The sequence below is a fragment of the Streptomyces sp. NPDC033165 genome (genome assembly GCF_055577965.1).
In genome coordinates, this window is sequence record NZ_JBVIPK010000006.1 from 282,369 (window position 1) to 340,039 (window position 57,671).

General features: G+C 71.4%; 48 protein-coding genes, 1 tRNA gene, 1 pseudogene and 1 riboswitch (1 of these 51 only partly in view). Of the genes and pseudogenes, 28 read left to right on the top strand and 22 right to left on the bottom strand.

The features are described 5' to 3' along the window. The first annotated feature begins 52 nt into the window (after positions 1-52). Positions 53-844, top strand: a complete 792-nt coding sequence (locus ACZ5WC_RS17270) for a LuxR C-terminal-related transcriptional regulator (protein WP_468541690.1) — start codon at positions 53-55, stop codon at positions 842-844. On the opposite strand, the gene ACZ5WC_RS17275 is transcribed toward ACZ5WC_RS17270, so the two are convergent. Next, positions 800-1,297 carry a MarR family winged helix-turn-helix transcriptional regulator gene (locus tag ACZ5WC_RS17275; RefSeq protein WP_096630798.1) on the bottom strand — a complete coding sequence of 166 codons (498 nt, stop codon included), beginning with the start codon at positions 1,295-1,297 and terminating at the stop codon, positions 800-802. The genes ACZ5WC_RS17270 and ACZ5WC_RS17275 overlap by 45 nt on opposite strands. A gap of 89 nt (positions 1,298-1,386) precedes the next feature. Between ACZ5WC_RS17275 and ACZ5WC_RS17280 the strand changes: the two genes are divergently transcribed. After that, entirely contained in the window at positions 1,387-2,196 is an 810-nt protein-coding gene (locus ACZ5WC_RS17280; RefSeq protein ID WP_468541571.1) for a trans-aconitate 2-methyltransferase, read from the top strand. Continuing rightward, positions 2,196-2,573, top strand: a complete 378-nt coding sequence (locus tag ACZ5WC_RS17285) for a VOC family protein (RefSeq protein WP_468541572.1) — start codon at positions 2,196-2,198, stop codon at positions 2,571-2,573. Before ACZ5WC_RS17280 ends, ACZ5WC_RS17285 begins: the two co-directional genes overlap by 1 nt. Before the next feature lie 10 nt (positions 2,574-2,583). Here ACZ5WC_RS17285 and ACZ5WC_RS17290 read toward each other — a convergent pair whose 3' ends face one another. The 3 genes from ACZ5WC_RS17290 to ACZ5WC_RS17300 form a co-directional block, all read right to left on the bottom strand. Next, positions 2,584-3,189: a Uma2 family endonuclease gene (locus ACZ5WC_RS17290; RefSeq protein WP_468541691.1), complete on the bottom strand. Its 606-nt coding sequence runs from the start codon at positions 3,187-3,189 to the stop codon at positions 2,584-2,586. A gap of 127 nt (positions 3,190-3,316) precedes the next feature. Then, on the bottom strand, positions 3,317-4,003 hold the full coding sequence (locus ACZ5WC_RS17295; protein WP_096630806.1) for a TetR/AcrR family transcriptional regulator: 687 nt from the start codon (positions 4,001-4,003) through the stop codon (positions 3,317-3,319). Then, the gene (locus tag ACZ5WC_RS17300; protein ID WP_468541573.1) at positions 4,000-4,983 is read right to left on the bottom strand and encodes an acyl-CoA desaturase; all 984 of its coding nucleotides are present in this window, start codon (positions 4,981-4,983) and stop codon (positions 4,000-4,002) included. Before ACZ5WC_RS17300 ends, ACZ5WC_RS17295 begins: the two co-directional genes overlap by 4 nt. Before the next feature lie 394 nt (positions 4,984-5,377). Here ACZ5WC_RS17300 and ppc point away from each other — a divergent pair, with 394 nt between their 5' ends. After that, positions 5,378-8,107, top strand: a complete 2,730-nt coding sequence (gene ppc, locus ACZ5WC_RS17305) for a phosphoenolpyruvate carboxylase (protein WP_468541574.1) — start codon at positions 5,378-5,380, stop codon at positions 8,105-8,107. Positions 8,108-8,149: 42 nt separating this feature from the next. Here the strand turns inward: ppc and ACZ5WC_RS17310 are convergent, their stop codons facing one another. The 7 genes from ACZ5WC_RS17310 to ACZ5WC_RS17340 all read right to left on the bottom strand — a co-directional run bounded on the left by ACZ5WC_RS17310 (position 8,150) and on the right by ACZ5WC_RS17340 (position 13,893). Next, complete coding sequence (locus ACZ5WC_RS17310; RefSeq protein ID WP_468541575.1) at positions 8,150-8,620, bottom strand: hypothetical protein; 471 nt, start codon at positions 8,618-8,620, stop codon at positions 8,150-8,152. Between the two features lie 134 nt (positions 8,621-8,754). Beyond that, complete coding sequence (gene pth, locus ACZ5WC_RS17315; RefSeq protein WP_468541576.1) at positions 8,755-9,348, bottom strand: aminoacyl-tRNA hydrolase; 594 nt, start codon at positions 9,346-9,348, stop codon at positions 8,755-8,757. 112 nt (positions 9,349-9,460) lie between these two features. Continuing rightward, entirely contained in the window at positions 9,461-10,048 is a 588-nt protein-coding gene (locus tag ACZ5WC_RS17320; RefSeq protein ID WP_468541577.1) for a 50S ribosomal protein L25/general stress protein Ctc, read from the bottom strand. Positions 10,049-10,273: 225 nt separating this feature from the next. Further along, complete coding sequence (locus ACZ5WC_RS17325; protein ID WP_096630787.1) at positions 10,274-11,251, bottom strand: ribose-phosphate diphosphokinase; 978 nt, start codon at positions 11,249-11,251, stop codon at positions 10,274-10,276. Between the two features lie 119 nt (positions 11,252-11,370). Next, a complete protein-coding gene (gene glmU, locus ACZ5WC_RS17330) occupies positions 11,371-12,819 on the bottom strand; it encodes a bifunctional UDP-N-acetylglucosamine diphosphorylase/glucosamine-1-phosphate N-acetyltransferase GlmU (protein ID WP_468541578.1) in 1,449 nt (482 codons plus the stop codon). 108 nt (positions 12,820-12,927) lie between these two features. Further along, a tRNA-Gln gene (locus ACZ5WC_RS17335) sits at positions 12,928-12,999 on the bottom strand. Next, positions 13,000-13,893: a hypothetical protein gene (locus tag ACZ5WC_RS17340; protein ID WP_468541579.1), complete on the bottom strand. Its 894-nt coding sequence runs from the start codon at positions 13,891-13,893 to the stop codon at positions 13,000-13,002. It abuts the tRNA gene before it with no gap. A 156-nt stretch (positions 13,894-14,049) separates the two neighbouring features. On the opposite strand from ACZ5WC_RS17340, the gene ACZ5WC_RS17345 reads away from it, so the two are divergent. Further along, positions 14,050-15,375, top strand: coding sequence for a sensor histidine kinase (locus ACZ5WC_RS17345; RefSeq protein WP_468541692.1), 1,326 nt, complete (start codon positions 14,050-14,052; stop codon positions 15,373-15,375). A gap of 249 nt (positions 15,376-15,624) precedes the next feature. Here ACZ5WC_RS17345 and ACZ5WC_RS17350 read toward each other — a convergent pair whose 3' ends face one another. Both ACZ5WC_RS17350 and ACZ5WC_RS17355 read right to left on the bottom strand, forming a co-directional pair. Beyond that, positions 15,625-16,155, bottom strand: coding sequence for an SUKH-3 domain-containing protein (locus tag ACZ5WC_RS17350; protein WP_468541580.1), 531 nt, complete (start codon positions 16,153-16,155; stop codon positions 15,625-15,627). A gap of 10 nt (positions 16,156-16,165) precedes the next feature. Further along, a complete protein-coding gene (locus ACZ5WC_RS17355; protein WP_468541581.1) occupies positions 16,166-16,690 on the bottom strand; it encodes a YwqJ-related putative deaminase in 525 nt (174 codons plus the stop codon). A gap of 235 nt (positions 16,691-16,925) precedes the next feature. On the opposite strand from ACZ5WC_RS17355, the gene ACZ5WC_RS17360 reads away from it, so the two are divergent. The 3 genes from ACZ5WC_RS17360 to ACZ5WC_RS17370 all read left to right on the top strand — a co-directional run bounded on the left by ACZ5WC_RS17360 (position 16,926) and on the right by ACZ5WC_RS17370 (position 21,577). Beyond that, the gene (locus tag ACZ5WC_RS17360; RefSeq protein ID WP_468541582.1) at positions 16,926-17,903 is read left to right on the top strand and encodes an SMI1/KNR4 family protein; all 978 of its coding nucleotides are present in this window, start codon (positions 16,926-16,928) and stop codon (positions 17,901-17,903) included. A 5-nt stretch (positions 17,904-17,908) separates the two neighbouring features. Then, a complete protein-coding gene (locus tag ACZ5WC_RS17365; protein WP_468541583.1) occupies positions 17,909-20,437 on the top strand; it encodes an SUKH-4 family immunity protein in 2,529 nt (842 codons plus the stop codon). A gap of 216 nt (positions 20,438-20,653) precedes the next feature. Then, complete coding sequence (locus tag ACZ5WC_RS17370; RefSeq protein WP_468541584.1) at positions 20,654-21,577, top strand: cellulose-binding protein; 924 nt, start codon at positions 20,654-20,656, stop codon at positions 21,575-21,577. A gap of 120 nt (positions 21,578-21,697) precedes the next feature. Here ACZ5WC_RS17370 and ACZ5WC_RS17375 read toward each other — a convergent pair whose 3' ends face one another. The 6 genes from ACZ5WC_RS17375 to ACZ5WC_RS17400 form a co-directional block, all read right to left on the bottom strand. Continuing rightward, positions 21,698-23,173, bottom strand: a complete 1,476-nt coding sequence (locus ACZ5WC_RS17375) for a serine/threonine protein kinase (RefSeq protein WP_468541693.1) — start codon at positions 23,171-23,173, stop codon at positions 21,698-21,700. A gap of 59 nt (positions 23,174-23,232) precedes the next feature. After that, positions 23,233-24,009 (bottom strand): FHA domain-containing protein, encoded by a 777-nt coding sequence (locus tag ACZ5WC_RS17380; protein ID WP_468541585.1) that lies wholly within the window; start codon positions 24,007-24,009, stop codon positions 23,233-23,235. 153 nt (positions 24,010-24,162) lie between these two features. Continuing rightward, a complete protein-coding gene (locus tag ACZ5WC_RS17385) occupies positions 24,163-25,098 on the bottom strand; it encodes a peptidoglycan DD-metalloendopeptidase family protein (protein WP_468541586.1) in 936 nt (311 codons plus the stop codon). Positions 25,099-25,211: 113 nt separating this feature from the next. Then, positions 25,212-25,601, bottom strand: coding sequence for a VOC family protein (locus ACZ5WC_RS17390; RefSeq protein ID WP_468541587.1), 390 nt, complete (start codon positions 25,599-25,601; stop codon positions 25,212-25,214). Beyond that, positions 25,598-25,891, bottom strand: a complete 294-nt coding sequence (locus tag ACZ5WC_RS17395; protein WP_468541588.1) for an ArsR/SmtB family transcription factor — start codon at positions 25,889-25,891, stop codon at positions 25,598-25,600. Before ACZ5WC_RS17395 ends, ACZ5WC_RS17390 begins: the two co-directional genes overlap by 4 nt. Before the next feature lie 51 nt (positions 25,892-25,942). Then, positions 25,943-27,877 (bottom strand): MFS transporter, encoded by a 1,935-nt coding sequence (locus ACZ5WC_RS17400; protein WP_468541589.1) that lies wholly within the window; start codon positions 27,875-27,877, stop codon positions 25,943-25,945. 1,001 nt (positions 27,878-28,878) lie between these two features. Between ACZ5WC_RS17400 and ACZ5WC_RS17405 the strand changes: the two genes are divergently transcribed. The 5 genes and pseudogenes from ACZ5WC_RS17405 (at position 28,879) to ACZ5WC_RS17425 (ending at position 37,411) form a co-directional block, all read left to right on the top strand. Next, positions 28,879-29,667 (top strand): ABC transporter ATP-binding protein, encoded by a 789-nt coding sequence (locus tag ACZ5WC_RS17405; protein WP_096630763.1) that lies wholly within the window; start codon positions 28,879-28,881, stop codon positions 29,665-29,667. Continuing rightward, on the top strand, positions 29,664-32,249 hold the full coding sequence (locus tag ACZ5WC_RS17410) for an ABC transporter permease (protein WP_468541590.1): 2,586 nt from the start codon (positions 29,664-29,666) through the stop codon (positions 32,247-32,249). Before ACZ5WC_RS17405 ends, ACZ5WC_RS17410 begins: the two co-directional genes overlap by 4 nt. Before the next feature lie 459 nt (positions 32,250-32,708). Then, positions 32,709-36,242, top strand: coding sequence for a transcription-repair coupling factor (gene mfd, locus ACZ5WC_RS17415; protein WP_468541591.1), 3,534 nt, complete (start codon positions 32,709-32,711; stop codon positions 36,240-36,242). 96 nt (positions 36,243-36,338) lie between these two features. After that, a pseudogene (locus tag ACZ5WC_RS17420) lies at positions 36,339-36,504 on the top strand (GntR family transcriptional regulator); the annotation flags it as partial. Positions 36,505-36,637: 133 nt separating this feature from the next. Continuing rightward, positions 36,638-37,411: an HNH endonuclease family protein gene (locus ACZ5WC_RS17425; protein WP_468541592.1), complete on the top strand. Its 774-nt coding sequence runs from the start codon at positions 36,638-36,640 to the stop codon at positions 37,409-37,411. A 60-nt stretch (positions 37,412-37,471) separates the two neighbouring features. Here the strand turns inward: ACZ5WC_RS17425 and ACZ5WC_RS17430 are convergent, their stop codons facing one another. Further along, positions 37,472-38,134 (bottom strand): hypothetical protein, encoded by a 663-nt coding sequence (locus ACZ5WC_RS17430; RefSeq protein ID WP_468541593.1) that lies wholly within the window; start codon positions 38,132-38,134, stop codon positions 37,472-37,474. A gap of 171 nt (positions 38,135-38,305) precedes the next feature. Here ACZ5WC_RS17430 and ACZ5WC_RS17435 point away from each other — a divergent pair, with 171 nt between their 5' ends. After that, complete coding sequence (locus ACZ5WC_RS17435; RefSeq protein ID WP_468541594.1) at positions 38,306-39,052, top strand: N-acetyltransferase; 747 nt, start codon at positions 38,306-38,308, stop codon at positions 39,050-39,052. A gap of 166 nt (positions 39,053-39,218) precedes the next feature. On the opposite strand, the gene ACZ5WC_RS17440 is transcribed toward ACZ5WC_RS17435, so the two are convergent. Further along, positions 39,219-39,701 (bottom strand): GNAT family N-acetyltransferase, encoded by a 483-nt coding sequence (locus ACZ5WC_RS17440; protein ID WP_468541595.1) that lies wholly within the window; start codon positions 39,699-39,701, stop codon positions 39,219-39,221. A 332-nt stretch (positions 39,702-40,033) separates the two neighbouring features. Continuing rightward, positions 40,034-40,765 (bottom strand): hypothetical protein, encoded by a 732-nt coding sequence (locus tag ACZ5WC_RS17445; protein WP_468541596.1) that lies wholly within the window; start codon positions 40,763-40,765, stop codon positions 40,034-40,036. 221 nt (positions 40,766-40,986) lie between these two features. Here ACZ5WC_RS17445 and ACZ5WC_RS17450 point away from each other — a divergent pair, with 221 nt between their 5' ends. The 14 genes from ACZ5WC_RS17450 to ACZ5WC_RS17515 form a co-directional block, all read left to right on the top strand. After that, positions 40,987-43,248 carry an N-6 DNA methylase gene (locus tag ACZ5WC_RS17450; RefSeq protein ID WP_468541597.1) on the top strand — a complete coding sequence of 754 codons (2,262 nt, stop codon included), beginning with the start codon at positions 40,987-40,989 and terminating at the stop codon, positions 43,246-43,248. 110 nt (positions 43,249-43,358) lie between these two features. Further along, a complete protein-coding gene (locus ACZ5WC_RS17455) occupies positions 43,359-43,898 on the top strand; it encodes a hypothetical protein (RefSeq protein WP_468541598.1) in 540 nt (179 codons plus the stop codon). A gap of 56 nt (positions 43,899-43,954) precedes the next feature. Then, positions 43,955-45,565 (top strand): protein kinase domain-containing protein, encoded by a 1,611-nt coding sequence (locus tag ACZ5WC_RS17460; protein ID WP_468541694.1) that lies wholly within the window; start codon positions 43,955-43,957, stop codon positions 45,563-45,565. A gap of 141 nt (positions 45,566-45,706) precedes the next feature. Further along, a complete protein-coding gene (locus tag ACZ5WC_RS17465) occupies positions 45,707-46,363 on the top strand; it encodes a SurA N-terminal domain-containing protein (RefSeq protein ID WP_468541599.1) in 657 nt (218 codons plus the stop codon). A 52-nt stretch (positions 46,364-46,415) separates the two neighbouring features. After that, entirely contained in the window at positions 46,416-47,408 is a 993-nt protein-coding gene (locus ACZ5WC_RS17470) for a nucleoside triphosphate pyrophosphohydrolase (RefSeq protein ID WP_468541600.1), read from the top strand. A gap of 41 nt (positions 47,409-47,449) precedes the next feature. Next, positions 47,450-49,837, top strand: a complete 2,388-nt coding sequence (locus ACZ5WC_RS17475) for a tetratricopeptide repeat protein (protein ID WP_468541601.1) — start codon at positions 47,450-47,452, stop codon at positions 49,835-49,837. Then, positions 49,834-51,135, top strand: a complete 1,302-nt coding sequence (locus ACZ5WC_RS17480) for a cytochrome P450 family protein (RefSeq protein WP_468541602.1) — start codon at positions 49,834-49,836, stop codon at positions 51,133-51,135. The genes ACZ5WC_RS17475 and ACZ5WC_RS17480 overlap by 4 nt, the downstream gene beginning before the upstream one ends. Positions 51,136-51,310: 175 nt before the next feature. Further along, positions 51,311-52,378, top strand: coding sequence for a transglycosylase family protein (locus ACZ5WC_RS17485; RefSeq protein WP_468541603.1), 1,068 nt, complete (start codon positions 51,311-51,313; stop codon positions 52,376-52,378). 290 nt (positions 52,379-52,668) lie between these two features. After that, a riboswitch (cyclic di-AMP (ydaO/yuaA leader) is annotated at positions 52,669-52,823 on the top strand. Positions 52,824-52,828: 5 nt separating this feature from the next. After that, positions 52,829-53,524, top strand: a complete 696-nt coding sequence (locus ACZ5WC_RS17490; protein WP_468541604.1) for a transglycosylase family protein — start codon at positions 52,829-52,831, stop codon at positions 53,522-53,524. Positions 53,525-53,872: 348 nt separating this feature from the next. Beyond that, a complete protein-coding gene (gene eno, locus ACZ5WC_RS17495) occupies positions 53,873-55,153 on the top strand; it encodes a phosphopyruvate hydratase (protein ID WP_468541605.1) in 1,281 nt (426 codons plus the stop codon). A gap of 93 nt (positions 55,154-55,246) precedes the next feature. Further along, on the top strand, positions 55,247-55,717 hold the full coding sequence (locus tag ACZ5WC_RS17500; protein WP_468541606.1) for an FtsB family cell division protein: 471 nt from the start codon (positions 55,247-55,249) through the stop codon (positions 55,715-55,717). Positions 55,718-55,777: 60 nt separating this feature from the next. Next, positions 55,778-56,317, top strand: coding sequence for a DUF501 domain-containing protein (locus ACZ5WC_RS17505; RefSeq protein ID WP_096627003.1), 540 nt, complete (start codon positions 55,778-55,780; stop codon positions 56,315-56,317). Beyond that, positions 56,314-57,258, top strand: coding sequence for a Ppx/GppA phosphatase family protein (locus ACZ5WC_RS17510; RefSeq protein ID WP_468541607.1), 945 nt, complete (start codon positions 56,314-56,316; stop codon positions 57,256-57,258). Before ACZ5WC_RS17505 ends, ACZ5WC_RS17510 begins: the two co-directional genes overlap by 4 nt. A gap of 364 nt (positions 57,259-57,622) precedes the next feature. Next, on the top strand, positions 57,623-57,671 hold the start of the coding sequence (locus ACZ5WC_RS17515) for an NAD(P)/FAD-dependent oxidoreductase (RefSeq protein WP_103532092.1). 1,337 nt of this gene lie beyond the right edge of the window; only the first 49 of its 1,386 coding nucleotides appear in the window; its start codon is at positions 57,623-57,625; its stop codon lies beyond the right edge, outside the window.

The window sequence follows — 57,671 nt, forward strand, 5'->3', positions numbered from 1 at the left end:
AGGTTCCGGACGCCGTACCCGCAGCTGTCCGCCCCCGCTGATGGGGGTGTCTGTGGCTCGAATCCGGGTTCTGGTGGTCGACGACCACCGCATCTTCGCCGAGTCGCTCGCGGCGGCCCTGGCCGCCGAACCGGACGTGGACGTGTCCGCGGCGGGCAACGGCCCGGCCGCGCTGCGCGCGCTGGAGCGAGCGGCCGCCGAGGGGCGCGCGTACGACGTGATGCTGGTCGACGCCGAGCTGGGCGCCCTGACGCCCGACGGCGCGCCCGCCGTCGCCGTGCCCGCGCCCCGGCAGGGCGAGCCGGGCCTCGTCGACGGCATCTCGCTGGTGGCGGGTGTCCGTTCGGGGCGCCCCGCCGTACGGTCGGTGGTGCTCGCCGAGAAGGACGACCCGCGGTGCGCCGCCCGGGCGCTCCAGGCCGGGGCCTCGGGCTGGGTGGCCAAGGACTGCTCGCTGCAACGGCTGCTCGCGGTGATACGGGGAGTGCTGCGCGACGAGACGCATCTGCCGCCCGCCCTGCTCACCGGCGTCCTGCGGGAGCTGACCGCCGCCCGTAAGCACCGCACCGAGAGCGAACGGCTGGTGGAGTCGTTGACGCCCCGGGAGCGCGAGGTGCTGCGCTGCATGGTGGCGGGCCTCGGGAGGAAGGCGGTCGCCGAACGGCTGTTCCTGTCCCCGCACACCGTCCGCACCCATATGCAGAACGTGCTGGGCAAGCTCGGGGTGCACTCGACGCTGGCCGCGGTCGCGCTGGCCCGCCGGGCGGGGGTCGGCCCCGCCGATCCGGCAACGCCCCCGCTAGCCGGGGATGTTGTCGAACGGGGCGGTCAACTGGCGCAGTAGCCCGGCCAGTTCGCCCCGCTGCTGGCGGGAGAGCTCACCGAGGATCGCCCGCTCCTGGTCGAGCAGCCCGGCCAGCGACTGATCGGCCTTGTCGCGCCCCTCGGCCGTGAGCCGGACGAGGACGCCGCGGCGGTCGCTCGGATCGGGCAGCCGCTCGACGAGGTTCTTCTTGGTGAGGCGGTCGATCCGGTTGGTCATCGTGCCCGAGGTGACCAGCGTCTGGGTGAGGAGCTGCCCGGGGGAGAGCTGATACGGGGGCCCCGCCCGGCGCAGCGAGGTGAGCACGTCGAACTCCCACGGCTCCAGATTGTGCTCGGCGAAGGCTATGCGTCGGGCCCGGTCGAGGTGGCGTGCCAGACGGGAGACGCGACTGAGCACCTCGAGTGGTTCCACGTCGAGGTCGGGGCGCTCTCGGCGCCATGCAGCGACCAGTCGGTCGACCTCGTCCTCCATGTCGATCAGTGTAGAGGGTCTGTCGACATGAAGTCTCTTGAATTCAAGTGTCTTGACATCAAGAGACTGTGGGCGTGATCCTGATGCCCATGACCGCACCCGACCGCCCCACCTGGGATCCGCAGCAGTACCTGCGTCACGCGGACCACCGCACCCGCCCCTTCCACGACCTGCTGGCCCGGATCGGTGACCTCCCCGGCCACCCCGCGCCCCGCATCGCCGACCTCGGCTGCGGCGCGGGCAACGTCACCGCGCTCCTCGCGGACCGCTGGCCGAGCGCCCGCATCACCGGCTACGACAACTCCCCGCAGATGCTCGCCGAGGCCGCCGCCCACGCCCGGCCGCCCCTGCTCGACTTCGCCGAGGCCGACGCCGCCACCTGGACGCCCACCGAGACGTACGGACTGATCGTCTCCACCTCCGCCCTCCAGTGGATTCCCGGCCACGCCGACCTCTTCCCGCGCTGGCTGGACGCCCTCGCCCCCGGCGGCACCCTCGCCTTCCAGCTCCCCGGCAACTTCGCCGCCCCCAGCCACGCCCTCCTGGCCCGGCTCCGCGACTCCGACCGCTGGCGCCCCCGCCTCCACGGCACCGGCGACCGCAGCGCCGCCGCCCTGGAACCCGTCGACTACCTCACCCGCCTGAGGGACCTCGGCTGCACCGCGGACGTCTGGGAGACCACCTACCTCCAGACCCTCCACGGCGACGACGCGGTCCTCGACTGGGTCAAGGGCACCGCCCTGCGCCCCGTCCTCACCGCCCTGGCCGACGACCCCGAGGCCCGCGACGCGTTCGTCACCGAATACCGCGACCTGCTCCGCGAGGCGTACCCGCCGGGCCCGTACGGCACGGTCTTCCCGTTCCGCCGCATCTTCGCCGTCGCCCGCAAGGGGAAGTGATGCCCGTATCCGCCGGCCTCGCCGCCGTCGACCACGTACAGCTCGCCGCCCCGCCCGGCTACGAGGACGCCCTGCGCGCCTTCTACACCGACGCCCTCGGCATGACCGAGATCCCGAAACCCCCGGTGCTCACCGCCCGCGGCGGCTGCTGGTTCGCCTCCGGCCCGGTCCAGCTCCACCTGGGCGTCGAGGAGGACTTCCGCCCGGCGAAGAAGGCCCACCCGGGCCTGCGCGTGAGGGGGATCGTGGAGTACGCGGCCCGCCTGGAGGCCCACGGAGTCCCCACGGAATGGGACGACGACCTCCCCGGCCACCGCCGCTTCTACGCCCACGACCCCGTCGGCAACCGGCTGGAGTTCCTGGAGCCGGACACGTAACCGAAGGGCCCTACAGCTCCTTGAGCGCGTCCCCTGAGATGTCGATGTCCACGGGGAACGGCACGCCCGTCTTCAGCCGGTCGTGGTGGATGCCGGTCAGCGCGTACGCCTTCGTCACCGGGTCCAGCTCGTAGACCCGCACGACGGGGTGCTGGTCGGTGCCGGTCATCTCCACCAGCCAGAAGTGCGGGATGCCGGCGGTCGCGTACTTGTGCGGCTTGGCCTCGCGGTCGCGGGCCTCGGAGTCGGAGGAGACGACTTCCACGGCGAGGAGGACGTCGGCGGCGGCGTACGACGTCTGCTCCATCCCCTTTTTGTCAGCCTCGCTGCGAACGACGGAGACATCCGGCTCCGGCCCGTTGCGCCGGTCCAGCACCACGGTCATCTCGCGGCGGACCTTCACCTCCGGCGGTGCCGTACTGCGCAGTCCCATCACCAGCAGATCGATCACCATGCTGTGAAACTTGCGCTGCGGACTCACGAAAACCAGGCTCCCGTCGATCAGCTCTGTGTGCGGCGGGAGATCGGGCAGCGTGAACAGATCGTCCACGGTGTATCCGTCCTGCGGGGGCACCGGCCAGCGGGAGCTGTGCGCGGTGGTCGGCTCGGCGGTCATGGTTCCTCCCATGGACGAATCCTCTGCCCTGCCGACCACACTACGGCGGGATATCCACAGCCGTCAGTCATCACAACGGGTGACGAGCCGCGAAACAGCGACGGGGCCAGCCCGCACCGGAACGCGGTCAACTCTTCCGGTGCCCTATCAGCCGCGGCTTCGCCTCCAGGTTCTCCAGCCCGTGCCAGCACAGGTTCACCAGATGCGCGGCCACCTCCGCCTTCTTCGGCTTGCGCACGTCCAGCCACCACTGGCCCGTCAGCGCCACCATCCCCACCAGCGCCTGCGCGTACAGCGGGGCCAGCTTCGGATCAAAACCCCGGGCTTTGAACTCCAGCCCCAGAATGTCCTCCACCTGCGTGGCGATATCGCTGATCAGCGACGCGAACGTGCCCGTCGACTGAGCCACCGGCGAATCCCGCACCAGAATCCGGAAACCGTCCGTGTACGACTCGATGTAATCCAGCAGCGCGAACGCCGCCTGCTCCAGCAGCTCCCGGGGATGCCCCGCCGTCAGCGCCCCCGTCACCATGTCCAGCAGCTGCCGCATCTCGCGGTCGACCACGACGGCGTACAGGCCCTCCTTGCCGCCGAAGTGCTCGTACACCACCGGCTTGGACACCCCGGCGCGCGCCGCGATCTCCTCCACCGACGTGCCCTCGAAGCCCTTGTCGGCGAAGAGTGCGCGCCCGATGTCCAGCAGCTGTTCGCGGCGCTCCTTACCGGTCATCCGGACCCGCCGGGTCCGGCGGGTGGAGGAAGTCCTGCTCTTCGCGCTGCTCGTGCTGCCGTCTGTCGCCACGTCGTCAATCATGCCGCGTCGGCCGGTACGGACCTGCGCCGGGAGTCGACGCGTGCGGCGTCCGGCCACCGCACGTCGTACGCCCAGCCCAGCTTCTCGAACCAGCGGATCAGCCGGGCGCTGGAGTCGATCTGCCCCCGCATCACCCCGTGCCGGGCACTCGTCGGGTCCGCGTGGTGCAGGTTGTGCCAGGACTCGCCGCACGACAGCACCGCCAGCCACCACACGTTCCCCGACCGGTCACGCGACTTGAAGGGGCGCTTGCCGACCGCGTGGCAGATCGAGTTGATCGACCACGTCACGTGGTGCAGCAGCGCGACCCGCACCAGCGAACCCCAGAAGAACGCCGTCGCCGCGCCCCACCACGACATCGTCACCAGCCCCCCGACCAGCGGCGGAATCGCCAGCGAGACGATCGTGAAGGTCAAGAAGTGGCGCGAGACGGCCCGGATCGCCGGGTCCTTGATCAGATCGGGGGCGTACTTCTGCTGCGGAGTCTGCTCCTCGTCGAACATCCAGGCGATGTGCGCCCACCACAGCCCCTTCAACAGAGCCGGCAGGGTCTCCCCGAACCGCCACGGCGAATGCGGGTCACCCTCCGCGTCCGAGAACCGGTGATGCTTGCGGTGATCGGCCACCCACCGCACCAAGGGCCCCTCCACCGCCAGCGAACCCGCCACCGCCAGCGCGATCCGCAACGGCCGCTTCGCCTTGAACGCACCATGCGTGAAATACCGGTGGAAACCGATCGTGATGCCGTGGCAGCCGATGAAATACATCGCCACCATCAGCCCGATGTCCAGCCAGCTCACCCCCCACCCCCACGACATCGGCACCGCCGCGACCAGAGCCAGGAACGGCACCACGATGAACACCAGCAGCGCGAACTGCTCGATCGACCCCTTCTTGTCCCCACCGAGCGTGGCGGGCGGAAGGGCGGAAACGGCAAGTGATGGATCGGTCTCGTCGATCACATCGGGAGTGCTCGGCATAACGGAGGTCCCCCGGAGGGTGAGGAAGCAGTACACGGACCGCCGTGGCTACGGTTCCGTAACCTACGGCTTGGTAAGTATGGCAGTGACGGGCCCCACAACACGAGAACCCGGTCCAGTCCGTCACCGGCGATACCCCAGGCCTTCCGCGGGGTAGGGCACCCCTGCCGACGGCGTTCGTCCCCGCCCACCAGGGCAGCGGACACGCCGTCTGCGACGACACCTATCCTGGGAGGGTCGGACAGCGCGGTCCGCACCCGCTCGTCGGGGCGTGGCGACAGCACCGCTGCCAGCCGCCGGGCCCCGGACCCCGCCCACCCGTCCCCACCACCACCCACGTGGGCGACGGCGAAGCGAACGCACCTCCTCATTTCACTGCAAGGAGCCGCACACTGTGAGCAGTGCCGACCAGACCCCTGCCGCCAGCACCGCCCTGCGCGCCGACATCCGCCGCCTCGGCGACCTGCTCGGCGAGACCCTCGTACGCCAGGAGGGCCAGGAACTCCTCGACCTCGTCGAACGGGTACGCGCCCTGACCCGCACCGACGGCGAAGCAGCGGCCGCACTCCTCGGCGACACGGACCTGGAGACCGCCGCACAACTCGTGCGCGCCTTCTCCACCTACTTCCACCTCGCCAACGTCACCGAGCAGGTCCACCGCGCCCACGAGATGCGCGACCGCCGCTCGGCCGAGGGCGGCCTGCTGGCCCGCACCGCCGACCGGCTCAAGGACGCCGACCCCGAGCACCTGCGCGAGACGGTCAAGAACCTCAACGTCCGCCCCGTCTTCACCGCACACCCCACCGAGGCCGCCCGCCGCTCCGTCCTCAACAAGCTCCGCCGCATCGCGGCCCTCCTGGAGACCCCGGCCATCGAGGCCGACCGCCGCCGCCTGGACCTCCGCCTCGCCGAGAACATCGACCTCATCTGGCAGACCGACGAACTCCGCGTCGTCCGCCCGGAGCCCGCCGACGAGGCCCGCAACGCCATCTACTACCTCGACGAACTCCACGCCAACGCCGTCGGCGACGTCCTCGAAGACCTCGCCGCCGAGCTCGAACGCGTCGGCGTCGAACTCCCCGCCGGCACCCGCCCCCTCACCTTCGGCACCTGGATCGGCGGCGACCGCGACGGCAACCCCAACGTGACGCCCGCCGTCACCTGGGACATCCTGATCCTCCAGCACGAGCACGGCATCACCGACGCCCTGGAGATGATCGACCACCTCCGCGGACTCCTCTCCAACTCCATCCGCTACGCCGGAGCCACCGAGGAACTCCTCACCTCCCTCCAGGCCGACCTGGAACGCCTCCCCGAGATCAGCCCCCGCTACAAGCGGCTGAACGCCGAGGAGCCCTACCGCCTCAAGGCCACCTGCATCCGGCAGAAGCTCGTCAACACCCGCGAGCGCCTCGCCAAGGGCACCCCCCACCGCCCCGGCTGCGACTACCTCGGCACCGCCGAGCTCCTCGCCGACCTGGAACTCATCCAGACCTCCCTGCGCGAACACCGCGGCGGCCTCTTCGCCGACGGCCGCATGGACCGCACCATCCGCACGCTGGCCGCCTTCGGCCTCCAGCTCGCCACCATGGACGTCCGCGAACACGCCGACGCCCACCACCACGCCCTCGGCCAGCTCTTCGACCGGCTCGGCGAGGAATCCTGGCGCTACGCCGACATGCCCCGCGACTACCGGCAGAAGCTCCTCGCCAAGGAACTGCGCTCCCGCCGGCCGCTGGCCCCCACCCCCGCCCCCCTCGACGCGGCGGGCCAGAAGACCCTCGGCGTCTTCCACACCATCAAGGAAGCCTTCGAGCGCTTCGGCCCCGAAGTCATCGAGTCCTACATCATCTCCATGTGCCAGGGCGCCGACGACGTCTTCGCCGCCGCCGTCCTCGCCCGCGAAGCCGGACTCGTCGACCTTCACGCCGGCTGGGCCAAGATCGGCATCGTCCCGCTCCTGGAGACCACCGACGAGCTCAAGGCCGCCGACGTCATCCTCGACGCGATGCTCGCCGACCCCTCCTACCGCCGCCTCGTATCCCTGCGCGGCGACGTCCAGGAGGTCATGCTCGGCTACAGCGACTCCTCCAAGTTCGGCGGCATCACCACCTCCCAGTGGGAAATCCACCGCGCCCAGCGCCGCCTGCGCGACGTCGCCCACCGCTACGGCGTACGCCTGCGCCTCTTCCACGGCCGCGGCGGCACCGTCGGCCGCGGCGGCGGCCCCTCCCACGACGCGATCCTCGCCCAGCCCTGGGGCACGCTGGAAGGCGAGATCAAGGTCACCGAACAGGGCGAGGTCATCTCCGACAAGTACCTCATCCCCGCCCTCGCCCGCGAGAACCTGGAACTGACCGTCGCGGCCACCCTCCAGGCCTCAGCCCTGCACACGGCACCCCGCCAGTCCGACGAGGCCCTCGCCCGCTGGGACGCGGCCATGGACACCGTCTCCGACGCGGCCCACGCCGCCTACCGCAAGCTCGTCCAGGACCCCGACCTCCCGGCGTACTTCCTCGCCTCCACCCCGGTGGACCAGCTCGCCGACCTGCACCTGGGCTCGCGGCCCTCCCGCCGCCCCGGCTCCGGCGTCTCGCTCGACGGCCTGCGCGCCATCCCCTGGGTCTTCGGCTGGACCCAGTCCCGCCAGATCGTCCCCGGCTGGTACGGCGTCGGCTCCGGCCTCAAGGCCCTGCGCGAAGCCGGACTCGACACCGTCCTCGACGAGATGCACGAGCAGTGGCACTTCTTCCAGAACTTCCTCTCCAACGTCGAGATGACGCTCGCCAAGACCGACCTGCGCATCGCCCGGCACTACGTCGACACGCTCGTCCCCGACGAGCTGAAGCACGTCTTCGAAGCCATCGAGGCCGAGCACGCCCTCACCGTGCAGGAAGTCCTGCGCATCACCGGCGGTGAGAAGCTGCTCGACACCAACCCGGTGCTCCAGCAGACCTTCTCCATCCGCGACGCCTACCTGGACCCGATCTCCTACCTCCAGGTCTCCCTGCTCGACCGCCAGCGGCAGGCCGCCGAGCGCGGCGACGAGCCCGACCCGCTCCTCGCCCGCGCCCTGCTGCTCACCGTCAACGGCGTCGCGGCAGGCCTGCGCAACACCGGCTGACGCCACCCGCACGGGAACCACAGGCCGACCGGGGCGGCCCTGCTACAGCGCGACGAACGTCGCCACCAGCAGGGCCGCCCCCGCCGTTCCGACCCCCCACGCCGTACGCACCATCCGCAACCCGCCGCCGATCACGAACCCCGCCAACACCATCGCCCCGCCCAACGGCATCCAGGCATGCAGAAAGCCCGGCACCCCCGTGCGGACCACCGCATCGGAACCGGGCCTCACCACCACGGGGAAACGATCCCCCTCACCCGCCGCCACCGACCGCTCCACCGTCACCCGCGCCCGTGCCGACGACGTGGCATCCGGCTCGTACCGACCGGCGCACAGCTCCTCACCGCACTCCGTCACCGTCACCGTGCCGTGCTCACGGCCCTTGGCCAGAACGATGTGATGCGCGGTGTCCCACGACGACCACGCACCCGCCACCAGCAGCACCACGGCAACCAGCCCCATGGCGACCCGACGGCCCACGAGCGCCGCACGCCAAGAAGAGCTCCGCTTCATGGGGGCAGATCCTTGGCCAGGCATCGTCCCCAGGTCAACCTATGGCCGAAAAATGCCCCAGCAGCGAGGGAAATGTCAGGGGATGCGCACGGCGGGAGAACACCGCACGACGACAGCGCCGCACACGACGACGCTCAGGAGTTGTACGCGCTCTGCGCCCGCTCCAGCCCCTCCGCCAACAGACACTCCACCGCATCCGCCGACCGGTCCACCAGGAACGCCAACTCCTTGCGCTCCACCGAACCAAAATCCTTCAGCACAAAATCCGCCACCTGCATCCGCCCCGGCGGCCGCCCGATCCCGAACCGCACCCGGTGATAATCCGGCCCCATCGCCTTCGTCATCGACTTCAGCCCGTTGTGCCCGTTGTCACCACCACCCAGCTTCAGCCGCAGCATCCCGTAATCGACATCCAGCTCGTCATGGACCGCCACCACATGATCCGTCGGCACCTTGTAGAAATCCCGCAACGCCGAAACCGGCCCACCCGACAGATTCATGTACGACATCGGCTTCACCAGAATCACCCGACGGCTCGCAGGCCCCGGCGGACCGATCCGCCCCTCCACCACCTGCGCCTGCGCCTTCTGCGCCCGCTTGAACCTCCCGCCGATCCGCTCCGCGAGCAGATCAGCGACCATGAACCCGACGTTGTGCCGGTTCGCCGCATAGTCAGGACCCGGATTGCCCAGGCCCACGATGAGCCAGGGGTCGTTGGCGTCGGACATCAGCGCTCGGTCTCCTCACAAGCCGGGGGATCACAGGGAAACGGGGCGGCGGCTCCCCCGGAAGGGAACCACCACCCCGTCAGTCAAGCAGGTGGAACGGGAGCGGCCAGGCTCAGGCCTCCGCGCCCTCGGCCGCGGCGGCCTCAGCGCTCGGCTCCTCGGCCTGCGCGGCGACGACCTGGATCACGACAGCGTCCTCGTCACCGGCCAGCGTGGAACCCTTCGGCAGCGCGATGTCCTTGGCGAGGATCGAGTCACCGGCGTCCAGGCCCGCGACGGAGACCGTCACGGACTCGGGGATGTGGGTGGCCTCGGCCTCGACGAGCAGCGTGTTCAGCACGTACTCAAGCAGGTTGGCACCCGGCGCCAGGTCGCCCTCGGCGTGCACCGCGATCTCGACGTTGACCTTCTCGCCGCGCGTCACGGTCAGCAGGTCGACGTGCTCGATGGTGCCCTTGAGGGGGTGACGCTGCACAGCCTTCGGGATGACCAGCGCGTCCTTGCCGTCGATCTCCAGACCGATGAGCACGTTCGCCGTACGCAGCGCGAGCAGCAGATCGTGACCCGGCAGCGTGATGTGGACCGGCTCGGCACCGTGGCCGTAGACAACACCGGGAACCTGGTTGGCACGACGGATACGGCGGGCAGCGCCCTTGCCGAACTCGGTACGGACCTCAGTGGCGAGCTTGATCTCAGCCATGGTTGCACTCCTCGTCAGGTGGGTGAGCCGTCAGGCGACGGAACTCGAACGGTCACCCGGCCCACGACAGGCCTGCTACGAAGAGCGCGTCGATAACGGACCGCCGTACACACAGGTACGGCCTCCCTCGCCGAGCAACTCCGTGAGTCTACCCGGCCAGGAGGCCGCACCCAAAGTGGATCAATAACGGACCGGCGTCAGAGCGCTCGGCCCCACCCCTCGAACTCAGCCCTGCTCCTCGAAGAGGCTCGTCACCGAACCGTCCTCGAACACCTCACGCACCGCGCGCGCGATCGTCGGGGCGATCGACAGCACCGTGATCTTGTCGAGCTCCAGCTCACCCGGCGTCGGCAGGGTGTCCGTGAACACGAACTCGCTCACCTTCGAGTTCTTCAACCGATCAGCCGCCGGACCCGACAGCACACCGTGCGTCGCCGTCACGATGACGTCCTCCGCACCGTGCGCGAACAGCGCGTCCGCCGCGGCACAGATCGTGCCACCCGTGTCGATCATGTCGTCGACCAGCACACACACCCGGCCCTCGACGTTGCCCACGACCTCATGCACCGAGACCTGGTTCGGCACGTCCTTGTCACGGCGCTTGTGCACGATCGCCAGCGGCGCGTCCAGCCGGTCGCACCAGCGGTCGGCGACCCGCACCCGGCCCGCGTCCGGCGACACGACCGTCAGCTTCGTACGATCGACCTTCGCGCCCACGTAGTCCGCCAGGATCGGCAGCGCGAACAGGTGGTCCACCGGACCGTCGAAGAAGCCCTGGATCTGGTCCGTGTGCAGATCGACGGTGAGAATCCGGTCCGCACCCGCCGTCTTCATCAGGTCCGCCACCAGCCGGGCCGAGATCGGCTCACGGCCCTTGTGCTTCTTGTCCTGACGGGCATACCCGTAGAACGGCACGATCACCGTGATGGAGCGGGCCGACGCGCGCTTCAGCGCGTCCAGCATGATCAACTGCTCCATGATCCACTTGTTGATCGGAGCCGTGTGGCTCTGGATCAGGAAGCAGTCCGCGCCACGCGCCGACTCCTGGAAGCGCACATAGATCTCACCGTTGGCGAAGTCGAAGGCCTTCGTCGGCACGAGACCGACTCCCAGCTTATGGGCGACCTCCTCGGCAAGCTCGGGGTGGGCGCGGCCGGAGAAGAGCATCAGTTTCTTCTCGCCGGTCGTCTTGATCCCGGTCACAGCACAGTCTCCTCAGACGTGTATCTGGCGCTGCACGCATAGGTCCCGATGTGCAACGAGCCAGCCGAAATGGGTGAGCATCTATCACGGTACGCCGTCACCGGCCTACCTGTTTCCGGTCAGCTTTGTCCTTCGGCTCCCGAGGACGACGCCTGAGCAGCCTGAGCGGCAGCGCTGCCCGGACGCTTCCGGGCCACCCAACCCTCGATATTCCGCTGCTGGCCCCGCGCCACGGCCAGCGAACCGGACGGCACATCCTTCGTGATGACCGACCCGGCGGCCGTGTACACCCCGTCCCCGACCGTGACGGGTGCCACAAACATATTGTCCGAACCGGTACGGCAGTGGGAACCGATCGTCGTGTGGTGCTTGGCGACCCCGTCGTAGTTCACGAAGACGCTCGCCGCACCGATGTTGGTGTGATCACCGATCGTCGCGTCACCGACGTAACTCAGGTGCGGGACCTTCGTCCCCTCGCCGACGGTCGCGTTCTTCATCTCCACGTACGTACCGGCCTTGGCCTTCGTCCCCAGCCGCGTCCCCGGCCGCAGATACGCGTACGGCCCCACCGACGCCCCCGGCCCGATCTCCGCCGAGTCCGTCACGGAGTTGTCCACCCGGGCCCCGGCCCCCACGACGGTGTCCTTGAGCCGCGAGTTCGGCCCGACCTCGCTGTCCTCCGCGAGACGAGTGGTCCCCAGCAGCTGCGTCCCCGGATGCACGACCGCGTCCCGCTCGTACGTCACCGTCGCGTCGATCAACGTGGACGCCGGGTCCACAACCGTCACGCCCGCGAGCATCGCCCGCTCAAGCAGCCGCTCGTTCAGCAGCCGACGCGCCTCGGCCAGCTGAAGCCGGTTGTTGATCCCGAGGATCTCGCGGTGATCACCCGCCACCGACGCCCCGACCCGATGCCCGGCCCCGCGCAGGATCGACAGCACATCGGTGAGGTACTCCTCGCCCTGACTGTTGTCCGTGCGCACCTTGCCCAGCGCATCCCCGAGCAGCCGCCCGTCGAACGCGAACACCCCGGAATTGATCTCCCGGATCGCCCGCTGCGCCTCGGTGGCGTCCTTGTGCTCGACGATCTCGGTCACCGCACCGGTGGCGGGATCGCGCACGATGCGCCCGTAGCCCGTGGAGTCCGGGACCTCGGCGGTCAGCACGGTGACCGCGTTGGCGTCGGCCGCATGCGTGGCGGCGAGCGCGCCGAGCGTCTCGCCGGACAGCAGCGGAGTGTCGCCGCAGACGACGATCACGGTCCCGTCGACACCCCCGCCGAGCTCTTCGAGCCCCATCCGGACGGCGTGCCCGGTCCCGTTCTGCTCCGCTTGGAAGGCGGTGCGCACGGGGGCGTCACCGGCGTTCAGGTGCGCGGTCACCTGCTCACTCGCGTGGCCGACGACCACGACGAGGTGCTGCGGGTCCAGCTCACGGGCTGCGGCGACGACATGGCCGACGAGCGAGCGCCCGGAGATCTCATGCAGGACCTTGGGAGTCTTCGACTTCATGCGGGTGCCCTCACCCGCTGCGAGGACGACGACGGCTGCCGGGCTGGTTGCGCTCACGGATGTGCCCTTCGGCTTCGGGTGGTGGTCATCCGCAGGATACCGGGGGCGTTTCGGCGGGGAACGGGGGCGGGCCCCGACCGGTGTGGTCGGGGCCCGATGCGTGAGCTCCGCCGGCTGGATTCGAACCAGCGTCTCAAGGCTCCAAAGGCCTGCGGGATGCCGCTACCCCACGGCGGATCACGCCTCAACCCTACCGGGTCGATCACCGCCCTTGAGCCGGGAGGTGGCCTCTTCCGCGATCCCCGACCACCACCCTTCGATGCGGCGGTAGAGCGTGGCGCCCTTGGCGACGCGGATGACCAGGCACCCCCGGTACGCCTCGCCCACATTCTTCCGGACCGTCTTCGGATTGTGCTTCTTGAGAGTCGTCTTCTGGAGGGCGGATACGTCGATGCCGACCAGATCGGCCCAGTAGCGTTCGGCCGCCGGGACGTCGGCCGTCTCGTGGATCATCACCCGGTAGGAGAGGCGGTCCCGCCCGACTTGCAGCAGGTCCAGCCAGGCCAGATAGACGGCTATGACGCCCGGGTCGCTGTTGATGAACGTGACGTTCTCGCGCCGGTCGTAGACCTTGTCCTTGCCCCCCTCAGCCCAGTACAGGGCGATTCCGGTATAGAAGAGCTCCTGGTCCGACATGGTCACCGTCTCGTCCCGGGCTGCTGCCTTCGTCCGCTGCCTTTCGGCGTCACGCACCGCCAGCTCGTGGTCCCAGCGCATACGGCCCGCGAGGCGCGCCTGCTCGATGGCGCTACGGCTGCGCTCCGGCTTCGGTAGATCCCGTACCCACAGCGAGATGGACCCTTTGGAGCACCCAAGCTCCACCTGGATCTGGTCGTACGTCATCCCCTGCAGGCGCAGTTCCCGGGCCTTCTCGCGGAGGTCGTCCTTGGCGTTGGGCCGCTTCGTCCATTCCGGGGCGGGCTCGCCCTGGAGGAGGCGGTTGAGGATGTCGTTGTTGTCGACGTGGAGGCGGTCGCGGATCTGGCGGCGGCTGAGCCCCTCCCGGCGCAGCGCCACCGCCTGGGCGCGTAAGCCCTCGAAGTCGGCGTACTTGCTTGTGGTTTCCGTCATACGGTGATCGTCGTCCGGAATGCGAACGTCCGGGTCGAAAGCGCGGTCGATTCGCCATTTCGGGCGATCGGCATCTGTTTCGTGCACGTTCGAACGCGGAACGTGCTGTTGCCGGTCACCGGAAAATGGGGTGCGTCCGCCCGTAGGCTGGATGCCATGACCGCAACGGGGGCAGACCAGGAGGCGGCGGGATCGACCACCCGCGGCTACTGGTGGTGGGAGCGGCGACGCAGTGTCGCCCTGGACGTGGGACTGGCGCTGGTGTCGGCGCTGGAGTGTGGCCTGGAGGGGGTGGAGTTCGCCCGGAGTGCCGGTCTGCCGGTGCCGGTGGGGGTGGTGTTCGGGCTGCTGTCGGGTTCGGTGCTGCTGGTCCGGCGGCGGTGGCCGATCGTCGTGGTGCTGGTGTCGATCGCGATGACACCGGCCGAGATGGGCTTCCTGATGGCTCTGGTCGGCCTGTACACGCTGGCCGCGTCCGAGGTGCCGCGCCGGATCACCGTCGTGCTGGCGGGGATGGCGTTGGTGGGGACGTTCATCGTCACGTATGTGCGGCTGCGGCAGACCGTGGCCGAGCAGGCGGATTTCGGGCCTGGGGACTGGTACGTACCGCTGATGTCCGTCTTCATGGCGGTGGGGCTCACGGCTCCGTCCGTGTTGCTCGGCCTCTACATAGGGGCGCGGCGGCGGTTGATGGAGAGCTTGCGGGAGCGGGCGGATTCGCTGGAGCGGGAGTTGTCGCTGCTCGCGGACCGGGCGGAGGAGCGGGCTGAGTGGGCGCGTACGGAGGAGCGGACGCGGATCGCGCGGGAGATGCATGACGTGGTCGCCCATCGGGTGAGTCTGATGGTGGTCCACGCCGCTGCTCTCCAGGCGGTCGCGCCGAAGGATCCGGCGAAGGCGGTCCGGAACGCGGCGCTGGTGGGGGACATGGGCCGGCAGGCGCTCACGGAGCTGCGGGAGATGCTCGGGGTGCTGCGTGCGGGGGATGCGCTGACCGCGCCTGCCGCTGCGGGCGGGGGTGTGGTGCCGTTGGCTTCGGTGGGGCAGGCGGTGGCCGCGGCTGCCGCTGAGGCGTCGGAGGACGGGCCTCGGCTGAGTGAGCTGGAGGCGCTGGTGGCGCAGTCGCGGCAGGCGGGGATGGTGGTGGAGCTGTCGGTGGACGGTGAGCTGCGGCCGTATCCGCCGGAGGTGGAGCAGACCGCGTTCCGGGTGGTGCAGGAGGCGTTGACGAACGTGCACAAGCATGCGGCGGGCGCGAAGACGTGGGTGCGGCTCGCGCATCGGGAGTCCGAGGTTGCGATGCAGGTGGAGAACGGTCCTTCGGATGCGGCGGCTGCGGATGCGGGGTTGCCGAGCGGGGGGAACGGGCTGGTGGGTATGCGGGAGCGGGTGTTGGGGCTGGGGGGTGTGTTCGTGTCGGGTCCGACGGACTCGGGGGGTTTCCGGGTGTCAGCGGTGCTTCCGGACGGCTTGAGGACCTGACTGGGGGCCTCGGCTCTGGCCCTTCCGGCGTCTGACGGTGGGCCTCAGCCGCTTTCGCCCCTGCGGCGCCTGATGACGGGCCTGGGCCCCTCCAGCTCGTGCGGTGTCTGACGGTGGGTGTCTGACGGTGGTCTTTGCCCCCCCCCCAGCTCGTCCGGCGTTTGGGGACGGAACCCTGTTGTGGCGGGCGGTTGCCCTCCGTGTGCGGAGAGTCGTGGTGCCCGTTCGTGCCGGGTGGCGGGTTCGTCCTCAAGCGCCGGGCGGGCTGGGGGAGGACGTCAGGCGGGACGGCTGTGTGCCCGTGATGAGCGTGGCGAGCGCCTGATCGATGTCCGTGCCCAGGAACCAGTCTCCCGTGTGGTCGACGCTGTAGACCCGGCCTTCCGTGTCGATGGCCAGGACCGCCTGTTCCTGGCCTTCCGACCCGAGTGGGGCGACCTCCGTTTCCAGGGCGCGGCCGAGGTCGCCGAGCGTACGGGCGAGGTGGAGGCCGTGCAGGGGGTCGACGCGGACCGCGGCCGGTGCGATGTGGCGGCCGGGTGCGGATGCGGTGATGTGGAGGCCGCCGAATTCCGCCCAGGCCTCGACCGCGGCCGGGAAGACGGCGTGCCGGTGGCCGGCGGGGGAGGCGTGGGAGCGCAGGGCGTCGGCCCATTCCTCGGCCTGGCGGATGTCCCAGCGTCCGGGCTGCCAGCCCGCTTCGCGCAGGGCGGCGTCGACGGCGACGGGGAAGCGGGTGGAGTTGTGCTGCTTCGGAAGGTGCGGGAGCTGGTCGTGCATGGGTGGGCGGTCAGCCCTTCTCGGCGGTGGTCGCGGCGCCGGTGGTGGTGAGGTCGACGGGGCGTACGCCGAAGTGGGACAGGAGTGCGGAGCAGGAGCGGCAGGGTGGTGCGTAGCTGCCGTGTAGGGGGTCGCCGTCCTCACGGATGCGGCGGGCGGTGAGGCGGGAGTGTTTGAGTGCGCGGCGGGCTTCCCCGTTGGTCAGGGGTTTTCGTTGGGCGCGTTTGGAGCGTCCGCTCTCGGCGGCGGTGAGCTGGCGGGAGAGCAGTATGGCTTCGGGGCAGCGGCCGGTGAAGCGTTCGCGCTGGCCGGTGGTGAGGGTGTCGAGGAAGTCCTGGACGAGTGGGTGGAGTACGGGCGGCTGGTCCCCCTTGCCCGCGGTGCAGGTGAGGGTCTCTCCGCGTACGGAGAGGGCGGCGGCCACGGCGGGGAGGATCCCGTCGCGGCGGTGGAGCAGTCGTGGTGTGGTGCTGGTCTCGGTGCTGCTCCAGCTGAGTCGCGGATCCCCTGATGTGACGGTTTGTGCGGAATGCATCGTGCTGACGTCCCTCCCTGCAATCCCCCGAGTTGCGGGGACAGCCTGCCAAATGTGCCGGGTGGTGGGGAAGCTGGGGCAGGGAATCGTGCCTGCGTGTCGCCCGAAGGTGCGAGACCGTCGCCTCACTGTCACGTGAATGTGACCGTTCGTGACGGAACCGGCGGGGCGGGGCCTGCTGTTGTCCCACCGCTTAGGCTGTGCGGAACACCAGACGCAGCAGGGGGCAACAGCCATGACGACAGGTCGGCTCGGGCAGCAAGCCGCGCCACCGAACGCGGCCTATGCCGGGCAGGTCGTGCACTTCCCGGACCCGGTCCGGGCGTCCCGCCACCCCAGAGGTGTGCGGATGGACGTGAACGGTCATCCGGTTCTTTCGCCGTATGCGCGTGCCGCCGCGGAGATCGCGGATCCGCCGCAGGGGTTCGGTATCGACGAGCTGCGTCTCACCGACTACGTGTCGGCGAATGCGGCGATGGCGGCGAGCGGTCACGATCTGTGGGACACGATTCCCGCGGTGGCGACCCCGCACGGCTGGACGTGGCATCACGTGGCGGGTGGCCGGCGGATGGAGCTGGTGCCGGTCGAGGTGAAGGCGCTGCTGCGTCATCACGGTGGTCTGGCGGGGACCGAGGTGGACCAGAACCGGCGGGGTACCCGTCCGTTGCAGGAGACGCGTCCGGCGCATTTCCGGCTGCCGAAGGGTGCTGTCGCGGTGAGCGAGCAGCAGATCCAGGGTGTCGAGGAGGATCTCGGTTACCGGCTGCCCGGTGCGTACCGCACGTTCCTGAAGGCTGCTGGTGGTTCGGCCCCGGTGGGTGCGTCGCTGGACGCGGAGCTGGGGCTGCTGGTGGACCAGCCGTTCTTCACGGTGCGTGACGAGGCGGCGGTGAACGATCTGGTGTATGTGAACAAGTGCCTGCGGGACCACTTCACCAAGGACTTCCTGGGTGTCGCTTTCGTGCAGGGGGGGATTCTCGCGGTGAAGGTGCGCGGTCAGGATCCCGGCTCGGTGTGGTTCTGCCCGTACGACGATGCCCGTGACCAGGACGGCTGGAGTGTCCAGGAGCGTTCGGAGCGGCTGTTGCTGCCCTGTGGTGCGGACTTCGACGCTTTCCTTCAGCGGCTCGCGGGTAATCCGCCGGAGCTGGAGACGGTGGCGAACCTGATGGTGGACGGTGGCTTCGCGCGCGTCGTCCCGGTGGAGGGGTGAGCGCGGTGGTGACTTTCGCGCAGGCGCAGGAGCGGGCGGACGAGTGGGTCAACGGTGACGTGCCCGCGTATCAGCACCGTGAGGTGCGGGTCCGTGAGTTCGATCTGGGTTTTGTGGTGTGGGCCGAGGACCGGGCGGAGGGCCCGGTCTCGGACGGTGGCCGTCAGCGGTTGGTGATCGCCCGGGACAGCGGTGAGGCGACGTTGTGGCCGGGGTTGCCGGTGGGCGAGGTGATCCGGCGGTACGAGGAGGAGTACGGGGTTACGGTGGATGCGCCCGCCGCTGCGCCGGAGCCTCCTCAGCGGGTGGATCTGAATCAGACGTCGTTCCTGTTGACCCCTCCGGAGTGGCTCCAGGAGGCGGCGGACAAGCTGGGTATTCCGGATCATCGGGCGGAGCGGGGGGAGTCGGGGGCGGCCCCGGATGAGTCCCCCGCGCCGGGCGGGGCGTCTGCTCCGGCTGCTGCTTCGGCTTCGGCTCAGGAGCCCGCGGAGTCCGGAGGTTCCGCGTCCGGAGGTTCCGCGTCCGGGAGTTCCGGGGCTTCCTGGCCCGCGGCCGGCGGGGGCGGGGACTACGAGCCGACGGCGTCCGAGGGTGTGCCCGCAGGGGCGACCCCGTGGGCGGGTACGGACACCAACTCGGACTCCGACGACGGGGCCGTTCCGCTGCCCGCGACCGTGTTCGCGCCGCCGCTGTCGGGGACGGACGACGAGGAGACCCCTCCGCCGGTCGTCCCGGCGGAGGCGCCCACCGCGCTGATGTCCGGGGGCAGCCAGCTGCCGCGTACGCAGGTGGCTCCGGCCCTCCGGCCCGAGCAGGGCTCGCAGGGCGGGGCCGGTGAGATCGCGGACGCGGCGACCAGCAAGGCCGTGGTGCCGCCGCGCGGGGCGCGCGGGAGCGGTCCGTCGACTCCGCCGCCTCCCGGTGCGCCCGGGATTCCCGGGGTGCCGTCGGGTTCGACGCCGCCGCCGTCGGGTCCGGGTGCGCCCGGGGCCCCGGCGGGCGGGTACGTCCCGACGCAGCTCGTCTCCCAGCTCGGCCCGCCCGGTGCGCCGGGTGCCACGCCGCCCCCCGGGACCCCCGGCGCGCCGAAGCCTCCGGGTCCTCCCGGTCCTCCCGGTCCTCCGGGGCCGCCCGGTGCGACGCCGCCTCCGGGTGGCGGGGTGCACCATGCCGCGACGATGCTGGCCGACGGGAGCAGCATCGGTGCGGGCGTCCCGGCTCCTCCGGGCCCGCCCGGCGCGCCCGGTGCGCCGAAGCCTCCGGGTCCTCCTGGTCCTCCGGGGCCGCCCGGTGCGACGCCGCCTCCTGGTCCGCCGCCTCCGCCGCTGGGTTCGACGCCGCCTCCGGGTGGCGGGGTGCACCAGGCGGAGACGATGTTCGCGGCGCCCGGCCAGGTGGGCCCGCCCGGTCCTCCCGGCATGCCCGGTGCCCCGGGTGCCCCGGGTGCCCCGGGTGCTTCACTGGGCGGGGCCTCCGGTCCCGTACCGCAGCCGCCCGCGCCCGGGCAGCACACCCCGCCGCCCCCGGCGTACGGCTATCCGCAGCAGCCCACCGGTCAGCCGACCGTGGGCCCCGGCTACCAGGCCGTGCTGCGGTTCCGGGCTCCGGACGGCAGTGAGCAGCAGCTGATCCGCCGCTCGGCGCCGGGTACCCCGCACCCCGAGTGGCAGATGCTGCACGAGCTGCGGGCGATGAACGTGCCGCCGCAGCAGGTCATCGAGCTGCACACCGAGCTTGAGTCCTGTGAGCTGCCGGGCGGTTACTGCGCCCGGATGATCCGGGAGACCTGGCCGCAGGTGCGGATCACCAGCGTCGCTCCGTACGGCACCGACCACGCGAGCCGTCAGCAGGGCATGCAGCATCTGCTGACGCACCAGGGCGAGCTGCACCAGGTGGCGGACGGCCCGGCGCGGCCCGCGCCGGTGCGGGCTCCGCTGCCGCAGATGCCGCCCGCGCCCGCGCTGCCGCCGGAGGCGGTGGCCGAGGAGCTGGTGCAGGCGTTCGGGCCGCAGGGCATTCTGCGGTTCGATCAGCGTGCGGTGTCCCGTCAGGGGGTGCCGGAGGTCGTCGCCCGTACGTTGGTGTGGGCGGGTCTGCCCGCCGATTTCGGGCCGTTCTTCTGGGCGCAGCCGGGGCAGCCGGTGGTGCCGACGCTGGGGGAGCTGGCGGCGCAGCGGCAGGTTCAGGCCGCGCCGGACGCGGGGTCGTATCTGGTGATGGGTACGGACTTCGGCAAGGCGCTCTGTGTCCAGTACGGGACGGCGAACATCGTGGCCGTTCCGGTGGAGGCCGGGCCCGGCGGTCAGTCGGTGGCGCCGCAGTTCGTGAACACGGGGCTGCCGGAGTTCGTGCGGTCGATGGCGCTGCTGGGCCGGATGTGGCGGCTGCGGTTCGGGCTGAACCCGGAACAGGCGGGGCGCTGGACGGTCGACTTCCAGGCGCAGCTGGTGGCGCTGGACCCGGCGGCGCTGGCGTCGCCGGAGAACTGGTGGTCGGTGCTGCTGGAGCAGATGTGGGACGGCCTGCTCTGAGCCGTAGGTCATCGATGTGACGAGGCGCCCGGACCCGGGGAGGGTTCGGGCGCCTCTCGTCGTATGGGGCCGCTGCCATGCGGCCGGGGCTGTGATGCCGGTCGCTTCCGTCCTGAAAGCATCTGTTGGATTCCGACTTCCGGCACCAATTGCCGCATCCTTGGCATGTCGGTGAGGCGTATCGGTGAATCGGTGAGTCGGAGAGGGGCTTCAGGGATGAGTGCTGGACCGGTGTCCGCGTACGACACCGTCGGCGTGCGGGGGCGTGGCTACCGTCCGGAGCAGGTGGACCGTGCGACCGCTGCCTTGATCGCCGAGCGGGACACTGCTCTCGCGGAGGTCTCCCGGCTGACGGTCCGGGTCGAGGAGCTTCACGCCGGGGCGGCCCGGCTGGCGGAGACCGTGGCGGCGCTGCCTCCGCAGGACTACGCGGAGCTGGGGGAGCGGGCCCAGCGGATTCTGGCGCTGGCCGAGAGCGAGGCCGAGGCGCTGCACGCGGAGGCGGTGGCGGCGGGCCAGGCGTTGCGGGACGAGGCCGAGGCGGAGGGCCGGGCGGCCGGGGACGCGGCGCGGGAGGCGGCGGACGCGGTGCGGGAGGCTGCCGTACGGGCGGCCGAGGAGCGGGTGGCCGAGGCGGTCCGGGAGGCCGAGGGGGTGCTCGCCGCGGCCCGGCAGGACGCCGATGAGGTGCGGGCGGCCGCTGCCTCCGGGATGGAGGAGACGCGCCGCCGCACGGCGAGCGTCCTGGCCCACCAGGAGCAGGAGCACGCCGAGCGGAACAAGGCCGCCGAGGCCGAGGTCGCCGAGGCCGAGGCGGCGTTGGCGGTGCGCCACGCGGAGCTGACCGAGCGGGCGGAGGCGCTGCTCGCGGAGGCGGGCCGGGAGCTGGCCGCCGCCCAGGAGGCGGCCCGCCACGGCCAGGAGGACGCGGAGGCCCGGGCGGCCGAGCTGCTGGCTCAGGCCCGGGTCCGTGAGGAGCGGGTGGCCCGGGAGACGGAGCGGGTCCTGCGGGAGCACGAGGAGGACCGCGAGGAGGTCCAGGCGCACATGGCGCACGTACGCAGCTCGCTGGCGGCGCTCACGGGCCGGGTGGCACCGGAGGCGGAGGAAGGGGTGGCGGCGGGGGCGGCGGAGGCCTGAGGGCTGGAGCGTCGGAGTGCCGAAGCGGTCTGGATCTTTTCACCGGGCTCCTGTCGAGATCTTTCACCGGGCTCCTGTCGAGGACAGGGTCCGTCCCGTTGGAGGAGACATGGTCGGGGCCTACGTAGGCGGTGGGGCGCAGCTCTTGGCCCAGGTGTGGGACAGCACGTTCGACGTCAGGGCGAGGTCGTGACGCTGCCCCTTCTTGATGCAGCCGAGGCGCTTGCGTAGTCCGGGCTCGGCGAAGTACGCGACGTGGATGTAGCCGTTGGCGTCGGGCAGGCCGTTGTTGAAGATCGAGCCCGGGCGGTGGGTGTCCGCCCAGGAGCAGTCGTTCTCGCCGTCGAACCAGTTGGAGTCGTCGCCACTCCAGGCGCACATCTCGCCCCTGCCGTCCGTCTCCGAGAAGAAGCAGACGGAACCCGGGACGCAGCGGTCGTAGCCCGTGGCCGTCTGACTCGGTGCGGGCGTGGGCGTGGGTGTCGGGGGCGGCGTCTGCGTCGGCTCGGGGCCGGTGTCGCTCCTGTCCGGGCGCGCGTCCGCGACGGACCCGGCGTTCGTCGGGGCGACCGGTTTCGTGCCGGGGTCCCCGTCCAGGAGCATCCGCATGCCGAGGCCCGTCACCGCGAGGGCCAGCGCGCAGGCCGCCGCCGCGAGCAGAGGGCGGTGCCGGTGCCTGCGGTGCGGCGGTCGGCCCGCCGCCGCCTCCGAGGTCCGCCGCAGCAGTGACGCGGTGTCGTGCGGGGCCCGTTCCTCATGCGTACGGGCGAGGCAGTCCCGTACGATCCCCCGCCAGGGTGCGGGGAGTTCGGGTGAGAGGCGCAGCTCCTCCTCGCCGCGGGCGTAGCGCACCGCCGCGTCCCGCCGGGCGGTCGGGGTGCCGCCCGGCAGCGGGAACGAGCCGGTCAGGGTCAGGTGGGCCAGCACCCCGAACGCCCAGATGTCCGCGGTCGGCCGGATCCGCATGCCCCGCTCGCCGACCTCGGACCACAGCAGCTCGGGCGGGGTGTAGTCGGCGGTCGTGAACGCGGGGGAGTACGCGTGTGTGCCCTCCAGTTCGGCGGCCATGTTGAAGTCGCCGAGCCGTGCCGTGCCGTCCTCCATCAGCAGGACGTTGCCCGGCTTGAGGTCGCCGTGCACCCAGCCCGCGCCGTGCAGTTGGTGCAGGCCCTCGCAGATCTGCACGAGCAGGGCCGGCCCCTGCCGAGGCGGACGGCCGGCGGCCGGCAGCGTGTCGAGGGAGCCCCGTGCCCGCTCCAGTACGAGGACGGTGGCGCCGTCGAGCTCCGGGTGGGCCGGGGCGTCCACCGTCAGCGCGTCGTACATCCGGATCAGCCGCGGTGAACGGAGGCGGCTCAGCAGGGCCACTTCCCGCTCGGCCAGTTCCCGGAGATGGCGCAGCTGGCGCGGTGTGTGCGTGCCGGTGGGCAGGAACTTCAGGGCGGCGCGGGCCGGGGCCGCGTCGGGGTCCTCGTGGTGGGCCGCGTACACGTTGCCGAAAGCCCCCGCGCCGAGCGGCTCCTCGACGATCCAGGGGCCGACGCGGTAGCCGGGCGGAACGGACGCGACGGCGTACGACTGCCGCCGCCCGTCCACCGGGCCGGGCTGTTGGTCCACCGGGCCGGATTGCTCGCTTCCCGGGCCGGACTGCTCGTTCACCGGGACGCGCCGGTCGTGGAGGGGGCCAGCGCCGCGAGGTCGTCCTCGCGCACCAGGTCGAAGCGGAGCGCGAGGGAGACGAGGGTCTCCTTCTTGCCGTTGAGGCGGGGGCCGGGCTCGCAGGACTCGGGGCCGGGCTTGAGCCGCAGCTTCACCGCCAGGTAGTCGATGTTCCACTGCACGGCGGCCCGGTTGGCCGCGGGCCACTGCGGGCGCAGCCGCTCGACGACCTGTTCCACGGTGGGCACCGGTGCGTACGGCTCGCCGCTCAGGCGCGACTCGCACAGGGCCGCCAGCACGATGAAGTACCGCTTGGACCGGTCGAGGGGAAAGGCGAGCGCGGTCGACTCCCCGCCGCAGCCCTCGGCGGGCTCGTCCCGGTCCGGCCCGTCCGACGTGACGGCGGCGTAGTCGTGCCGCGGTGCCCACACGTCGAAGCTGAGCAGCTCGGTGCCCGCGGGCAGGACGACCCGCGAGAACTCGAACGCCACGGGTGCGCTCAGCCGCCTGGGCGCGACCTTGATGTGTTCCCCCGCGCCCTCCGGGTTCTCGACGGCGTAGGTCGCCGTGCGGCTGAAGTTGCTGAGCGACCAGTACGTGTCCGTCGCGGTGATCTCGCCCGCGGAACGTGAGACACCGTCATGCGGGATGGCCAGCCGGGGCGATGGGCCGGTGGATGCCTTCCGGCCGAAGCGGAGGGTCTCTCCCGGCGCCAGCCTGAGCTGTTCGCCGGGGTTCATGCCGGGCCCCGGCACCACGATAATGGTGTACATGGACTGATTCCTTCCCCCAAGGTGCGCCGTAAGGGTAGGAAGAGTCGATAAACATCTGCATGACGCGCAGGCCGGGCGGACTCACGCCCCCTGCCAGGGCGTGAGCATTCGCTGCCAGGCTGTCAGTGTGTTCGCTGCCGGGCTGTCAGGCTGTCAGCATTCGCCGCGCCAGTGGAAGCGGTCGATCGTCCTGCCGCCGCCCGCGAAGTTCCCGCGCCCGTCGGCCCAGCCGTGGTGGAGGCACTGGCTGCCGCCTTCCCTGAAGTACACCTGCACATGGTCGTAACCAGGCTGCGGATTGCCGTTGTTGTAGTACGACTTGCGGAAGCCGCAGGTGCTGTTGGGCTGGTCGCCGGCCGACCGGCAGACCGAGCCGGTGCCGTTGGCGCCCGAGTAGAAGCAGACGTATCCCGCCGGGCAGTCCTGCCAGCCCGGAGTGGAGCCCGAGCAGTTGCGGCTGGTCACGCTCGGCCACTCCTTGTTGGTGCCCGTGTACTGGACGCCGTCGAAGTGCACCGGAACGCGGTGGCGTTCGTCGGTGAAGTCCCCCGACGCCTTGTAGCGCTGCTCGTAGTGCAGGTGGGACCAGCTGGAGGCGCCGGTCGTGCCGATGCGTCCGATGCGGGTGGACGGCTGGACCGACTGCCCCTTGCGGACGTACGTGGTGGGGGCGTCCTTGAGGTGGTAGTACGCCGTGAACCAGCCGTTGCCGTGGTTGATCTGGATGGTGTTGCCGGAGCCGTTGTCCCAGTAGGCGGCGGACACGGTGCCGGGGGCGGAGGCGAGTACCGGTTCGGCGTCGGAGCCGGTGTTGTTCTCCACGACGATGTCCAGCGCGGGGCTGTGACCGGAGCCGTAGGTGTTCAGCTGCCACCGCGTGTCGCACGCGAACGGCATCTGGAACAGCGGCTTGGCGGCGGCCGCCGCCCGGGTGTCGGCGGTCCGGTCGGTCCCCTCGTCGGCCGTGGCGGCCACGGTGGTGCCCGCGAGCCCGAGAACCGCGAATCCGGCGACCAGGACGGCACGAAGCCGACCCAGTCGGCCGGGGCGCGTCCGCCTGTGCGTCCGCCTGTGCGTGCGGTGAAGCATGTTCCCCCCTGTGGAAGGCGCCGACCCTGCCTCCTCGGGCAGCGTCGGAACACATGCTGGGGACCGGCGGAGGGGCCGACAACCTCGTAGGTGTGAGGGTGGGGGGACGCGCCCTACGCGCTGTGCACGATCTGGATCAGGTTGCCGCAGGTGTCGTCCAGTACGGCGGTGGTGACGGGGCCCATCGTCAGCGGGTCCTGGGTGAAGTGCACGCCGAGCGCGCGCAGCCGGTCGAACTCCACCTGTACGTCGTCCACGGCGAAGGAGGCGGCCGGAATGCCGTCCTCGACCAGTGCGCTCGTGTACGGCTTCACGGCGGGGTGCTTGTCGGGCTCCAGCAGCAGTTCGGTGCCGTCGGGGTGCTCCGGCGAGACCACGGTCAGCCAGCGGTCCTCGCCGCCCAACGGGACGTCGTGCTTCTTCTCGAAGCCCAGTACGTCCGTGTAGAAGCGCAGGGCCTTTGCCTGGTCGTCGACGAAGACGCTGGTCAGGTGGATCTTCATGGGGTGTTCTCCGGCGCTCGGGGCCTGAGCCATCGGCTGACGATGTGCTCCAGGGGTTCGGTGTTCAGATCGTGGAACTTGTAGCGGCCCTGGCGGCGCGTGAGGACCAGGCCCGCCGATTCCAGGACGGCCAGGTGCTGGCTGATCGCCTGGCGGGACAGCCCCAGGCCGTGTTCGGTCACCAGACGCGTGCATATCTCGAACAGGGTCTGGCCGTTCCGCTCCACCAGCTCGTCGAGGATGCGCCGGCGTGTGGGGTCGGCCAGCGCCTTGAAGACATCTTCCGCCATGACCACCACGATAGGCAAGTATCGACTTGCCTATCAAGTCGGGGCGTCCGATCACCGCCGGGGCGACCGCCCGTCCTGCCGGTCGGTCGCCCCGGCGGTGTGAGCCGCCTGGGTGGTGTCGGCAGCCCGAGCGGTATCCGCAGCCCGAGCGGTGTCGGCCGCCTCGGCCGGGTCGGCCGACCCGGCCGGGTCGGCGATGACCGGGAAGCGGCGCGGGGCGAGGGTGATCAGGGCGAGCAGGGCCAGGGCCGCCGCCCCCGCCGCGCCGAGGTAGACGTAGTCCACCGCCGCGTCCACCGCCCGGCGCAGGTAGTCCGTCGCGTCCGCCGAGAGGGCGCCCGGGTCCTCCAGGGTGCGGGCGACCGCGTCCAGGTCGTCGGGGAGGCCGGGGGCCGGGGCGTCGAGGAGGCGGGCGGCGAGGACGCCGTTGGCGACGGCCCCGAAGAGCGCCGCGCCGACGCTCTGGCCGACCTGGCGGCAGAAGAGCACGGACGCCGTCGTCGTACCGCGCTCCGACCAGCCGACCGTCGACTGCACGCCCACGATCAGAGGGAGCTGGAACAGGCCCAGAGCCGCGCCCAGGAGCAGCATGATCAGTGCGGGCTGCCAGGGTTCGCCGGGGTAGGGGAGCAGCGGGAAGGCCAGCAGGATCAGCAGGGCGGCGCTCATGCCGGTGATCGCGGTCAGCCGGAAGCCGATGCGGTTGTAGACCCGGTCGGACAGCGCCGCCGAGACCGGCCAGCTCAGGGTCATCACGGAGAGCACGAAACCGGCGGCTATCGGGCCGAGGCCGAGGACCGACTGCGCGTACGTGGGCAGGAAGACGGTCGGCGCGACCATCAGCAGGCCCATCGCGCCGAGCGCCAGGTTGACCGAGGCGATGGTGCGCCGCCGCCAGACCCAGCCCGGGATGATCGGCTCCGCCGCCCGCCGCTCGATGACCACGGTCAGCGCGGCCAGCACCGCGCTCGCCCCGAACAGGCCGAGCGAGGGTGCGGAGAGCCACGGCCAGGCCACCCCGCCCTGCACGAGCGCGGTGAGCAGCAGGGAACCCGTGGCGAAGACGGCGAGCGCGCCCGCCCAGTCGACGCGCGGGCGGGCGGCGGGGCGGGGGCGGGACGGTTCGTGGAGGTGGCGGACGACCAGCCAGAGCGCGATCGCCCCGACGGGGAGGTTGATCAGGAAGATCCACCGCCAGTCCGCGTACCCGGCGAGCAGCCCGCCGACCACCGGTCCGGCGACCGCGGAGGTGGCCCAGACCGTGGACAGCTTGGCCTGGATGCGGGGGCGTTCCTTGAGGGGGTAGAGGTCGGCGGCGATCGTCTGCACGGTGCCCTGGAGTGCGCCGCCTCCGAGCCCCTGGACGATGCGGAACGCGATGAGCGCGGCCATGTTCCACGCGGCGGCGCAGAGCAGCGAGCCGACCAGGAACAGGATGATCCCGGCGATCAGGACCGGCTTGCGGCCGAAGGTGTCGGAGAGCTTCCCGTAGAGGGGGAGGGTGACGGTGACGGCGAGGAGATAGCCGGAGAAGAGCCAGGAGAAGACGGTGAAGCCGCCGAGGTCGCCGACGATCTGGGGAACGGCGGTGGACACGATCGTTCCGTCGATCGCGGCCAGCGCCATGCCGAGCATGAGCGCCGCCACGACGGGGCGGCGGCCCCGGGGGGTGGTGAGGGAGGGGGCGGGAGCGGGGGCGGGAGCGTCGGGCGGCCCGCCCGGTGCTCCGCGGGTGCTGCCCGGGGCGACCGGGGCTTCTGGGGCACCGGCTTCCGGCGCGCTTCCTGTGGCTTCCGTGGTGCGGTCCGCGCTGTGTGTGGCTTCTGTGGTGCTGGTGCTGGTGCTGGTGCTGGTGCTGGTGCTGGTGCTGGTGCTGGTGCTGTCGGCGTTGCTTGTGGCTTCCGTGTTGCTGGTGCGGTCGGCGTTGCCTGTGGCTTCCGTGCCGCCGGTGCCGTCCGCGCTGCCTGTGGCTCCTCTGCCGCTCACTGATTTCCTTTCCCCCTGCACGTATCTCCCGTGGCACTGTCTCATCCGGGGTGCGGGAGGGGGGCGCCTTTGCCGTGAGACGTATGCCGGCCGGACAGGCACCCCGGGTGGCGAGCCGGACAACCCTAGGCGGCCCGGTCGGCGTTTCAGGGGGGGGCGGTAGCACGGGGTGACGACAGTCGTGCGGAGGAAGGCGGCCAGGCGGTCGGTGGCGGTGTCGATCGCGTCCCGGAGTTCCCGGCCCGGATCGGCGAAGAGATGGTGACGGATGCCGCTCTCGGCGTGCTGGGCCCAGGCCCCGATGATGCGGCCGCTGGCCCGGACGGTGGGGCCGATGTTGCGGTTGCGGTCGAAGAGGTCGGGTGCGGCGGATGCGCCCTACCTCGGCCAGGACGCCGAGCACGGTGGCGGCGACGCGCTGGCGGGACTCGTAGGGCTTGCCGGGAAACGTGACGATCTGCTCGCGCAGGGAGGGAACGGCCTCGGCGACTTCGGCGGCGGTGGCTTCGCCGCGCTCGCCGAGGAACGCGGGTGCGGCGTCCTCGGCCGCCCGGTAGCGGGGTTCGTCCCAGCCAAATACAGCGCATGCGCCGCACGCACCGCATGCGGGTCAGGGTCCGCTGTTCGTGCAGGGCCCGTTCGATCGCTGCGACGTCCGGTTCACGGGTACGGGCGGCGGCGGACGTTCCGGCTCCGGTTGGTGGGCGGCCCCGTCGCCCGGAACCATGCCCCTGACCTCGTCTCCATCCGGGGGACGAAGCCCCCTAGGGGGCACCCCCTCATAGCGGCCAGGGCCCCTTCCTCCCGGCGGAGGACGTGGTGGGCGGGGGCGCTTCCTTAGCCTTTTCTTACGTCGCGCTTGCGGCGTACCGCAGGGGGGCAGGTGGGGAAAACCCCACCTCAAGACTGTGCTGGGCACCATCGTGCCGGAACCCCTCCTGAACCCAGACTTGGGCTGTACCCAAAAACGTCCAGTCATCGACTGACATAGGAGATATACCGTGACAACGGCTGTGACCATTCCCAGGCACGGGGGCACTGGAGGGCGTACGGCCGTCGCGGCGCGAGCGCGGCAGGTCGTGAAGGCGTACGGCACCGGGGAGACCCGGGTCGTCGCGCTCGACCATGTGGACGTGGACATAGCCCGCGGGCAGTTCACGGCGATCATGGGCCCGTCCGGCTCCGGCAAGTCCACCCTGATGCACTGCCTGGCCGGGCTCGACACGGTCACGTCGGGCGAGATCTTCCTCGACGAGACCGAGATCACGGGGCTCAAGGACAAGAAGCTCACCCAACTCCGGCGCGACCGGATCGGGTTCATCTTCCAGGCCTTCAACCTGCTCCCGACGCTCAACGCGATCGAGAACATCACGCTGCCGATGGACATCGCGGGCCGCAAGCCGGACGCCGCCTGGCTCCAGCAGGTCGTGGAGACCGTCGGGCTCGCCGAGCGGCTCAAGCACCGCCCCACCCAGCTCTCCGGCGGTCAGCAGCAGCGCGTCGCGGTCGCCCGGGCGCTCGCCGCCCGGCCGGAGATCATCTTCGGTGACGAGCCCACCGGAAACCTGGACTCCCGGGCTGGTGCCGAAGTCCTGTCCTTCCTCCGCAAGTCGGTCGACGAGCTGGGTCAGACCATCGTCATGGTCACCCACGACCCCGTCGCCGCCTCCTACGCGGACCGGGTGCTCTACCTTGCCGACGGCTCCATCGTCGATGAGATGTACAACCCGACGGCGGACCAGGTCCTCGACCGTATGAAGCACTTCGACGCACGTGGGCGGACGTCATGACTGTCTGGAAGACCTCGATGCGCAACTTCTTTGCGCACAAGGGCCGGATGGCCCTATCGGCTGTGGCGGTGCTGCTGTCGGTGGCGTTCGTCTGCGGCACGCTCGTGTTCACCGACACGATGAACACCACCTTCGACAAGCTCTTCGCCGTCTCCTCGCCCGACGTCACCGTCAGCCCGAAGGAGGCCGACGAGAACGACGAGCAGCCCGCCGACGGCAAGCCCGCCTCGCTGCCCGCCTCCGTGATCCAGCAGGTCGAGAAGGCCGAAGGGGTCGAGCGCGCCGAGGGTGCCGCCTTCTCCATGGCGGTCACCGTCGTCAACAGCGAGAACAAGAACATGGGCTCCGAGACCGGAGCCCCCACCATCGCGAGCAACTGGACCCGGAACGACCTGCGCTCGATGGAGATCACCTCAGGACACGCGCCCCGCGGTCCCACCGAGGTGATGGTCGACGCCGACACCGCGAAGAAGCACAAGCTCAAGATCGGCGACGAGCTGCGCACCATCGCCGTCACCGGTGACATCAAGGCGAAGATCAGCGGCATCGCGTCCTTCACCGTCACCAACCCGGGCGCGGCCGTCGTCTACCTCGACACCGCCACCGCCCAGAAGCACCTGCTGGGCGCCCCCGACGTCTTCACCCAGATCCTGGTGACCGCGAAGAGCGGCGTCAGCGACACCCAGCTCAAGAAGAACGTGGCCGCCGCCCTCGACGGCTCCGCCGCGTACAAGTTCCAGACCCAGCAGGAGGCCGCCGACGCCAACAAGGACTCCATGGGCGCCTTCCTGGACGTCATGAAGTACGCGATGCTCGGCTTCGCCGGAATCGCCTTCCTCGTCGGCATCTTCCTCATCGTCAACACCTTCTCGATGCTGGTCGCCCAGCGGACCCGCGAGATCGGCCTGATGCGGGCCATCGGCTCCAGCCGCAAGCAGGTCAACCGCTCCGTCCTCCTGGAGGCCGTCCTCCTCGGCATCGTCGGCTCCGTCCTCGGTGTCCTCGCCGGCATCGGACTCGCCGTCGGGCTGATGAAGCTGATGGGCGCCGTGGGCATGGAGCTGTCCACCAGGGACCTCACCGTCGCCTGGACCACCCCCGTGATCGGCCTGGCGCTCGGCGTCGTCGTCACCGTCCTCGCCGCGTACATCCCGGCGCGCCGGGCCGGCAAGGTCTCCCCGATGGCCGCCCTGCGCGACGCCGGGACCCCCGCCGACGGCCGCTCCGGCCGGGTCAGGGCCGGTATCGGTCTGGTCCTCACGGCGGCGGGCGGTGCGGCCCTCTGGGCGACCACGCAGGCCGACAAGGCCACCGAGGGCTCGATGTTCCTGGCCCTGGGCGTGCTGCTGACCCTGATCGGCTTCATCGTGATCGGCCCGCTGCTGGCCGGTGTGGTGGTGCGGGCCCTCAGCGTCGTCGTCCTGCGGCTCTTCGGCCCGGTCGGCCGACTTGCCGAGCGCAACGCGCTGCGCAACCCCCGGCGTACGGGAGCGACCGGCGCCGCCCTGATGATCGGGCTCGCCCTGGTGGCCTGTCTGTCCGTCGTCGGGTCCTCCATGGTGGCCTCGGCCACCGAGGAGCTCGACAAGTCGGTCGGCGCGGACTTCATCGTCCAGGACAGCGGTGCCGGGCGGCCGATCGTGCCCCAGGCCGCCGACGCCGTGCGGGCCGTGCCGGGCCTGGAGCACATGACCGACTACACCTTCGTCAAGGCGAAGATCACCGCGCCCAACGGCAAGACGGAGGACGAGGGCGTCGTCGCCGCCGACCCGACGTATCAGAAGGACGTCCGCCGCACGGCGGTCTCCGGCGACCTCGCGAAGGCGTACGGCAAGAACGCCATGTCCGTCGGCGACGAGTACGCCGAGCGGCACGGGGTGAAGGTCGGTGACACCCTCACCGTCGCCTTCGAGGCGGGCCGGACGGCGAAGCTGAAGGTCGCGGCCATCACCTCCGACGACACCAACATCGACCGCGGTGCGATGTACACCAACCTCACCACGGCTGCCTCCCACATCCCCGCCGACCGGATGCCGCAGAACGTGGTGATGTTCGGCAAGGCGGAGGAGGGCAAGGAGAAGGAGGCGTACGCGGCCCTCAAGAGCGCGCTCGCCGAATACCCGGTCTACAAGGTGCAGAACCAGGCCGACTTCAAGGAACAGCTGAAGGACCAGATCGGCCAGCTGCTGAACATCGTGTACGGTCTGCTGGCCCTCGCGATCATCGTCGCCGTGCTCGGTGTGGTGAACACCCTCGCCCTGTCCGTCGTCGAGCGGACCCGGGAGATCGGCCTGATGCGCGCCATCGGGCTCTCCCGCCGCCAGCTGCGCCGGATGATCCGGCTGGAGTCCGTGGTCATCGCCCTCTTCGGCGCCCTGCTCGGACTGGGCCTCGGGATGGGCTGGGGCACCGCGGCACAGAAGCTGCTGGCCCTGGAGGGCCTCGAAGTCCTGGAGATCCCGTGGCCGACGATCCTCACGGTCTTCGCCTGCTCGGCGCTCGTCGGACTGTTCGCCGCTCTCGTCCCGGCCTTCCGGGCGGGCCGGATGAACGTCCTGAACGCGATCGCTACGGACGGGTGAGGGGGCGCACGGACACGTGGGATGACTCCTGCGGGGTCACCGTAGGATGACGGGCAGGCCCCGGGACGTTCCTCCAACGTCCCGGGGCCGATCCTGTTCTTCCGGGCCTGCCGCGGGCCGATCCTGTTCTTCCGGGCCTGCCGCGGGCCGAGCCTGTTCTCCCGGGCCAGGCCCGGGGCGGGTCCGTTGTTCCGGGCCTGCCTTGGGCCTATCCGGGCCTTCCGGGCCTGTCCCGGGGCGGGTCCGCTGCCCGGGCCAGGCCCGGGGGCTCCGGGAAGCGGGCTCCCCGCCGGTTGCGGGAGCGGCTGTCACCCCCGGGCCGTAGGCTGGAACCCCCGGCCCGTACCCGGGGTGTCCGGCGGATCAGAGCCGGTCACCCTCCACGTGTCGGGCCCTTCGCGTTGCCCCCTGGCAGCAGCCGGCTGCCAGCAACCCCTTGATCACCCGGACGGAAACCCCATGAGTCTGCACGGTCTGCTGGATGTCGTCGTTACGGACCCGGCGCTCGCCGAGGCGGTGAAGGCCGCCGAGGACGGGCACCGGATGCACGTTGACCTGGTGGGTCCGCCCGGTGCGCGCCCGTTCGCCGTGGCCGCGCTGGCTCGGCAGACCGGCCGTACGGTGCTGGCCGTGACCGCGACGGGCCGGGAGGCCGAGGACCTGGCCGCCGCGCTGCGCACGCTGCTGCCGCCGGACACGGTGGCGGAGTTCCCGTCCTGGGAGACCCTGCCGCACGAGCGGCTCTCGCCCCGCTCGGACACCGTGGGCCGCCGCCTCGCCGTGCTGCGGCGCCTGGCCCACCCGCGCGAGGACGACCCGGAGACCGGCCCGGTCTCCGTCGTCGTCGCACCGATCCGGTCCGTGCTCCAGCCGCAGGTCAAGGGGCTCGGCGAGCTGGAGCCGGTGAGCCTGAGCAGCGGGCAGAGCGCGGACCTGGGGGAGGTGGTGGACGCCCTGGCGGCCGCCGCGTACACCCGGGTCGAACTGGTCGAGAAGCGGGGCGAGTTCGCCGTGCGCGGCGGGATTCTCGACGTCTTCCCGCCGACCGAGGAGCACCCCCTTCGGGTGGAGTTCTGGGGCGACGACGTCGAGGAGATCCGCTACTTCAAGATCGCCGACCAGCGGTCCCTGGAGGTAGCCGCACACGGGCTGTGGGCGCCGCCCTGCCGTGAGCTGCTGCTGACCGACGAGGTGCGGGAGCGGGCGGCGGCGCTGGCCGAGGCGCACCCGGAGCTGGGCGAGCTGCTCGGCAAGATCGCGGAGGGCATCGCGGTCGAGGGTATGGAGTCGCTGGCCCCGGTGCTGGTCGACGACATGGAGCTGCTGCTCGACGTGCTGCCGAAGGACGCGATGGCGCTGGTCTGCGACCCGGAGCGGGTGCGTACCCGGGCCGCGGACCTGGTCGCCACCAGTCAGGAGTTCCTCCAGGCGTCGTGGGCGGCGAGCGCGGGCGGCGGCGAGGCCCCGATCGACGTGGGCGCGGCCTCGCTGTGGGGCATCGCGGACGTCCGGGACCGGGCCCGCGAGCTGGGCATGATGTGGTGGTCCATCTCGCCCTTCGCCGCCGACGCCGCCGACCACGACGACGACACCCTCCAGCTCTCCATGCGCGCCCCCGAGGCGTACCGGGGCGACACCGCCCGCGCGCTCGCCGACACCAAGGGCTGGCTGGCCGACGGCTGGCGCACGGTGTACGTGACGGAGGGCCAGGGCCTCGCCTCCCGTACGGTCGAGGTGCTGAGCGGGGAGGGCATCGCGGCCCGTCTGACCCCGGACCTCACCGAGATCGCTCCCTCCCTCGTGCACGTCTCCTGCGGGGCCATCGATCAGGGCTTCGTCGATCCGGCGCTCAAGGTCGCCGTGCTCACCGAGACGGACCTGACCGGCCAGCGCACCGCCACCAAGGACCTGGGCCGGATGCCGGCCCGCCGCCGGAAGACGATCGACCCGCTGACCCTGGAGGTCGGCGACTACATCGTCCACGAGCAGCACGGCGTCGGCCGGTACGTGGAGATGGTGCAGCGTACGGTCCAGGGCGCGACCCGCGAGTATCTGCTCGTCGAGTACGCCCCCGCCAAGCGCGGTCAGCCCGGCGACCGCCTCTACATCCCGACCGACCAGCTGGAGCAGGTCACCAAGTACGTCGGCGGCGAGGCCCCGACCCTGCACCGGCTCGGCGGCGCGGACTGGACGAAGACGAAGCAGCGGGCGAAGAAGGCGGTCAAGGAGATCGCCGCCGACCTCATCAAGCTCTACTCCGCCCGGATGGCCGCCCCCGGCCACGCCTTCGGCGCGGACACACCCTGGCAGCGCGAGCTGGAGGACGCCTTCCCGTACGCGGAGACGCCCGACCAGCTCTCCACGATCGCCGAGGTCAAGGAGGACATGGAGAAGACGGTCCCGATGGACCGCCTGATCTGCGGCGACGTCGGCTACGGCAAGACGGAGATCGCGGTCCGCGCGGCGTTCAAGGCGGTCCAGGACGGCAAGCAGGTCGCGGTCCTGGTCCCCACGACCCTTCTCGTCCAGCAGCACTACGGCACGTTCACCGAGCGCTACTCCCAATTCCCCGTCAACGTACGGGCACTGAGCCGATTCCAGTCCGAAACGGAGTCCAAGGCGACGCTCGAAGGGCTCAAGGACGGCGCGGTCGACCTGGTCATCGGCACCCACCGCCTGTTCTCCTCCGAGACGAAGTTCAAGGACCTCGGTCTGGTCATCGTGGACGAGGAGCAGCGCTTCGGCGTCGAGCACAAGGAGCAGTTGAAGAAGCTCCGCGCCAACGTCGACGTCCTCACCATGTCCGCTACGCCCATCCCGCGTACGCTCGAAATGGCGGTCACCGGCATCCGCGAGATGTCCACGATCACCACCCCGCCGGAGGAGCGCCACCCGGTCCTCACCTTCGTCGGCCCGTACGAGGAGAAGCAGATCGGCGCGGCCATCCGCCGTGAACTCCTGCGGGAGGGCCAGGTCTTCTACATCCACAACCGGGTCGAGTCCATCGACCGGGCCGCTGCCCGCCTGCGCGAGATCGTCCCCGAGGCCAGGATCGCCACGGCCCACGGCCAGATGTCGGAAGCGGCCCTGGAGCAGGTGGTGGTGGACTTCTGGGAGAAGAAGTTCGACGTCCTGGTCTCCACGACGATCGTCGAGTCGGGCATCGACATCTCCAACGCCAACACCCTGATCGTCGAGCGCGGCGACAACTTCGGCCTCTCCCAGCTGCACCAGCTGCGCGGCCGGGTGGGCCGAGGCCGCGACCGCGGCTACGCCTATTTCCTGTACCCCCCGGAGAAGCCCCTCACCGAGACCGCCCACGAGCGCCTCGCCACGATCGCGCAGCACACGGAGATGGGCGCGGGCATGTACGTGGCGATGAAGGACCTGGAGATCCGGGGTGCGGGCAATCTCCTGGGCGGCGAGCAGTCCGGCCACATCGCGGGCGTCGGCTTCGACCTGTACGTCCGCATGGTCGGCGAGGCGGTCGCCGACTACCGGGCCCAGATGGAGGGCGGCGTCGAGGAGGAGCCCCCGCTGGAGGTCAAGATCGAGCTCCCGGTCGACGCGCACGTCCCGCACGACTACGCCCCCGGCGAGCGCCTCCGCCTCCAGGCCTACCGTGCGATCGCCTCGGCCTCCTCGGAGGACGACATCCGCGCGGTCCGCGAGGAGTTGACCGACCGCTACGGCCCCCTGCCCGAACCGGTCGAGAACCTCCTCCTGGTCGCAGGCCTGCGCATGCTGGCCCGCGCCTGCGGGGTCGGCGAGATCGTCCTCCAGGGGCCCAACATCCGCTTCGCCCCGGTGGAGCTCCGCGAGTCCCAGGAGCTCCGCCTGAAGCGTTTGCACCCCAAGTCGGTCATCAAGCCGGCCGCCCACCAGATCCTGGTCCCGCGCCCGACGACGGGCAGGATCGGTGGCAAGCCGGTCATCGGCCGCGAACTGCTGGCGTGGACGGGGGAGTTCCTGACGACGATCCTGGGGTCGTAGGTCCGGGTTCCAGACCCCATCGGGCCTCGCCGGACCTGTCCGGTGCGGCCCGATGGCCCGGTGGGGCGCCGAGGGCCGCTTGAACGCGACCCCGCGACGCGGGATCAGTTCCGCCTGCTCCGCCTCCCCGGAGACTTGCTGGTGCTGCGCACCCCGCGGGTGGTGTTCAGCGACCACGCCCCGGCCCGTTGATGCCACGGTGATGGTCAAGGCGGGGCATCTGTACGAGGTGCAGGACGAGTTCACCCCGGGAACCGGCTGAACCCACGGCGCGGAGCCGCCGCCCGGCCGCGGGCCGGCCATGAATGCCTCCACGGCGGGGGCAGACACCCATAGGATTCTCCGCGTCCGGTTTCTCCGCGCCAGGCCCGTCAGGCCCGTCAGGATGGCTCCACGTGATAGCTCCCCGTACGTACCGAGCAGCGGCCCTGCCCGCCCTCAGCGCCCTCGTCGTGCTCGCCCTGGCCGGGTGCAACCCCGGCGGCCTCGCGGCCGAGGAGGATGGGGGCAGCGGCGGCGCGCAGTCCGCCGAGGGCTTCGGCGCCAGCCCGCTGGACAACCCCGACGGTACGAAGCCGGGTCTGGCCCCCCTCACCACCGACGCGGACCGGGCCGCCGCGCGCAAGGTCATCGAGAAGGTGGCCACCAAGGGGCGCGGCCCGAAGACCGGGTACGAGCGGAAGAAGTTCGGCTCCGCCTGGAAGGACGGGATCGACGGCATCCCGCTCGCCCGGAACGGCTGCGACACCCGCAACGACCTGCTCGCCCGGGACGGCAAGGACATCGAGCACCGGTCGGGCTCCGACTGCGTCGTCGTCTCGATGAAGCTCAAGGACCCCTACACCGGCCGGAGCATCGACTGGCGCAAGCAGCAGGCGACCGCGGTGCAGATAGACCATGTGATGCCGCTGTCCTACAACTGGCAGATGGGCGCCGCCCGCTGGAACGACACCAAGCGGGAGCAGATCGCCAACGACCCGCTCAACCTCCTCCCGGTGGACGGCCCGGCCAACAACGCCAAGCGCGACTCCGGCCCCGCTTCCTGGCTGCCGCCGTACAAGCCGGTCCGCTGCTCGTACGCGGTGCGGTTCGCCCAGGTCTCGCTGAAGTACGAACTCCCCGTCACGGCGGCGGACAAGGAGGCCATGCTCGCCCAGTGCGGGGGATGAGCCGTCCGTGCGGCCCTCGTCCGGCGGGGGCACGGCCCCGTGGCCCCGCCGGAATGGCTCCTAGGCCTTGCCGCCGCAGATCACGTCGTACGGCCTGCCCATCGCCATCATCAGCTGCATGGGTTCCGTCGTCGCCGCGGGGCACTCCTCCTTCTCCTTGACCAGGGCGAGGACCTTGAAGGCGTCCGACCCGGCCGAGGCGCAGGCGATCTCCTTGGCGGTCGACGTCACGCAGTCGCCCTCCACCAACTGGCCGCCCCCGGCGCCCGCGTCGCCGGGGTGGTCCCCTGACAGGTTCCGGCCGCAGACGGTGTTGGTGGGGATACCGCCGGCCTTCTTGTCGTCGCCGGAGCCGAAGACCCGGGAGACCTGAATGATCAGGTCCGTTCCGGCAGGGCACTGGATGGCGTTGGGCATGAAGCTCGCGGGCCGGATCTCCAGCGCCTTGAACGTCGCTCCGGACTCGTCGCAGTCGAAGGCGCGGTAGCCGTCCGGCTTGTTGTCGGGGTCCGGGCCTCCGCAGTCGCCGACCTCCCACGAACCGCCCTTGCCGTCCGAGGCGGAAGAGGACGAGGACGAGGACGACGAGGACTTCGAGGAGTCGTCGCCGAAGATCTTGGACGCGCCGTATGCCAGTCCGAGGATCACCGCGAGCACCACCAGGCTCTGCAGGCACCCGGCAGCTCTCCGGGGGCGGGGCGGTGTACTGCCGGGCTGGGTCATGGTGCTGCTCCTCGTCGGGTGACGCACGGGTACGAAGTCACGGGTGGGGACGCGGCATGTGCACCTCACGGTTCCGGTCGGCCGGGAGGGCTGTGCCCGCGGCCGGGACCGGGCGCCGACGGCACGGAAAGTCGCTGGTCGGACGGGTGACGGTCTCCTAAGGTCGGCATCATGGAGCTGAAGATCACCACGCTCGCCGAGCGCCCCGAACTCGCCGCCGCCCTGGACCGGATGCCGGACACCTGGCCGGAGTTCGTGCTGGAGGACGTCGTCGGCTGGGCCAACTTCCCGCGGATCGCCGTCGAGTTCCCGCAGTACGTTCTGGTCGCCACCGACCCGGAGGGCGCGGTGGTCGCCCGCGCCTACAGTGTCCCCTTCGCCCTGGACGCTCCCGGGCGCGGGGGGCTGCCCGTCGGCGGCTGGGACCGGATGCTGCTGTGGGCGTTCTCGGACCTGCGGCGCGGGCGGACCCCCGACACCGTCGGCGCGATCGAGATCACGGTGGCTACCGGCCGCCAGGGGCAGGGCATATCGGGCCGGATGCTCGCGGCGATGCGGGCCAACGCGGAGCGGCTCGGCTTCCGGGAGGTCGTCGCCCCGGTGCGGCCGAGCGGCAAGCATCTGCGGGCAGCACTGCCGATGGAGGAGTACGCCCGGCTCACCCGGCCCGAGGACGGGCTGCCCGAGGACCCGTGGCTGCGGGTCCACGTCCGGGCGGGCGGGGTGGTGGACTCGGTCGCGCCGGTGTCGATGACGGTGAGCGGCTCCCTCGCGCAGTGGCGGGAGTGGACCGGTCTCCCGTTCGACACGGACGGGCCGGTGGAGGTGCCGGGGGCGCTGGTCCCGGTGCACTGCGCGCTCGCGCACGGCTACGCGGTGTACACCGAGCCCAATGTCTGGGTGCGCCACCGGGTGTGAGGGCAGGGCCCTTCGCCGCTCCGGCCGCTCCGGGCACTCCGGGCGGCTCCGGGCACTCCGGGCGGCTCCGGGGCCTGGGGCGCGTTGGCCACGGGCGTTGTTGACGCTGGTTGGGCTTGATCACGGCGAAGGCCCGCGGCGGGGTCGGACCGTAGGAGGACTTGAATCAGCCAGTGACGCTGGTGGGTGCCGTCCTGGTGTCGCGGTGCATGATGTGGCCGGTGGCGGTGAACGCCTCATTGCCGACCAGCGCGCCGGTCCGGGTCTCGGTGACGGCGAATCCCTCGCTGGCGTAGAGCGCCTCGGCGGCTGGGTTGCCGTCGAGCACGGTGACTTCAACCCTCGGGCCGGCAGCGGCAACAGCGTGGCGCAGCAGTGTCCTGCCGATTCCCTGGCGGTAGCGCTGCGGGTCGACGTACAGCCAGGTGACCTCGTCGTCATCGAGCGCGACGAAACCGGCTACGCTCCCGTCGGCCTCCGCCACCCACAACTGGCCGTCGAACAGCCCCTCCTGCTCAGCGGTCTGCGCGAGCGTCAGGAACGCCTCGACACCGGCGGAGTTGCGCAACTCGTCAAGGCGCGCGGCATCGTGAATCCGCCCGATCGCGTCCCAGTCATCGTTGGCGTAAGGCCGAATCTCGATCTTCACGGGTGGCATGCGCGCAATCCTCGCGGTCCACCCACGGCCGGCGCAACGCGTTTACGCCGCTACCGCGGCCCGCGGCGGGTGGGGGCGGGATGACCGTCGCGGATCCCGAACGCCAACGCCGAATTGCCGCGCCGCGCGCGTCGCGTCGCTGAGCCGCCCTTGCGCCCAGCCGCCGGCCGACTGCCGGGCGCGCCGGATCGGGATACCGCAGGCATCCGGCGCGCCGGCCCGGACGGATCACGTCACGGGCCCCGACACGTATCCAGACCTCAGGACGCCGAGGTCGGTAGTCACGGTCGGACCCAGCGGCCTCGTGATCCGCCGGACGCTCCCTAGCCCTCCAGGTCGACCACGTCCTTCGCGGCGGGCTTCTTCGCCACGACCGGCACGTCGAAGTCGGAGAGGTTCATCGTCATCGGTTCCTCGCCGCCCTTGGACGTGACGCGCAGGAGATACGGCTCGCCCTCGGCGGCGACGTCGAAGGTGAACGTCTCCTTGCCGTCCTTCTCCGTGAGGCGCAGGGCCGACTTGCCCGCCACCTTCGAGGGGCCCACCTTGCGAGCGGCGTTGTCGGCCGCCTCGAACTCCTTCAGGATGGCCTTCAGATCGCAGAACTCGGTCGCTTCCTCGGCATCCGGGTCCGAGGCCTTCGACTCCATCCAGCGGCCCGCTATCAGCTCGACGGCCGCGTCGATGTCGGCCTTCGGCTCGCCCTCCCCCTGCTCGCGCAACAGGGCCTCGTCGAGCTTCGTGTAGACCCTGTCGCCGGTCTTGATGACCTCCATCGTGCCCGTCCCGCCCATGCTCATGGTCCCCGTGCAGTCGCCGCCCAGGCTTGTGGCGAAGTCGGCCTTGATCCGGCCGTCGGAGGTGGTCATGTCGAGGCCGATCCGCAGGGACTTCACCTCGCTCGTGGCCGTGAGGGCCTTGTTGGCGACCTCCGGCCCCGACTGGTTCGCGAACGGCCCGGTCTCCTCGGGCCCGGAGCCCGCGCCGCATGCGGCGAGGCCGAACAGCGACAGCGCGCAGACGGTGTTGACGGAAATGCGGGTGATGAGACGCATGGTCAGGGCTCCGGGGGAGAGGGGCGCGGGGCGCCGAACAGAGTGAGCGGAAGTGGCCCGGTGGGGACGGGGCAATAACAGCAGAAGCTGTGAACCGAGTCAACACGGTTCACGGGTGACAGGTTGGGTAATGGTCCTTGTGGGTGTGGTGCGGGAGAGTCGCTATGCTCGCGGGCAGGCAGTGCGCGGACGTACTACGTGGACGACCAGGGGGAGAGCCAGTGCCGGAGAACTCGACCGAGGTCACCGCGGCCGGGATCGCGCGGCTCGCGGGGGTGGGGCGTGCCGCCGTCAGCAACTGGCGCCGCCGCCACGCCGACTTCCCCCAGCCCGTCGGCGGCACCGGCACCAGCCCGTCCTTCTCGCTGCCCGAGGTCGAGCAGTGGCTGCGCGACCAGGGGAAACTTGCTGAGGTCCCCCTCCGTGAGCGGGTCTGGCAGCAGGTGGCCGGACACCCGGCAGGGGCCGTCGAGGCACTGATCCACACCGGCTGCGCCCTGGTGCTCGTCCGTGACCGGCCCACCGCCTGGCTGGAGCTCACCGCCGCCCCCGACGAGCGGGTGGCGGCCCTCCTGCCGCACGCCCTGGAGCACGTCCTCGCGGACCGCCTCGGCCCGGCCGCTCCGGAGCCCGAGGCCGACCGCTCTGTGCACACTGACCGTGCTGTGCATGCCGACCGCGCTGTTCACACCGGCGGTGTTGTGCACACTGACCGTGTTGTTCGCACGGACCGCGCTGTTCAGATCCCCACCGCGAGCGCTCTCCTGCCGTCCGTACCGCTCCTGCGCGCGGCCGCCGAGCTGGCCGCCGGGATCGGGGCTGGGCAGGTCTTCGAGTTCCTGCTCGGGCGGCAGCTCGACGCCAATCCCCGTCAGTACACGCTGACTCCGCCGCATCTCGCCGCGCTGATGGCTGCCCTGGCCGCCCCCGCGAAGGACCCGGGGCGGGCTCCCGGCGGCAGGCAGTCCGTCCGTACGGTCCTCGACCCGGCCGCCGGGACCGGCGCCCTGCTCCGCGCGGTCGACGGCCCCGCGGCCTTGTACGCCCAGGAGGCCGACCCCGCACTCGCCGCTCTGACCGCGCTGCGCCTGGCGCTGTACGGCGACGGTCCCGGGGTTGACGCCCCTGCCCGGGTCGTGCGCACCGGCGACACCCTGCGCGCCGACGCGTTCCCCGCGCTCGCCGCCGACACGGTGCTCTGCCACCCGCCCTTCAACGAACGCAACTGGGGCCACGACGAACTGGCCTACGACCCGCGCTGGGAGTACGGCTTCCCCGCCCGCACCGAGTCCGAACTCGCCTGGGTCCAGCACGCCCTGGCCCGCCTGCGCGACGGCGGCACCGCCGTCCTGCTGATGCCGCCCGCCGCCGCCTCCCGGCGCTCCGGCCGTCGTATCCGCGCCGATCTCCTGCGCCGGGGAGCCCTCCGCGCGGTGATCGCCCTCCCGGCCGGGGCGGCGCCCCCGTACGGCATTCCGCTCCACCTCTGGGTCCTGCGCAGGCCGGAGGCCGACGTCCGGGCCGGTGCGGACCTGCTCCTGGTCGACACTGCCGACCCCGCGGGCTCCGCCGCTGACCCGGGCGCCGGGCCCGGCAAGGCGGCGGGCGGCGGTGGGCGCGACCGGCTCGACTGGCCCGCCGTGCACACCACCGTGCTCGACGCCTGGCGCGACCGGGCTGACCTTCCGGGCGTCAGCCGCGTCGTGCCCGTGGTCGACCTCCTCGACGACGACGTGGACCTGACCCCGGCCCGCCATCTGCCGCGCCCCGCGCCCGGCGGCGGCGCGTCCGGACTCGGAGAGGTACGGGAGCAGCTCGCCGAGACGCTCCGGCTGACCGCGCGCCTCACTCCACCGCCCGCCGAGCCCTCGGCCCCCGCCCGCCGCCCCCTGACCACCGTCGGCGAACTCGCCCGCGCCGGGGCGCTGTCGCTGCGCACCGGCAACGCCTTCCCGGGCGGCGGCGCGGGGCCCGTCCTCACCGAGCACGACGTCCTCACCGGGACCCCGGCCACCCCCGCCGGAACCGCAACCGCCGACCCCGCAACGCCCTCCGCCCCCGCAACGCCCTCCGCCCCCGACGAACCCGTCCTGCTCGAACCCGGTGACGTCGTCGTGCCCGTGCTCGGCGGCGGGGCCGTCGTCCGGGTCGTCGACGAGGCCGACGCGGGCGCGGCCCTGGGCCGCAACCTCCAGCTGCTGCGGCCCGACCCGGCCGCCCTCGACCCGTGGTTCCTCGCCGGGTTCCTGCGCGGCACCGCCAACAACCGGCAGGCCAGCAGCTATGCCTCCACCGCCGCCCGGCTGGACGCCCGACGCCTCCAGCTGCCCAGGCTGCCGCTGGCCGAACAGCAGCGGTACGGGGAGCAGTTCCGCGCCCTGGCCGCTTTCGAGGACGCACTGCGGACGGCGGGGCGGCTCGGCGGGCTGCTGGTCCAGGGGATGTACGACGGCCTGACGGACGGCACGGTCGCACCGGGCTGAGGCCCGGCGCACAGCTCGTGCACAACGGTTGGGTACATCTGGGGACGGCCCGTCGGTGCCGGTGTATACGCTCACTGCACACGTCCGACATACGCCCCCAGGAGCAGCACATGCACGGCTACGGCTATCCGCCGCAGCAGCCGCCGACGCCCCGGCCGTCCTCGGGGACGCTCGTCGCGGTGCGCGTGATCCTTGTCGTCGTGACCGTCCTGAGCTGCGGTCTGCTGGGCTGGGCGGCGATGCTGCGGCTCGCGATCGTCACCCGCAGGCCGCGCGACTGGGTTCTGCTGGCGGTCGTGGTCGTTCTCAACGCCGGGCTGTTCGCCTTCATCATGGCCACCCCGGACGACCCCGACGAGATGACGGACGCCCAGGCGCTGATCCTCTTCTTCTGGCTCGTCGGCGTGCTGGCCGGAGTGATCGCCTACTACCTGTACGCGGAAATCCGCCACTACAGCACTCCGCAGCCCCACAGCGGCCCCGCGCAGCCCGTGCCACCCGTGCACCCCGCGCCGCCCGCGTACCAGCAGCCCAACCCGTACACCGTCCAGGCCCCGCCGCCCGCCCCCGCGCCCCGGCGCCTCGACCAGGTGCGGGCCGAGCTGGACGAGCTGAGCGACTACCTCCGCAAGGAGGGCGAGGGCCGGTGAGCGGGCGGATCATCGCCGGCCGGTACGAGCTCGCGACCATCCTCGGCCAGGGCGGCATGGGCCAGGTGTGGACGGCGTACGACCGGCGGCTGGACCGCCGCGTCGCCGTGAAGCTGCTGCGCCCCGACCGGGTCGCCGGGCCCACCGGCAGCGACGCTGCCGACGAACTGCGCCGCCGGTTCGTCCGCGAGTGCCGGGTCACCGCGCAGGTCGACCACCCGGGCCTGGTCACCGTGCACGACGCGGGCAGCGACAGCGAGGACCTCTACCTCGTCATGCAGTACGTCGAGGGCGCCGACCTCGCCGACCACCTGGCCGAACAGGACCCGTACCCCTGGCCCTGGGCCGTCGCGGTCGCCGCCCAGCTCTGTGCCGTCCTCTGCGCGGTGCACGCCGTGCCGATCGTCCACCGCGACCTCAAGCCCCGGAACGTGATGGTCCGCCCCGACGGCACCGTCACCGTGCTCGACCTCGGCGTCGCGTCCGTCCTCGACACGGACACCACCCGCCTCACGCACACCGGTTCACCGATCGGCTCCCCGGCCTACATGGCCCCCGAGCAGGCGATGGGCGGCGCGGTCGGCCCGTACACCGACCTGTACGCCCTGGGAGTGCTGCTGCACGAACTGCTCAGCGGCGACGTGCCGTTCGCCGGGTCCACCGCGCTCGGCGTCCTGCACCGCCACCTCTACGAACCGCCGGTCCCGGTCCGCCGCACCCGCCCCGAGATCCCCGCCGCGCTGGAGGCGCTCGTGCTGCGGCTGCTCGCCAAGGACCCGCAGGCCCGGCCCGCCTCCGCGCAGGAGGTGTACGAGGAGCTGGCCCCGCTGCTGCCGAAGCACGGGGCTCCCGCCGGGCCGCTCGACCCGACCCGCCCGTTTCTGCGGCCGCACGCCCCGTGGCCGGACCGGGCCGCGGCGGCGGCTGCCGTGGCGGCTGCCGTGGTGCCCGCTACCGCCCCCGCGCCCACGTCCTTCACCGGCGCGTCGCCCGCCCCGACCCCGCCCCCGGTCACCTTCGGATCACCTGCGCAACCCACTCCCGTACCGCAACCCACTCCCGTACCGCACGCCACTCCCGTACCGCAGCCCGCCCGGCCGGACGTGGCGCGTGCCGTGGACGAGGTGAAGCGGCTGCTCGGCGAGGGGCGGATCACGCAGGCGGTGGACATCCTCGGCGCGACCCTCCCGGCCGCCGCCGCCGAGCACGGCGAGCACTCACCGGTCGTCCGCATCCTGCGCAAGCAGTACGCCGCGACGCTGATGGACGACGGGCAGTACCGCCGCGCTCTGCCCGAGCTGCGCCGCCTCACCGAGGACCGCACCGCCGAGGCGGGCCCCGCCGACGCCCAGGTCCTCCAGTTCCGCTACGACGCCGCCCAGTGCCTCGAACAGCTCGGCGAAGCCGTGGCCGCGCTCGGGGAGTACCGCGCGGTACTCCCGTACTACGAGAACGCCTACGGGGCCGCCGCCTCCGACCCCGGCCGGGCCCTCGACATCCGGCATCGCATCGGACAGCTGCTCCTGGCGGTCGGCGACCACACGGCGGGCCGGGCCCAGCTCCAGTCGCTGCTGTACGACGCCGAGCGCACCTACGGGCCGCACCACCCGCTGCCGATGGACCTGCGCCGCCTCCTCAGCCACCAGCGGGACGTCCGCGGCGGCTGAGGACGGCCCCCGTCCCCGGCCACATCCCCAACTCCTCCCGAATCGTTGGTCGAATCAGTGGCACAGGCCACATCCACTGCCTAACATCGATCACCGCAAGGCTTTGTGCACCGATGCACAAACTCTCCCCGGGAGGCTCCTTTGCACCGCCGTCGTCGCACCGCGCTCTCCGTCCTCGCCGCAACGCTCGTCGCCGCCCCGCTCCTTTCGGCCTGCGGCAACCAGGCCCACCCCGGCGCCGCGGCCGTCGTGGGCGGCGAGCGCATCGAGGTGTCGGCGGTCCAGGCCCAGGCGGCGGACGTCCGCAGCGCCCAGGAGAGCTCCCCGCAGGCCGTCCAACTGGTGAACAAGTCGGGCCAGCTCAGCCGCGCCAAGCTGCACGGGCTGATCTTCAGCCGCATCCTGGACCGGGCCGCCGAGGACGCGGGCGTCACGGTCACCCGCAAGGAGATCCAGGAGATGCGGCTCGCCAACCGCGCGCAGTACGGCGGCGAGGAGCAGCTCCGGGCGATGATGCTCCAGCAGCGCTGGCTCGCCCCGGACCAGATCGACGCCGACATGCGCCAGGAGGTCCAGCTCCCGAAGCTCGCCGAGGCGCTCGGTGCGGACCTCGGAACGCCTGCCGGACAGCAGGTCGTCGGCGAGGCGCTGACCAAGGCGTCGAAAGCGCTCGACATCGACGTCAACCCGCGCTTCGGCACCTGGGACGACCAGAAGATGCAGCTCGGCAACTACAGCGCGCCCTGGATCAGCCAGGTCACCACGTTCGCCCCGCAGGACCCCCAGGCGGGCGCCTGAGCCGACGCGGAGCCGTCCGCCGGGGCCCGGGAGCCCGGGGTAGGTTCGCAGGGTGAACGCCGAAGCCCCCGCCGCCCCCGACACCTCACCCGACCCCGGCCGTATCGTCCTGCTCACCGCCAGCCACCGGGTCGCGCCCGGCCTGCTGTCCTGGCCGGCCTGGCAGACGCTGCACGCGGCCGACCGGGTCCTGTGCACCGACCCGGACCAGCCCCAACTGCCCTACCTGCGCGAGGCGGGCGTCCGCGTCGAGCAGGCCGCCCCCTCCGCCGACGAGCTGGTCGCCGCCTGCGCGGGCGGGCGGATCGTGGTCGTCCTGGTCGGCGGCGAGGGCGACAGCGCTCTGACCGACGGCCTGGCCCGGCTCGGCGGATCGGGCCGGGTGGCCATGCCGGACCTGGAGCTGCTCCCCGGCTCCTACGACCTGCCCGGCGCCCGCCTTCTGGACCTGGTCCAGGTCATGGACCGAATCCGCCGCACGTGCCCCTGGACCTCACGGAAGACGCACAAGGGCCTCGCCAAGTACGCCATCGAGGAGGCGTACGAACTGGTCGAGGCGATCGAGGACGGAGACCGGGACGAACTGCGCGAGGAGCTCGGTGACGTCCTCCTCCAGGTCGTCTTCCACGCGCGCATCGCCGAGGAGCACCCCGAGGAGCCGTTCGACGTCGACGACGTCGCGGGCGGCCTCGTCGAGAAGCTGATCCACCGCCACCCGCACGTCTTCGGCGACGAGAGTGCCGAGACCCCGGAGGACGTCCACGCGCACTGGCTGCGCACCAAGGCGATCGAGAAGCAGCGCACCTCGGTCACCGAAGGCGTCCCCCTCGGACAGCCCGGCCTGGCCCTCGCCGCGAAGCTCGCGAGCCGTGTCCGTACCGCCGGACTCACGGTTCCTCTGCCCGCCGGCGACACCATCGGCTACGAGCTCCTCGCCCTCGCCGTACGCGCCGAGGCGGACGGCGCCGACCCGGAGGCCGCCCTCCGCGCGGCGGCCCGCGCCTACCGGGACGCGATCGTGGCAGCGGAGGGCGAGGCGGGTTAGTACCGTGACAGCAGGGGCTTTACGAGGGGCGGGGAACGGGTGTGGACGCTGAACTGGAGGCGCTGACGGACGCCTTGATGCAGGCGACGCTGAGCGCCGAGTGGTGGCGTGAGAGGTCCGCAGGGGTGAGCGCGCCGCTCGGGGACTTCCTCCGCCAGGTCCGGGAGTGGCAGCGCACGGGGGACACCTCGCTCCAGAGGTCCGCCACCCGACGCAGGGTCAGGGCGATGCTCCAGGACATGGGGAGCAGGCAGCCGGAGGAGACCGCGCGACTGCGACGGATACTTGAGGACCGCAGAACGGCGGAGCTGCGCCGCGCTCGCGCGGTCATGGCGCGGTGGCCCGCCGAGCGGGAGCCCTCACCTGCCGTCGGCGTCACCTCCACGCGCAACGCCGTCTCGGGCGGCACCTTCCACGAACCGGTGATCCAGGCCGGGACCGTCACCGGCGGCATGCACACCTACTACGGACAGCCGCCGCACCCCGGCCTGTCCCCGGTCACCGACTGGCCGCAGCTGGACCTGGCCGACCCGATCGACCTCGGCGTGCGCCGCCCGCGCCGTATCGCCGACGAACCGGCCCTGCCGCGTTACGTGGCACGGGACTGCGACCCCGGACTGGAGGCCCAGGTCCGGGCGGCGGCGCGGAACGGCGGGCTGGTGCTGGTGACCGGTGAGCCCCTCTCCGGGAGGACCAGGACGCTCTGGTCCGCGCTGTTCACCAATCTCTCCGGCACGACGAGAGTCCTCACCCCGGTGCCGGGCACGGATCTGCGCCAGCTGCCCGCCGTGCTGCGCGCCCGGGGCGGCACGGAGTGCGTGCTCTGGCTCGACGACCTGGACGGCCACCTCGGCGAGCACGGGCTGACCGCCGCCCTCCTCGCCGAACTCGTCCGCCTGCGCGTCCCGGTGCTCGCCACCATGAGTGACGAGGCGTACGACGCCCACCGCTTCGGCAGCCCCGCGCACGCCCGTCTCCTGAGCGGCGTGGAACCCGTCGAGCTGAGCACGGAGTGGTCCCCGGCCGAGCTGGAACGGCTCGCGGACGCCGCCCGCGACGACCTCCGCCTGGCGGGCGCGTACACACATCGCACCCGGCACAGCACCCCCGCGTACCTCACGGTCGGGCCGGAACTCCTGGGCGAGTGGCGGCGGGCCCGTCGGGCGAACGCGCACCCGCTCGGCCACCGCCTCGTGCTCGCCGCGATCGACCTGGCGCGCTGCGGGGTGGAGGCGGCGGTCCCGGCGGACGTGCTGCGCGCGGCGAGCGACCTCTACGAGAGCGCGGTCCCGGGCGCTCCGCGCGAGGACTTCGACCGGGCCCTCGCCTGGGCGTCCGGTATGCGTCACGGCGTCACGGGCATGCTCGTGCCCGGTACGGAGGGCGGCACCTGGCGGGTGTACGGCTCCCTGGTCGAGGACGCACGGGACGGCCTGCCGGGTTTCGGACCTGTTCCGCTGGGGCTGTGGCCGCGCGCTTTCGAGGCGGTCGCGCGCGAGGACGCCGCGTCGCCCGCGGTGGACGTCGTCCTCGAATCCGCCCGCGCGGTCCTGGGGCCGCAGGCGGACAGGGACCCGGAGGCGCTGCTGACCCTCGGCCGCATCGAGGAGGAGTACGGGGACGACGCGGCCGCCGAGGGCTGGTTCCGCCGGGCCGCGGAGGCGGGCAGCACCGAGGCGGCGGGCCGACTGGGGAGTCTGCTGTTCGACCGGGAGGACATGGCGGCCGCGACCCCGTATCTGGAGGAGGCCGCGGAGAGCGGGAACGTCGAGGCACAGCGGCTGCTGGGCATCGCCCTCGCCCAGCGGTCGGAGCACTGGCTGCGGGTGGCGGCGGAGAGCGGTGACGCGGTCTCCGCGTTCTGGCTGGGCGACCTGCTTCGGGGCGACGGGGACCACCAGTCGGCCCTGCACTGGTACCAGAGGGCCGCCGAGTGGGGCCGGGTGAAGGACGTCGCCTCGCGCATCGGCTCGCTGTACTACTCCTGGGGCGATTACGAGGAGTCGGTGCGGTGGCACCGGATCGCGGTGCGGGAGGGAGACAGCCAGGCGGTCAATGATCTCGGCCTGTCCCTTGAGCAGCGCGGCGAGACGGAGGAGGCGGCCCTCCTGTTCCAACAGTCCGCCGAACAGGGGAGTGCCACAGGGGCCAGCAACTTCGGCCTGCTCCTGGAGGAACGGGGCGAACCGGAAGAGGCCCGGAAGTGGTTCGCGAAGGCCCACGAACTGGGTGACTACGCCGCGGCCTACCTGCTCGGGCTCTCCCTGACGGCGGAGGCACGGTTCGACGAGGCCGAGGAGTGGTTCCGCAAGGCCAAGGAGATGGGCCATCACTACGCCGAGCGCGAGTTGGCCGACCTCAAGGCGGCCCGGACCGCAGACAGGCCCGACGGCTCCACCGCAGGGGCTCCCGATACCGTCGAGGAGTGAACGACAGCCCCTCCTGCCCCCACGCCGCTCCTCCCGAAGGCGCCCCCGAACTCTTCACCTGGGAGTTCGCCACCGACCCCTACCCCGCCTACGCCTGGCTCCGCGAGCACAGCCCCGTACACCGGACCGCGCTGCCCAGCGGGGTCGAGGCGTGGCTCGTGACGCGGTACGGGGACGCCCGGCAGGCGCTCGCCGACGCGCGGCTGTCCAAGAATCCGGCGCACCACGCCGAGTCGCCGCACGCGAAGGGGAAGACGGGCATTCCGGGCGAGCGCAAAGCGGACCTGATGACGCATCTGCTGAACATCGACCCGCCGGACCACACCCGGCTGCGCCGGCTCGTGTCCAAGGCGTTCACCCCGCGCCGGGTCGCGGAGTTCGCGCCCCGGGTGCAGGAGCTGACGGACCGGCTCATCGACGACTTCGTCGAGAAGGGGGAGGCCGATCTGATCCATGACTTCGCCTTCCCGCTCCCCATCTACGCCATCTGCGATCTGCTCGGCGTCCCGCGCGAGGACCAGGACGACTTCCGGGACTGGGCGGGCATGATGATCCGGCACGGCGGCGGTCCGCGTGGCGGGGTGGCGCGGTCGGTGAAGAAGATGCGCGGCTATCTCGCCGAACTCATCCACCGTAAAAGGGAGAATCCGGGCGACGACCTGATCTCCGGGCTGATCCGGGCCAGCGACCACGGCGAGCACCTCACGGAGAACGAGGCCGCGGCGATGGCGTTCATCCTTCTCTTCGCCGGGTTCGAGACGACGGTCAACCTCATCGGGAACGGCACCTACGCACTGCTGCGCCACCCCGAGCAGCGCGCCCGGCTGGAAGTCTCCCTGGACGCGGGGGAGAGCGGGCTGCTGGCCACCGGGATCGAGGAACTGCTCCGGTTCGACGGGCCGGTGGAGCTGGCGACCTGGCGGTACGCCACCGAGGCGCTGACGCTGGGCGGGCAGGAGATCGCCGCCGGCGATCCCGTGCTGGTGGTGCTGGCGGCCGCCGACCGGGACCCTGAGAGGTTCGCGGAACCGGACACTCTGGACCTCGCACGGAGTGACAATCAGCACCTCGGTTACGGTCACGGCATCCACTACTGCCTGGGAGCGCCGCTGGCCCGGCTGGAGGGCCAGGCCGCACTGGCCACGCTGCTGAAGCGGCTTCCTGGCCTGCGACTTGCGGCAGAACCTGCCGATTTGCGCTGGCGCGGCGGCCTGATCATGCGTGGACTGCGGACTCTCCCGGTCGAGTTCGAGCCCGGAAGCCGTCTCGAAAAAGGTGACTCGCTGTCAACTCTGTGACTTTCGCGTGATCTGCGCTGCATCGACTTGTGACATGCGTTCGAGTCCCGCTAGGTTCACGGTTCGACGCGTCGGCCGCATGTTGCCCACGCGTCACTTGCGCACCGTGCATGCGCGGATTCCCGCGGCGCGGTGCTCAAGTCACTTGCTTGTCAGTCGCACGGAAGGCATACCCATGGGCTCCGCGAACGGCAGACACCGCCGCCCTCGCCAGGCACCCGCCATCGTCGTCGCCGCAGGCGTGACGGGATCGGCCATCGCCATCCCGCTGCTCGGCGCGAGCGGCGCACACGCGGCCGAGTCCGCCACCTGGGACCGGGTCGCGGAGTGCGAGAGCGGCGGCATGTGGAGCGCCGATCTCGGCAACGGCTACTACGGCGGGCTCCAGTTCTCGCAGGAGACCTGGTCGGCGTACGGCGGCACCACGTACGCGCCCCGGGCCGACCTCGCCAGTCGCTCGCAGCAGATCGCCGTCGCCGAGAAGGTCCTGGACGACCAGGGGGCGAAGGCCTGGCCGAGCTGCGCGGTGATCTCCGGCCTCGCGGTGGACGGCAGCCTGCCGGGAGTCGACCCGGGCACCGCACCCTCGGATGAGCCGACGTCAGCCCCGACCGACGAGACGGATGTGTCCGGCGAGACGGGTGAATCGAGCACGGTCGACCAGGCTGATGGAAGCGGCAAGGGCGACAAGGACGACAAGGGCAATAAGGGAAGTAGAGGAAGTAAGGGCGATACGCCTGATACGTCCGCCGGTGCGGGCGACGGCGCCAAGGGCGACGGCGACGGCGGCGCGGGAGAGGAGAGCGGCGCCCCCGACCCCTCGGCGACCCCTTCCGCCCCGCCGGCGTCCGAGGCGCCCGACGTCTCGGAGCCCTCCACGGCCCCCGACGCCTCGACGGGCGACGAGCGCGAGGCCGGCGGCAAGCACCGGGGCGCCCCCGCGCCCGAGGAGGCCGACGCTGCGGGCGGGGACGGCCCCCGTGAGTCCGGTCGGCATGCTTCGCGGGGCGAGGGTGACGCACGGGACGGCGGCGCGGTCGCCGGTGACTACGTCGTGCAGCCCGGGGACAGCCTCTGGGCGATTGCTGACGCACAGAAACTTCCCCAGGGGTGGACCGGTCTCTACGAGGCCAACAAGGACCTCCTGGGCTCCGACCCGGACCTGATCCTCCCCGGTCAGAGCCTGGACGTGGGGCTGGGGCAGGGTGCTTCCGAGGGCGCGGGGGAGCCCGCCGCCAACTGATTCAAACTCGGGAAAACGCCCCGAAACCCCGGGCAGTTCAGAGGCCTATGTCCACTTTTGTGTAAGTGAGACATGGGTCTCTTTGCTTCAACTGGCCCAGCTCGCCCGGCTCGTCCGGGCGCATCGCCTCCGACCTGCGGAAACAGTCCGCCGTCCCTGGTCAGTTCGGGTCGATTGCCCCCTATGTCCATCTTTGAATGTCGGGGTTGCCTGTGTTTACGGTCGGAACCGCTCGCACCGCGGGCCCCGTCGACCGTCACGCCGAATCCTGCCGTCGGTCGAGGGGAACAGACGCGTAAGCGCCGTAGGCAGGAGCGGGGGAACCAAGGTAGGCCGCCGGATCCGTACGGGACCGGCTTGGGGTGAAGTCGTGCGAGCCGCGCGACCGGGCAACTCATCAGCCCGAACCCGACAGCTCACCTCGTAGGCGTCGGTGAGGAGATTCGTTCCATGCTGCTGAACAGCAAGGGCAAGCACCGCCGCCCGTCCAAGGCCGTCCGTCTCGCCACCCTCGCGGGTGTCACCGGTGCCGCCGTCGCCGTCCCGCTGATGGGCGCGACCAGTGCTTCCGCGGCCTCCGTCGAGACCTGGGACGCCGTCGCCCAGTGCGAGTCCGGCGGCAACTGGTCCATCAACACCGGCAACGGCTACTACGGCGGGCTCCAGTTCTCGCAGTCCAGCTGGGCCGCCGCCGGAGGTACGCAGTACGCCGCGCGCGCCGACCTGGCCACCAAGGGCCAGCAGATCGCCACCGCCGAGAAGCTCCTCGACATGCAGGGCCCGGGCGCCTGGGCCTGCGCCGGTGCGGGCGGTCTCACCAACGACGGTGTGGACCCGGGTGTGAACACCGGCTCCGGCCAGGCGCAGCCCGAGCGCCAGGCCGAGCAGCCCACCACGCGCAGCGAGCAGCGCACCGCTCCGCAGGCCGAGAAGAAGGCCGAGAGCAAGAAGACCGTCACCACCCCGACCGGCGAGAAGGTCAAGAAGGGTGACGGCGAGTACAAGGTCAAGCCCGGCGACACGCTGAGCAGCATCGCCGAGAAGGAAGACGTCAAGGGCGGCTGGAGCAAGCTCTTCAAGCTCAACGACGACATCGTCGAGGACGCGGACCTGATCTTCCCGGGTCAGCAGCTCCACCTGAAGTAAAACGCCGTCTCTCCTCCCCGGAGGGAGGATGCCCGGCGGCCCCTCCCTCGCACGGCTCCCCGGCCCGGCGCGCTCACCCCCGTGCGCGCCGGGCCGGGGTCTTTGGGTGTGCGGGGCGCGGGGTGGCCGGGGGCGGATGCGTTCACCTCTTGTCGGCAACTTGCCGGCAGTGCTTGTTACTGAGCAGTAGATTTTTGGAGTTTTGTCCCGTCATGCAGGTCCTTGGGCCCTTTTTCGTCCCAGGAGGCGGGCGGTCGGCCGGCTCACGCGGCCGGGCCGGTTAGGCTCGTGTCGCAAGGCCACAGTGACCCTGCACAACCAGTGTCATATCCCAGAAGGAGATGCCTCGTGCCGTCCATCGACGTCGTCGTAGCCAGGGAAATCCTCGACTCCCGGGGCAACCCCACGGTCGAGGTCGAGGTTGGCCTCGACGACGGCAGTACGGGTCGTGCTGCCGTTCCGTCCGGCGCCTCCACCGGTGCGTTCGAGGCCATCGAGCTTCGCGACGGTGACCCCAACCGCTACCAGGGCAAGGGCGTCGAAAAGGCCGTCCTCGCCGTCATCGAGCAGATCGGCCCGGAGCTCGTCGGGTACGACGCCACCGAGCAGCGCCTCATCGACCAGGCGATGTTCGACCTGGACGCCACCGAGAACAAGGCCTCGCTCGGCGCGAACGCCATCCTCGGCGTCTCGCTGGCCGTCGCCCACGCCGCCTCCGAGGCGTCCGACCTGCCGCTCTTCCGCTACCTCGGCGGCCCGAACGCGCACCTGCTGCCCGTTCCGATGATGAACATCCTGAACGGCGGCTCGCACGCCGACTCCAACGTGGACATCCAGGAGTTCATGATCGCCCCGATCGGCGCGGAGTCCTTCTCCGAGGCCCTGCGCTGGGGTGCGGAGATCTACCACACGCTGAAGAAGGTCCTCAAGACCAAGGGCCTGTCCACCGGACTCGGCGACGAGGGCGGCTTCGCCCCGAACCTGGAGTCCAACCGCGCCGCCCTGGACCTCATCGTCGAGGCCATCAAGGAGGCCGGCTACGTCCCGGGCCGTGACGTGGCGCTCGCGCTCGACGTGGCCGCGTCCGAGTTCTACAAGGACGGCGTCTACGAGTTCGAGGGCAAGTCCCGCTCGGCCGCCGAGATGACCGAGTACTACGAGGAGCTCGTCTCCGCGTACCCGCTGGTCTCCATCGAGGACCCGCTGTACGAGGACGACTGGGCGGGCTGGAAGATCATCACCGACCGCATCGGCTCCAAGGTCCAGATCGTCGGCGACGACCTCTTCGTCACCAACCCGGAGCGCCTGGCCCGTGGCATCGAGGAGGGCTCCGCCAACGCCCTGCTCGTCAAGGTCAACCAGATCGGTTCGCTGACCGAGACCCTGGACGCCGTCGAGCTGGCCCAGCGCAACGGCTTCAAGTGCATGATGTCGCACCGCTCCGGCGAGACCGAGGACGTCACCATCGCCGACCTCGCCGTCGCCGTGAACTGCGGCCAGATCAAGACCGGTGCCCCGGCCCGCTCGGACCGCGTCGCCAAGTACAACCAGCTGCTGCGCATCGAGGAGATCCTCGACGACGCCGCGGTGTACGCGGGCCGCTCCGCCTTCCCGCGCTTCAAGGGCTGACCCGTAGCCCCGAGACGGTAGCCTCCGCCCGTCCCCGCACCCGGTCCCGTACCGTGTGCGGGGACGGACGTGCGTAGCGGGGAGGCGGGAGACATGGCCGGGAAGAACCGCGACCGGTTCTCCACCGCGACCAGGCTGCGCCTGCTCGGCGAGCAGACCGCGGCCCGCGTGTACCGCTCGCAGAGCCGCCGTCAGGCCCGCCGCTCCCGGCTCACCGGCCGGGCCGCGTTCCTCGCGCTGATCGTCTGCTCCCTGGTGGTGGCGCTCGCCTACCCGATGCGGCAGTACGTCTCCCAGCGCGACGAGATCGCCGAGCAGGAGCGGCTCTCGCGGCAGGCGGAGCGGCGCACCGAGGAGCTGCGGGACGAGAAGGCGCGGCTCCAGGACGACGCGTACATCATGCGGCTGGCCCGCCAGCACCTCCATTACGTACTCCCCGGGGAGACCGGCTACACCGTGGCCGACCCCGACGCGGCGAAGGACCGCCGCGGCGAGCCGGGGGCGAACGCCCGCCCCTGGCACACGAACCTCTGGGACGGCGTGGACAGCGCCGACCGCGACTGACGTACCTGATTCACCTCCGACCTCCCCTCCGACGAGCTTCCGAGCAGAACCAAGGCAGGCATGGAAACGCCCCCTCCGCAGACCGAGTCCACCAAGCCCACCGACGCGGACATCGCCGCGTTCCAGCAGCAGCTCGGCCGTCCGCCGCGCGGCCTGCGCGCCATCGCGCACCGCTGCCCGTGCGGAAACCCGGACGTGGTGGAGACCCAGCCCCGTCTGGAGGACGGCACGCCGTTCCCGACGACGTACTACCTGACCTGCCCCCGGGCGGCATCGGCGATCGGCACGCTGGAGGCCAACGGGGTCATGAAGGAGATGACGGCCCGTCTGGAGACCGACCCGGAGCTGGCCGAGGCCTACCGGGCCGCGCACGAGGACTACATCACCCGCCGCGACGCCATCGAGGTCCTGGAGGGCTTCCCGAGCGCGGGCGGCATGCCGGACCGGGTGAAGTGCCTGCACGTCCTGGTCGGCCACTCGCTGGCCGCCGGGCCCGGGGTGAACCCGCTCGGCGACGAGGCCATCGCGATGCTGCCGGAGTGGTGGGCCAAGGGCCCGTGCGTCACCCCGTGCACCGACTCCGAGGGGCCGGACGCATGACCCGGGTCGCCGCCGTCGACTGCGGTACGAACTCCATCCGGCTGCTCGTCGCCGACGCGGACCCCGCGACGGGCGCGTTCACCGAGCTGGACCGGCGGATGACGATCGTCCGCCTGGGTCAGGGCGTCGACCGGACCGGCAGGCTCGCCCCCGAGGCGCTGGAGCGGACGTTCGCGGCCTGCCGGGAGTACGCCGCCGTGATCAAGGAGCTGGGCGCCGAACGCGTCCGCTTCGTCGCCACCTCCGCCTCCCGGGACGCCGAGAACAGCGACGCGTTCGTGGCCGGTGTCCTGGACATCCTCGGCGTCGAGCCCGAGGTGATCACCGGCGACCAGGAGGCCCAGCTCTCCTTCGACGGGGCGACCAAGGAGCTGGCCGGCGGCGACCACCTGGCGAAGCCGTATCTCGTCGTCGACATCGGCGGCGGCTCCACCGAGTTCGTCCTCGGCTCCGAGACGGTCGCCGCGGCCCGCTCCGTGGACATCGGCTGCGTCCGGATGACCGAGCGCCACCTGGTCGCGGACGGGGCCGTGGTGGACCCGCCCACGCCCGAGCGGGTCGCCGCGATCCGCGCGGACGTGGACGCCGCGCTCGACCTCGCCGCGGGAAGCGTGCCGCTCACCGAGGCGGCGACGCTCGTCGGCCTCGCGGGCACCGTGACCACGGTCGCCGGGATCGCGCTGGAGCTGGAGGCGTACGACTCCGAGGCCATCCACCACTCCCGGATCACCCGCGGCCAGGTCCGCGCGATCACCGAGCATCTGCTCCGGTCGACCCACGAGGAGCGCGCCGCGATCCCCGTGATGCACCCGGGCCGGGTCGACGTGATCGGGGCCGGGGCGCTCGTCCTGCTCGCCGTGATGGAGCGGACCGGCGCCCACGAGGTCGTCGTCAGCGAACACGACATCCTCGACGGCATCGCCTGGAGTGCGGCGGGCTGACCGGGGCCGACCGCTCGGCCACCGGCACCGCGAGGAAGTTCGTGAACTTCTTCACAAGGAATTCGGCCCTGTTGGGCGCAGTTCGGCCCCCCGGGGGCCGAACGGGTCGCCCGCAGGGTCGTAACGAACGGTTCCGGACATGTTCCGTACGCGTTGCGCGCGCATGAAAGAGGGCGGTGGTTCACTCGGCCCGGAGGGTCAAGGGCCAGCTCACAAGCGGTGAACAACGTCTTCCGCGGGGTCGTGGTTCCCTTTTGTGCCCATGACCTGGGTCACGTGGGCGGCGAAGTGTAGCAGAGGGCCACTCAATCCTTGTGAAGGGGCTCACGAGCACCCCCTCCGGGCGGGGTGGATACTCGATGGCATGAGCACCACGGAGCGTCCCAGGATCCTCGTTGTAGGCGGTGGGTACG

Coding starts and splice junctions, on each gene's coding strand:
- ACZ5WC_RS17275 (WP_096630798.1), bottom strand. CDS start 1,297: ATGGAGGACGAGGTCGACCGACTGGTCGCTGCATGGCGCCGAGAGCGC.
- ACZ5WC_RS17280 (WP_468541571.1), top strand. CDS start 1,387: ATGACCGCACCCGACCGCCCCACCTGGGATCCGCAGCAGTACCTGCGT.
- ACZ5WC_RS17285 (WP_468541572.1), top strand. CDS start 2,196: ATGCCCGTATCCGCCGGCCTCGCCGCCGTCGACCACGTACAGCTCGCC.
- ACZ5WC_RS17290 (WP_468541691.1), bottom strand. CDS start 3,189: ATGACCGCCGAGCCGACCACCGCGCACAGCTCCCGCTGGCCGGTGCCC.
- ACZ5WC_RS17295 (WP_096630806.1), bottom strand. CDS start 4,003: ATGATTGACGACGTGGCGACAGACGGCAGCACGAGCAGCGCGAAGAGC.
- ACZ5WC_RS17300 (WP_468541573.1), bottom strand. CDS start 4,983: ATGCCGAGCACTCCCGATGTGATCGACGAGACCGATCCATCACTTGCC.
- ACZ5WC_RS17310 (WP_468541575.1), bottom strand. CDS start 8,620: ATGAAGCGGAGCTCTTCTTGGCGTGCGGCGCTCGTGGGCCGTCGGGTC.
- pth (WP_468541576.1), bottom strand. CDS start 9,348: ATGTCCGACGCCAACGACCCCTGGCTCATCGTGGGCCTGGGCAATCCG.
- ACZ5WC_RS17320 (WP_468541577.1), bottom strand. CDS start 10,048: ATGGCTGAGATCAAGCTCGCCACTGAGGTCCGTACCGAGTTCGGCAAG.
- ACZ5WC_RS17340 (WP_468541579.1), bottom strand. CDS start 13,893: ATGACGGAAACCACAAGCAAGTACGCCGACTTCGAGGGCTTACGCGCC.
- ACZ5WC_RS17345 (WP_468541692.1), top strand. CDS start 14,050: ATGACCGCAACGGGGGCAGACCAGGAGGCGGCGGGATCGACCACCCGC.
- ACZ5WC_RS17350 (WP_468541580.1), bottom strand. CDS start 16,155: ATGCACGACCAGCTCCCGCACCTTCCGAAGCAGCACAACTCCACCCGC.
- ACZ5WC_RS17355 (WP_468541581.1), bottom strand. CDS start 16,690: ATGCATTCCGCACAAACCGTCACATCAGGGGATCCGCGACTCAGCTGG.
- ACZ5WC_RS17360 (WP_468541582.1), top strand. CDS start 16,926: ATGACGACAGGTCGGCTCGGGCAGCAAGCCGCGCCACCGAACGCGGCC.
- ACZ5WC_RS17370 (WP_468541584.1), top strand. CDS start 20,654: ATGAGTGCTGGACCGGTGTCCGCGTACGACACCGTCGGCGTGCGGGGG.
- ACZ5WC_RS17380 (WP_468541585.1), bottom strand. CDS start 24,009: ATGTACACCATTATCGTGGTGCCGGGGCCCGGCATGAACCCCGGCGAA.
- ACZ5WC_RS17385 (WP_468541586.1), bottom strand. CDS start 25,098: ATGCTTCACCGCACGCACAGGCGGACGCACAGGCGGACGCGCCCCGGC.
- ACZ5WC_RS17390 (WP_468541587.1), bottom strand. CDS start 25,601: ATGAAGATCCACCTGACCAGCGTCTTCGTCGACGACCAGGCAAAGGCC.
- ACZ5WC_RS17395 (WP_468541588.1), bottom strand. CDS start 25,891: ATGGCGGAAGATGTCTTCAAGGCGCTGGCCGACCCCACACGCCGGCGC.
- ACZ5WC_RS17410 (WP_468541590.1), top strand. CDS start 29,664: ATGACTGTCTGGAAGACCTCGATGCGCAACTTCTTTGCGCACAAGGGC.
- mfd (WP_468541591.1), top strand. CDS start 32,709: ATGAGTCTGCACGGTCTGCTGGATGTCGTCGTTACGGACCCGGCGCTC.
- ACZ5WC_RS17430 (WP_468541593.1), bottom strand. CDS start 38,134: ATGACCCAGCCCGGCAGTACACCGCCCCGCCCCCGGAGAGCTGCCGGG.
- ACZ5WC_RS17435 (WP_468541594.1), top strand. CDS start 38,306: ATGGAGCTGAAGATCACCACGCTCGCCGAGCGCCCCGAACTCGCCGCC.
- ACZ5WC_RS17445 (WP_468541596.1), bottom strand. CDS start 40,765: ATGCGTCTCATCACCCGCATTTCCGTCAACACCGTCTGCGCGCTGTCG.
- ACZ5WC_RS17455 (WP_468541598.1), top strand. CDS start 43,359: ATGCACGGCTACGGCTATCCGCCGCAGCAGCCGCCGACGCCCCGGCCG.
- ACZ5WC_RS17460 (WP_468541694.1), top strand. CDS start 43,955: ATGGGCCAGGTGTGGACGGCGTACGACCGGCGGCTGGACCGCCGCGTC.
- ACZ5WC_RS17485 (WP_468541603.1), top strand. CDS start 51,311: ATGGGCTCCGCGAACGGCAGACACCGCCGCCCTCGCCAGGCACCCGCC.
- ACZ5WC_RS17490 (WP_468541604.1), top strand. CDS start 52,829: ATGCTGCTGAACAGCAAGGGCAAGCACCGCCGCCCGTCCAAGGCCGTC.
- ACZ5WC_RS17500 (WP_468541606.1), top strand. CDS start 55,247: ATGGCCGGGAAGAACCGCGACCGGTTCTCCACCGCGACCAGGCTGCGC.
- ACZ5WC_RS17505 (WP_096627003.1), top strand. CDS start 55,778: ATGGAAACGCCCCCTCCGCAGACCGAGTCCACCAAGCCCACCGACGCG.
- ACZ5WC_RS17510 (WP_468541607.1), top strand. CDS start 56,314: ATGACCCGGGTCGCCGCCGTCGACTGCGGTACGAACTCCATCCGGCTG.